The 44273-nt window shown below is 46.1% G+C and carries 28 protein-coding genes; 16 read left to right on the top strand and 12 right to left on the bottom strand.

Annotated elements, in window-relative coordinates; genetic code table 11:
• Nucleotides 1–88: 88 nt before the first annotated feature.
• From DW640_RS20280 to DW640_RS20265, 4 genes are read right to left on the bottom strand one after another with little or no spacing between them, the layout of a single operon-like run.
• Nucleotides 89–1645, bottom strand: a complete 1557-nt coding sequence (locus DW640_RS20280; RefSeq protein WP_117578883.1) for a sulfatase — start codon at nucleotides 1643–1645, stop codon at nucleotides 89–91.
• 17 nt (nucleotides 1646–1662) lie between these two features.
• Nucleotides 1663–3744, bottom strand: a complete 2082-nt coding sequence (locus DW640_RS20275) for a Sip1-related alpha-galactosidase (protein ID WP_011108980.1) — start codon at nucleotides 3742–3744, stop codon at nucleotides 1663–1665.
• 10 nt (nucleotides 3745–3754) lie between these two features.
• Nucleotides 3755–5137 (bottom strand): alpha-L-fucosidase, encoded by a 1383-nt coding sequence (locus DW640_RS20270; RefSeq protein WP_113747922.1) that lies wholly within the window; start codon nucleotides 5135–5137, stop codon nucleotides 3755–3757.
• Nucleotides 5138–5142: 5 nt separating this feature from the next.
• Nucleotides 5143–6612 (bottom strand): sulfatase, encoded by a 1470-nt coding sequence (locus DW640_RS20265; RefSeq protein WP_117578882.1) that lies wholly within the window; start codon nucleotides 6610–6612, stop codon nucleotides 5143–5145.
• A gap of 233 nt (nucleotides 6613–6845) precedes the next feature.
• On the opposite strand from DW640_RS20265, the gene DW640_RS20260 reads away from it, so the two are divergent.
• On the top strand, nucleotides 6846–10943 hold the full coding sequence (locus DW640_RS20260) for a two-component regulator propeller domain-containing protein (protein WP_199610437.1): 4098 nt from the start codon (nucleotides 6846–6848) through the stop codon (nucleotides 10941–10943).
• Between the two features lie 4 nt (nucleotides 10944–10947).
• Here the strand turns inward: DW640_RS20260 and DW640_RS20255 are convergent, their stop codons facing one another.
• Nucleotides 10948–12321, bottom strand: a complete 1374-nt coding sequence (locus DW640_RS20255) for a sigma-54 dependent transcriptional regulator (RefSeq protein ID WP_008762735.1) — start codon at nucleotides 12319–12321, stop codon at nucleotides 10948–10950.
• Between the two features lie 88 nt (nucleotides 12322–12409).
• On the opposite strand from DW640_RS20255, the gene DW640_RS20250 reads away from it, so the two are divergent.
• The 4 genes from DW640_RS20250 to DW640_RS20235 all read left to right on the top strand — a co-directional run bounded on the left by DW640_RS20250 (nucleotide 12410) and on the right by DW640_RS20235 (nucleotide 18334).
• The gene (locus DW640_RS20250) at nucleotides 12410–13249 is read left to right on the top strand and encodes a peptidylprolyl isomerase (protein WP_008762736.1); all 840 of its coding nucleotides are present in this window, start codon (nucleotides 12410–12412) and stop codon (nucleotides 13247–13249) included.
• A gap of 5 nt (nucleotides 13250–13254) precedes the next feature.
• Nucleotides 13255–14493, top strand: a complete 1239-nt coding sequence (locus tag DW640_RS20245; protein ID WP_008766931.1) for a pitrilysin family protein — start codon at nucleotides 13255–13257, stop codon at nucleotides 14491–14493.
• 84 nt (nucleotides 14494–14577) lie between these two features.
• The gene (locus tag DW640_RS20240; RefSeq protein ID WP_008762738.1) at nucleotides 14578–15936 is read left to right on the top strand and encodes an MATE family efflux transporter; all 1359 of its coding nucleotides are present in this window, start codon (nucleotides 14578–14580) and stop codon (nucleotides 15934–15936) included.
• Nucleotides 15937–15955: 19 nt separating this feature from the next.
• On the top strand, nucleotides 15956–18334 hold the full coding sequence (locus tag DW640_RS20235) for an ATP-binding protein (protein WP_117578881.1): 2379 nt from the start codon (nucleotides 15956–15958) through the stop codon (nucleotides 18332–18334).
• Here the strand turns inward: DW640_RS20235 and DW640_RS23590 are convergent.
• Complete coding sequence (locus DW640_RS23590; protein ID WP_155520077.1) at nucleotides 18326–18484, bottom strand: hypothetical protein; 159 nt, start codon at nucleotides 18482–18484, stop codon at nucleotides 18326–18328. The genes DW640_RS20235 and DW640_RS23590 overlap by 9 nt on opposite strands.
• Before the next feature lie 176 nt (nucleotides 18485–18660).
• Here DW640_RS23590 and DW640_RS20230 point away from each other — a divergent pair, with 176 nt between their 5' ends.
• The 11 genes from DW640_RS20230 (at nucleotide 18661) to rodA (ending at nucleotide 38194) form a co-directional block, all read left to right on the top strand.
• A complete protein-coding gene (locus tag DW640_RS20230) occupies nucleotides 18661–23169 on the top strand; it encodes a translocation/assembly module TamB domain-containing protein (protein WP_032814596.1) in 4509 nt (1502 codons plus the stop codon).
• 2 nt (nucleotides 23170–23171) lie between these two features.
• Entirely contained in the window at nucleotides 23172–25538 is a 2367-nt protein-coding gene (locus DW640_RS20225; RefSeq protein WP_008766928.1) for a BamA/TamA family outer membrane protein, read from the top strand.
• Nucleotides 25539–25666: 128 nt separating this feature from the next.
• Complete coding sequence (locus DW640_RS20220; protein WP_117578880.1) at nucleotides 25667–26578, top strand: nucleotidyltransferase; 912 nt, start codon at nucleotides 25667–25669, stop codon at nucleotides 26576–26578.
• Nucleotides 26579–26721: 143 nt separating this feature from the next.
• Entirely contained in the window at nucleotides 26722–28677 is a 1956-nt protein-coding gene (locus DW640_RS20215; protein WP_117578884.1) for an ABC-F family ATP-binding cassette domain-containing protein, read from the top strand.
• Between the two features lie 13 nt (nucleotides 28678–28690).
• Entirely contained in the window at nucleotides 28691–30727 is a 2037-nt protein-coding gene (locus DW640_RS20210; RefSeq protein ID WP_117578879.1) for a M13 family metallopeptidase, read from the top strand.
• Between the two features lie 151 nt (nucleotides 30728–30878).
• Complete coding sequence (purH, locus tag DW640_RS20205; protein WP_117578878.1) at nucleotides 30879–32402, top strand: bifunctional phosphoribosylaminoimidazolecarboxamide formyltransferase/IMP cyclohydrolase; 1524 nt, start codon at nucleotides 30879–30881, stop codon at nucleotides 32400–32402.
• A gap of 107 nt (nucleotides 32403–32509) precedes the next feature.
• Nucleotides 32510–33532, top strand: coding sequence for a rod shape-determining protein (locus tag DW640_RS20200; RefSeq protein WP_008762747.1), 1023 nt, complete (start codon nucleotides 32510–32512; stop codon nucleotides 33530–33532).
• 19 nt (nucleotides 33533–33551) lie between these two features.
• Nucleotides 33552–34394, top strand: coding sequence for a rod shape-determining protein MreC (mreC, locus tag DW640_RS20195; protein ID WP_055300351.1), 843 nt, complete (start codon nucleotides 33552–33554; stop codon nucleotides 34392–34394).
• Nucleotides 34394–34891, top strand: a complete 498-nt coding sequence (gene mreD / locus DW640_RS20190) for a rod shape-determining protein MreD (RefSeq protein WP_008762749.1) — start codon at nucleotides 34394–34396, stop codon at nucleotides 34889–34891. The genes mreC and mreD overlap by 1 nt, the downstream gene beginning before the upstream one ends.
• 2 nt (nucleotides 34892–34893) lie before the next feature.
• Nucleotides 34894–36756, top strand: a complete 1863-nt coding sequence (mrdA, locus tag DW640_RS20185) for a penicillin-binding protein 2 (protein WP_008762750.1) — start codon at nucleotides 34894–34896, stop codon at nucleotides 36754–36756.
• On the top strand, nucleotides 36737–38194 hold the full coding sequence (gene rodA, locus DW640_RS20180; RefSeq protein ID WP_048696106.1) for a rod shape-determining protein RodA: 1458 nt from the start codon (nucleotides 36737–36739) through the stop codon (nucleotides 38192–38194). The genes mrdA and rodA overlap by 20 nt, the downstream gene beginning before the upstream one ends.
• Nucleotide 38195: 1 nt before the next feature.
• Here rodA and gldH read toward each other — a convergent pair whose 3' ends face one another.
• From gldH to DW640_RS20150, 6 genes are all read right to left on the bottom strand, one after another.
• Nucleotides 38196–38675, bottom strand: a complete 480-nt coding sequence (gldH, locus tag DW640_RS20175; protein ID WP_008766923.1) for a gliding motility lipoprotein GldH — start codon at nucleotides 38673–38675, stop codon at nucleotides 38196–38198.
• Entirely contained in the window at nucleotides 38653–40188 is a 1536-nt protein-coding gene (ricT, locus tag DW640_RS20170; protein WP_117578877.1) for a regulatory iron-sulfur-containing complex subunit RicT, read from the bottom strand. Before ricT ends, gldH begins: the two co-directional genes overlap by 23 nt.
• A 14-nt stretch (nucleotides 40189–40202) precedes the next feature.
• Entirely contained in the window at nucleotides 40203–41327 is a 1125-nt protein-coding gene (locus tag DW640_RS20165) for a DNA polymerase III subunit (RefSeq protein ID WP_048696101.1), read from the bottom strand.
• A 1-nt stretch (nucleotide 41328) separates the two neighbouring features.
• Nucleotides 41329–42282, bottom strand: coding sequence for a methylenetetrahydrofolate reductase [NAD(P)H] (metF, locus tag DW640_RS20160; RefSeq protein ID WP_008766920.1), 954 nt, complete (start codon nucleotides 42280–42282; stop codon nucleotides 41329–41331).
• A 156-nt stretch (nucleotides 42283–42438) separates the two neighbouring features.
• Nucleotides 42439–42969 carry a hypothetical protein gene (locus DW640_RS20155; RefSeq protein WP_055229879.1) on the bottom strand — a complete coding sequence of 177 codons (531 nt, stop codon included), beginning with the start codon at nucleotides 42967–42969 and terminating at the stop codon, nucleotides 42439–42441.
• Nucleotides 42970–43222: 253 nt separating this feature from the next.
• Nucleotides 43223–43735, bottom strand: a complete 513-nt coding sequence (locus DW640_RS20150) for a ferritin-like domain-containing protein (protein ID WP_117578876.1) — start codon at nucleotides 43733–43735, stop codon at nucleotides 43223–43225.
• Between the last annotated feature and the right edge of the window lie 538 nt (nucleotides 43736–44273).

Here is a 44273-nt window from a genome sequence, read left to right as displayed (position 1 = left end):
TGGGTAAGATTTTATAGATATTGTTTGGAGAGGACTTAGAATTCACCTTCATACAATTAATGTAATTCCCGACTAAACAGGTGAATAATTACTTAATTTCGTCCGGCCAAGGACAAGGTTTATCCGTAGCTTTGACTGTAGGACGTTGGGCATCAACTTTTCTCAAATAGGTTCCTAATTCTTTAGAAAGCCGTTTCACAATATCCGGATGTTGTGCGCTGAGATCATTACTTTCGCCTATATCATCGGGGATATTGAATAGTTCTTTTTTACCTGTACCATAGTAATAGATTAATTTCCAGTCACCCTTGCGTACGGCACAGTTAAAGTTGATTCCCGGACCGTCGTTACCCCAGTTGTTGGGCATATTCCAGAAGAGGCTGCGTCCTTTGGAAGGATTCCTGGTCTGTTTCAGTAAAGGCATGAAGCTGATGCCGTCGATAGGCTGAACTGTCTTGTATTTTTTGATGCCCGCCATTTCGAGGATAGTAGGATAGAAGTCTTCTATCAGCAGGTAATCATTGCATTTGCTGCCAGGGGCTACGACACCGGGCCAGCTGACGATCATCGGTTCACGGATGCCGCCTTCATAGGTGGAGCCTTTACCACTGTTGAGAGGATGATTCTGGGTGTGCAGTTTGCCGTCACGCCAATACGATTCGGCGGCAAGTCCTCCGTTGTCGCTCATGAAGATAATAATAGTGTTGTCGGCTTCTCCGCTTTTTTCCAGCCAGTCCATCAGATCGCCCAGACTCTTGTCCATGCCTTCGATCAGTGTGGCGTATGCGGCTTCATGGTCGGTCATGCCTTTTTTCTTGTATTTGTCGTAGAAACGTTTGTCCTTGTCCAAGGGGACGTGGATGGCGTATTGGGACATATACAGGTAGAAAGGCTGGTTGTACTTCTTAGCTTTGTTCAGAGCTTTGATGGCTTCCAGAGTTAATGCTTCGGTGACGAAGGTCTCCGTACCCCAGTACTTTTCAAGTCCGGGAACGGCCATGAGTGATATTGGCTTTCCGTCTTTGTTGTGACCGTAATTCTCTTCTCCCAGATAGCTGGCGAGTCCTCCGGCAGCATGTCCGGCTATGTTTACTTCGAAGCCCCAGTGGTGCGGGTCTTCTCCCGGAGTGTCTATGGCACCGAAATGTGCTTTTCCGCAATGAATCGTATGATAGCCGCTGTCTTTCAGTAGTTGTACGAAGGAGGTTCCTACGAATGTGTTGTTGGTGCCGGGCACTTGGCTTACTCCGTTGTAGTTCCAGTCCGGCACATCCAGTACTTTATCCTTGCGGTCTGTCTTTGTGTTCTTTTGCAGCGTCCAGTTGGTTACCCGGTGGCGTGCCGCGTTCGTTCCGGTGATGAGGCTGCATCGGGTGGGGGAACTGATACTGCTGGCATACGCTTGTGTGAACATCATGCCTTGTTTGGCAAGTCGTTCCATGTTGGGTGTTTCGTACAGCTTATTGTAATCTGTCTTTTGTGTCCAGAAGGGGAGTGAAGTGTCTTGCCATCCCATGTCGTCTACCATGAAAAGGATGATGTTGGGGCGTTTGTCCACACGCTGTGTCTGGGCAGACTTCTGTGTTTGCAGGCCGGTGGCAGCCAGTGGCACGAGTGCGAGGGGGAAAAGTATTTTTTTGTTCATGGATTAATTATTTAGTGTTATTTCATTATTTCAATTCTGCCGGCCTTTTTGATCGGTATGCTCCGTAATTCCTGTTTCCCGTGGGAGTCTGCCCATATTCTTAATGTACCGGTGCAGTGGACATCCAATATCAGCTTCTCGGTAGTACGTTTGAGTATCTGCACGGTAGCAGGCGAAAGGTATTTTTCTTGTATGCCGATCACTGCCCAGCCTTTACGGATGGGGCAAAGATGGAACAGACTATCTATAAATCCGGATAACTTTATTTTTCTTTCAGATGCGTTCAATACTTCGGCGCTCTGTTTTTCCCAGTTGAATGCGAGAATGCTGTCGCAAGAAGAATCTGCGGATTTGCCGGTGCTTTCCCGTAACAGGTAATCTTCCCGTTTGACGAAACTTTCTACTTCCCGATAAGCGGGAGAAGTGTTCAGATTGTAGCAAATGACTGAGAGCGCTTCGTCTCCTGTAGGGGCAAATACACGGTAGGCTTTACCGCTTTGCAGGGGATTGGTCAGTATGGATTCCGGAGTCGGGATGGCGGGAGCCGCCGGACGGAATATCTTTCCGGTTTCATCAATCAGGGGGCGGATATTATCGGCAATAAATTCGCTTGGAGAGTCGGACAGGTAAACAGGTCCGCCGGAGATCGCTTTCGAACGTGCCATCAGACTGCCGCAAACGGTATCGCAGGAATGAAACATATCGTGGTCGGGCCAGACGGTCTGCCCCAGTATGAGTGTATTGGTATATGACTGGAACAGATGTGATTTAGCCATATTCTCGTCATATTTCTTATAGTCGATGCTGGCACGGGTTACGCTGCTGTACAAGGTATGGTCAATGTTCAGCACATTTTGTGCCATGCAGTTCATCAGTCCCATTTGCATTCGATGTGTCTGATGTTCCAGGGCAAGGTTGCAGTCTTTAGCCTGTCGGATAACCTGCGTTCCGCCCATATAGAGCGGGAGGGTGAAGGATTGATTGTCTATCTTCAAGAAGTCAAATCCATACTCCTTCATGGTACGGACATAATATTCGTACCATGTTTCTATCTTTTCTGTACTGGTGCCGGGCAGTAAACTGCCGTTGTAGGAGTGTAGAACTTGCCGGATTTCCGGCGGAAAGTCATTCTCGGCAGAGATTCCCATCCAATAGCCGGAAAGGCTGTACCATAGCCCTATCCATCGGATTTTATCTGCTTGTTTGCGCTTCATGATGCGGCTCCATCCGTTCGGAAAACGTTTTTTGTCGGGGACGAGACTGGTCAGTTGCCGGTTCTTGTTCGCTATGTGTCCGTCGTCAATTAAGACATAACGTACCGGTATGCCGGATGCTTCGATGGCATCGATATCGTTCAGTATTTTCGTTTCATCAATGTCATAATGATAATGTTCCCAAGTACACCATCCCAGATAGTCGAAAGCATTGAAATACTGTTTGTCCGCTCTTTTGCGGAGGGCAGATACGGCTTTGTCTGCGATTAACGAATCGTAGGCGTCACTGAATACATGGTAGACGGATGAAGATTTCCGGAAAATCAGGAGGGGGAGTCGGCCGGTCAGTGCATCTTCTCCTAGTGTGGAGACATACAATGTGAGCGTGCCGTCCTGATTAACCTGAAACCAGCTGAGGCTGTTGCTACCCGCAATGGCTTTGGCGAACAGATATTCTCCGTCTGCAAGTTCAAGGAGCAGTGCGTCGCCCGATGCGGACGGCAGGGCATTGGAAGGAATGCTTGCATAATCGCTCCGTGTGAGGTCTTCGAGATGGTTGAACATCCAAGGGAGCAACCGATTGGTGTTATTCGGCCATTGATAGTCGCCGGGGCGGGAATCACGGCTGAAGAATATGCCACGAACATACAAAGGAAGTGCAACCTTATACGAAAGAGTGCTTTGGTGTTCCGGCACTTGTTGTTCGTATAAAATGGGGGTGGATGGAGTATGGGTGTTCAGGTCGATGATTTCTTCCATCCGATAAGCTGCAACATCTTTGTATGTCTTCCCTTTATGGTAGATAAACGGGTTCTGTGCAGACAGCGATACTTCCGCAAAGATGCCCGTCAATAGCCATAAACAGATGTGGATTATTCTTTTCATACCTCTTGTGTTATTTTACGGAATAGGCGCTGAAGTTTATAATATCCGGCAGTGCGACAGATTCGGATACGGTCAGTCTTAATGCTGTGGCTTCTACCGGTTCAAACTTTTCGATTCGTTTGTGCCCCACGGATTCTCCTTTGCAGACTGTTTGCCATTTACCGTTCACTTTGGCTTCTATCTGATATTGCCGGATGCGTTCTCCGTTTTTGATGTTTTCCTGGATGATGCAGTAATTGACAGACTGCTCCTTTCCAAGTTTCAGTGTCAGGCTTTTCTTTTGTCCCGAAATGCGGGCTATCGGGGAGGAGAACCGCCGATTGATTTCATCTCCCATTTCTTTCAGGCGCTGTGCGTCTCCGGCAGGGATTAATCCGGTCGGGTCAGGAGTTAATCCGAGAATGAGGGTGGCGTTTCTTCCTACTGACTTTTCATATTTATCCATCAGCGTGTTTAGCGGATAGATGTTGTTCTCGTCATCCGGTTCCCAGAACCATTCGTGGCGGCCGTTTGCTCCCCGTAGCGGAGTGTCTGCCATCGCCGGTACCCAGTATCTACCGTTCTTATCGCCATGTTTTAACAGTTCGAGTTGGTCGATACTGCTTTCAATGCGTTTATGGTGTGAGCAAGGGACGGGAAAGGTAGACCAGCAGGGATATTCCACTGTACCTGTCTCCGAACCTCCCCAACGGAAGTCGGCACGGTCGATGTTATGATAGAAAAGGCAGTTTGGCTGATACTTGTTGACAATCGGTTCCACGTCGGGGCCATCGGCACGGGGATCATCGGCTCCGCCGTCAAACCATATCATATATAAATCTCCGTAGCGGGTGCAGAGTTCTGTCACCATTTTCTCGCACAGGCGCTTGTACCATGCCTGGCGGTTGCGGGCGAACGCTCCTTCTCCTTCGGCCTTGAAGTTATGGATGCCCAGCAGGGAGTTCCATCGGATACCGATATAGATGCCCGGTTGCAGACCATATTTGCGGCAGGAGTTGACGAAGTCACGGACAATGTCTCCTTTCCCGTCTCTCCATTTCACGGCTTTCAGGCAATAAGGGTTGACGTCGCTTTGCCAGAGTCCGAAACCTGTTTCGTGGGTAGCAGTCAGTACGGCAAATTTGCATCCGGCAGCTTTGGCAGCTTGTACCCATTGGTCAGTATTCAGTTCGGTCGGGTTGAAGATGTTGTAATCTTCGATGGGATTGATACGGTTGTTGCCTTGTCCGTAGCGGATGCCGTCAAACACGTGCAGGTCATAATGGAAGACAGCTCCCATTTCCGCCTCATGCCATTTGAGTTGATGGGGCTTGGGGACGGGGAGTTCCTGTTGTTGTGCGAAGCTGCAAACTGAGTATAGGATAAAAAGAGAGAGATAGCAAAGTTTCTTCATGGTGTTTATTTAGTTACGGTTTCAAGATAATGGGCAAATGAATCGTTGGTATGGAGTAGCCATGCCTTGAGTTGTTTGTTGAATTGCCGGACCAGACGGGGGGATTGTCCGGCAATATTATCCATTTGATAGGGGTCTTTGGTTCGGTCGAAAAGAACTGTTTCGTCTATTTTTTCATTGGTTGCGTGGACTGCGAATGTATGGGTTGACGTACGTAGCCCGCGGTATCCGGTGGCATGATTGTCAAACTGTACATAATAATAAGGTTGTACCACTTCTTTTTTACTCTTGCCCAGAATATGGCGGGATAAGTCGAAAGTCTGTACCGTTTCGGGTATTTCCTTCCGGAATCCCATCAGGGAAAGGAGAGAAGGATATAAGTCGGCGAAGGCGATCATCAAATGGTCGTCTTTGCGTGGCTTTATCTTTGCCGGCCACGAGATAATCATGGGGATGCGCATGGCTTCTTCGTAGAAGATATCTTTTCCGGCATTGTTGTGAGCTCCCATGCAGATGCCATGATCGGAAGTAAATACAATGATGGTATTCTCAAACAGTCCGTTGCTTTTGAGGGTTTCGATGATACGTCCTACCTGCTCGTCTACCCCTGTGATACAGGCGTAATAATTGCGTATGTTATTTCTGAAATAGTTTCCCATTTCGGTTCCTTTGGCGGGTATGTCGGGGCGGTGGGCACAGAGGGCTTCCACATCTATATCCTTATATAGGGCTTTGTATTTGTCGGGAACCAGTTCGTAACCGGTATGCGGAGGATTCATCGATACGACCAGTGCGAAAGGTTGTTTATTCTCTTTTTGTGTCTGAATGTATTCGATGGCTTTGTCCGCTTCGTATGCAGGGCCCCATTGGTTGACGTAGTAGAAACTGTCACGTGGAGCAGTCGTGTCCCAGTACATCGGTTTCAGATGATAATCGTATGTCCCGTAGGCTGTCCAGTATTCAAATCCGTGGCGGCGTTCGGGCGGACACCATTCGTTCCACGCTACTTTGCCACGATTGTTGTAAGTGTCTACATAAGGCTTGTAAGGAGAATCCAGATGCCATTTTCCTATGTATCCCGTACGGTAGTTCATGTCTTTTAGTACATCACTCCAACAGCGGGCCTCCTGTGGAAGCTCCACTCCGTAAGGTGCTGTTTGTGAATTGCAGTTGCCTGTTACTTTATTATGCAGGGGGTACATGCCCGTCATCAGCATGGCACGGGCGGGTGATGAAACAGGATAACTGCTGACTGCATTAGTGAATAAGACTCCTTCGGAAGCCAGATGATCCAGGCAAGGAGTCTTTACAGGTTCTTTGCCCAGACAACCTAGTGCGTCTCCCCGATACTGGTCTGCCATGATGAAGACAAGATTCGGAGACGTCTGGGCGGCAAGCGGAAGAACCGGAACGACGAGTGTAGCTCCGATGAACCATTTATGATAATATGTACTCTTTGGTATGTGCATTATCATAAAAATTTCTCCTTTGTGTCTGACAGGTTAAGATAAACTAAGGTCATTGTATATTATTTAAAAGGTGTACATCAGGTTGTTGTATGGCTGCAAATGTACGCAAACAATGTGGTTCCGAATATGCCTGTTTCTTTCATTCAACATACATGTTTAATTCATAAGTCCATTTCTTTATTCGTTTTTTTGTATGTTCTGACTTAATTTCGTTTATTTGCCCTAAATTGTCTAATAGAATGAAGCACTTAAATCTAATCCTGATTATCCTGATTCTGAGTTGTTGCCCGCTGCATCCTGCCTATGCTTTTTTTGATAAAGATATTCGGCTGCTGACAATGAGGGATGGATTGGCGGATAACACGATTCCTTGTATCTATAAGGATGAAGACGGATTTATGTGGTTTGGGACGGATGACGGATTAAGCCGTTATGACGGAAAAACGATTCAGAATTTCAAGCCTGTGGATACGTATGCTTCGGTTGCTGCCATTGTGCGACTGTCAGATGACTTTTTAGGAATTGTATCCGATGGATACCTTTATTATTTCAACCGCAAGCAGGAAACTTTTCTTCCGATACATACTGAATCAGATACTGCCATAGGTGTATTTAATGTCCTGCCCGTCGACGATTCTTCTTTTTGGGGAATATCGGGAAACAGACTGATACTCTGTCAATGGGAGATACAACAAGGAAAGGAAGAAGAAAAAACGGCTGTTCGGGTACGCATACAAAAGACCTTTCAGTTATTGGAAGAAAAAGGAGAAGTCTTTTCTTCTCTGTGCTATGATGAAAAAGCCGGGAACGGAATATGGCTGACAACTAACCGGGGTAATCTGATCCTGTTTCATCCGGATATTCCGGAGGCATATCAGAAGATACCGCTGACAGACGGAAAACCATTACAAGTCACTTCCATCTTGAACAGAGACGGAGTTGTCTGGATTTCTACCATCGCCAAAGGCATTGTCCGTTATCACACGAAGTCGGGGAATATGGACCGGATTTCGTACGGCGGGACAGGAAAAGAGAATCTCCTTTCTCATACAGATGTTTATCAGACTATATTTATCGGCAATAACCGCTATCTGGCAGTGACATGGGGTGGCTATACACTGTTGATGCCGGATGAAAAGAATCCGGAAGAGCTGACGTCAGAGGTGTATAACAATACGCATACGCAGATTTACCGGAACCTCGAAACACGTATGATTTCTGCCTGTTACGATCCTAACGGCCTTCTTTGGATTGGTACTAATGGTGGAGGAGTGATGTATTCTGATTTGAGGTCACAGTTTTATGACCGTTACTATCAGGACAGGCATAACGAAATATGCGGCATCCTCATGGATGATAGTCATCGGGTATGGTTGGCGACTTATCACAAAGGAATCATGCGAAGTGACATACCGTACGCACAAGGGAAAAAACTGAGTTTCTCTAAAGTCGATACAGGCAGCGGGAAATCGGAAGAAACGATGTTGTGTGCCTTGAAAGATGTAGAAGGCAATCTGTGGTTTGGAAATATAAACGGTACATTGACTGTTTATCATGTCCGGACCGGTCGTTTCGTGACTCATTCACTGTTGGTGGACGGTGTTGCCAACAGGGCTTCGGTGTGGGCTTTGTATATGGATGATAAGAACAGGCTCTATGTAGGTACGGGAGACGGGCTTTTATTGTATAACCGTCAGACAGGTATATGCGCCAAATTATCAGCAGCACACTATTTAAATGAGAAAAGACAACCTTTCATTCGTGCGATTGCTCAGACAAAAGATGGAACGATATGGCTGGGGACCAGCAATATGGGAGTTTGCAGAGTAGTTGAATCCGCTTCCGGAGGTATCTCCGTAGAAAATGGATATGAGCAGAAGATGAACATGGAATATCGTTCGGTACGTTCGCTGCTGGCATCCTCGGATGGGAATTTATATATAGGTTATACGGATGGCTTTGCCATCCTGTCTCCACAACAAAACAGAATCAGTGCCCGTTATACCACGAATGACGGACTGTGCAGTAACTTCATCGGCTGCATAGCGGAAGACAGCGAAGGGCGTATCTGGTTGGGAAGTAACTCCGGCATATCGCGGTATGGTCGTCGTCAGCATCTCTTTTACAATTACTACATAGCAGGTAGTAACCGTTCTGCCGTATTCAGTGACAAGACTTTGTTTTTCGGAAATAATCAGAGCCTGACTTATTTCAATCCGGAGGATATAAATGCCTATCCGACCAACGAACGGGTGTTGATAACCGGTTTGGAAGTGGATAACCATCCTGTCGGGACCGGAGAAAAGATTAATAATCAGATCATCCTCAATCAGGTCATCTCTTTTACGGATCACATTGTACTGGATAATGATAACAAAGATTTCTCCTTGACTTTCAATAACCTGTCCTACTCGGACGAACAACAAAAATATAATTACCGGCTTTTGCCTTATCAGGGGAATTGGTTGATTTCTGATGAGGGAGAGAAAGCCTCGTACACCAACCTCCCAGCCGGTGAGTATGTATTTGAAGTGAAGAATATACATCCGAACGGTCAGACAGGGGCGGTGACTTCTCTGAAGATCGTAATTCTTCCTCATTGGAGTCAGACTTTTGCTTTCCGGCTTTTCGTTTCCCTGTTATTGCTGGGAGGAGTGGCTTATGGAGTACGGTTGATCAGAATACGGCAGAAACGGATGGAACACGAAATGCAGATGAAACATGAACTTTTGACGGTCAGTATGGAGCGTGAGAAAGAACGTCAGATACGTGTGGAACGCGAGAACTTCTTTACGGGCGTTGCCCACGAACTGCGTACTCCGCTGACTTTAATCCTTGCCCCGTTACAGGAATTGATGAAACAGTGCAATCCATTGGATGACTTTTATAAGAAATTGCAGGTCATGTATAAGAATGCGGCCTCACTGCACACCTTGGTCGATCAGCTGCTTTATGTACAAAAGATAGGGGCCGGGATGGTCAGACTCCAGTTATCCGAGACTGATCTACTGCAGCTGGTCTGCAATGTGTCAGAACCGTTCCGGCAGATGGCCGAAATCAAAGGTTTGCAATTTGATGTTGATTTGCCCGAAGGGAAGTTCCTGTATTGGGTAGATGAGGGAAAGATCGCTTCGGCCGTGCAAAACCTTCTTTCAAATGCGTTTAAGTATACCCCTGCGGGAGGGCGTGTCCTGCTTTCTGTCTCTTATCTGATGAAAAGTGGGCAGGGTTATTGCCGGATCACCGTTTCGGATACAGGTGCAGGGATTCCGGAATGGTTGCAGAAACATGCTTTTGAATCGTTCGTAACGGGGGATAATGTACCTGAGATGTCAACGAAGGCAGGAATAGGATTGCATATTGTGAAGAACACGATGGACTTGCATCATGGATTGGTAACGCTGAAGAGTGTGCCGGACGAAGGAAGTACCTTTGCCCTTTATATTCCCGAAGGCAAAGCGCATTTTGCAAAAGATTCTTATGAACTTATTGACAGCCATCAGGAAAAGACAAAGCAAAATGAAGAGCTGAAACCGGAACTGTTTCTTCCGATACCGGAAAACAAAACACAGGAAACAGCGGCTAAAAAAAGTCTGCTGATCATCGAAGATAATGAAGATGTCCGCGAATATATCCGGAGCTTATTCATTTCCAGATATGCAGTCAGTGAAGCTTGCAATGGTGAGGAAGGGGTGCGGATAGCCAAAGAACAGTTGCCCGATCTTATCATCTCGGATGTGATGATGCCCGTAAAGGACGGCTTTACTTGTTGCAGGGAAATTCGTATGCAGCAGGAAACCGCGCATATTCCTATCTTGATACTGACTGCCAGAGCAGAAGATGCTGACATCCTGCAAGGCTGTAATAGCGGAGCGGATGATTATATGATGAAACCCTTTAATCCGGAGATATTAAAGACCAAAGTGGATAACCTGATTTTGCAGCGTGAGCGATTGAAGCGGATTTATACGAAAGCCCTGATGCTGAAACAGGAATCGGAAGAGGGGGAGAAAGAAGATGCCTTCTTGCAACAACTGATTCATATCATAGAAGCTAACCTTTCCAATGCGGACTTTAATGTAAAAATGTTGGCGGAGCAACTGAATATGAGTCAGCCTACCTTGTACCGGAAGGTGAAACAGCGCAGTGATTTGTCTGTAATAGATATGATTCGCAGTATACGTATAAGCAAGGCGGCGACATTGATTCTGGAGAATCGCTATTCTATTCAGGAAATTTCGGAAATGGTTGGTTATTCCGATACCCGTACTTTGCGCAAGCACTTCATGGAGCAGTTCGGCGTATCTCCTTCTAAATATATGGGTAGTACTGATTGATAACCTACAAGTCGATATTATATAGTTTCAGCTTATTATATAATGTCTTCCGGTCGATATTCAGTAATTGTGCCGCTTTGCTCTTGTTATTTCCGGTTTGGCGCAATGCCTCCAGAATGTGTTCTTTCTCTGTTTCTTCGTTGCGTAGCGCCATGCTTGCGGAACAAACGGTACTTGTTTCCAGTAATTCGGTCCCTAATTCAAGAAGAGTGATGAAACTTCCTTGTGCCAGTAAAGTCGCTCTTTTTACGATATTCTTCATTTGGCGTAAGTTGCCCGGCCAGTGATAATTGAGTAAGGCTTGTGAGGCTTTCGAGTCAAAACCGATCAGATGCTTGTCCAGTTCCTTGTTTGCCTGATCGAGGAAGAAGTTGGCAAACAACAGGATATCCTCTTTCCGTTCTTTCAGGTCGGGCATCCGCAGGGTAAATTCATTGATACGATGGAAAAGGTCTTCACGGAAAGTCCCTTTCTCGATAGCTTGTTCCAGATTCTCGTTGGTGGCGGATACCAGACGGATATCAACCGAAACTTCTTGCGTGGAACCGACCGGACGAATCTTTCTCTCTTGCAAGGCACGAAGAAGCTGTATCTGTACCTCGTAACTGAGATTACCTATTTCATCCAGGAAGATAGTGCCTCCATTGGCGGCAACGAACGCTCCGGTCTTGTCCGTCAGTGCTCCTGTAAAAGAGCCCTTCACATGGCCGAAAAACTCGGATGCAGCTAATTCTTTGGGAATCGAACCGCAGTCTACCGCGATAAACGGCTTGTCATTCCGTTTGCTCAGTTGATGGATGCGGTGCGCCACATACTCTTTCCCCGTTCCGCTGGAACCGTTGATCAGTACGGACATATTGGTGGGAGCTACCAGACCTACATAATTATAGAGTTGCTTGGCGGCATCACTTTCTCCTTCCAGATAAGCATGATGGGTTTCGGTGGCGTTTCCGGACGAAATGGAAGAACCTTTCTTTGCAGAAGTTTTGGCTGCGGTATGCGTAGTCGGCGCTTCTTTCGCTTGCAAAGCTTCTGACATCTTTTTGAGTAGTTCCTCCGGATTCACCGGTTTGGCAACATAATCGCGTGCTCCCAGTTTCATCGCTTGTACTGCCGATTGGATATCGGCATAACCGGTCATGATGATCAAAGGAATATCGATTCCTTTTTCGTTCATCCATTTCAGAAGATCGATTCCGTCGTGATCCGGTAAGCGTAAATCGGACAGGATTAAGTCTGCCCCTTGTCCTTCAATGTGCTTCTGGGCACGGGCAATGTTACTGACTGACGACACCTCAAACCCTTTTTTACTTAGCCAGGTTTTCAGCATCATTCCGAAAGTGATATCGTCTTCTATTATCAATATGGATTTCATCATACTCTCTTTTGCCTCTTTTAATGCTACAAAGGTAAGAGGATTTGGGCGAAAGTAGTATATTTGCAAACTTAAATTAAATAAAAGTGTTATGAAAAAGATTGCATACTTACTATTAACCATATCGTTTTGCGGACTTACGGCCTGCAAAACCGGAACAAAAAAAGGAGGAAATATGGACAACGAAACGTTGGTAAAGATTGAAACAACCTTGGGAGACATCAAGGTTAAGTTGTATAATGAGACGCCGAAACATCGTGATAATTTCATTAAGCTGGCAGAAGACGGCGTTTATGAAGGAACGCTATTCCACCGTGTTATCAAAGACTTTATGATTCAGGCAGGTGACCCGGATTCAAAGAATGCACCGAAAGGAAAGATGCTGGGTGCAGGAGATGTGGGTTACACCCTTCCGGCCGAATTTGTTTATCCGAAGTATTTTCACAAAAAAGGCGCTTTGTCTGCTGCCCGTCAGGGAGACAATGTAAATCCGAAGAAAGAATCATCCGGTTGCCAGTTCTACATTGTGACAGGCAAGGTGTACAACGACTCTACATTGCTGGGCATGGAAAGCCAGATGAATGAGAATAAGATCAATGTTATTTTCAATACGTTGGCTCAGAAGCACATGAAAGAAATCTATAAGATGCGGAAGGAAAACGATGAAAACGGTTTGTATGAATTGCAGGAGAAGCTTTTTGCAGAGGCGGAAGCGGAAGCTGCCAAGCAACCGGAATTTCACTTTACGCCGGAACAGATCGAAGCTTATACGACTGTAGGAGGTACTCCTCATCTGGACGGTGAGTATACGGTTTTCGGTGAAGTAATCGAAGGCATGGACATCGTGGATAAGATTCAGCAGGTGAAAACCGACCGTAGCGACCGCCCCGAAGAGGACGTGAAGATTGTAAAAGTAGAAGTACTGGATTAAGTAGAATGAAGATTAACAGGCATATTTTGGACAATGGGTTACGTCTGGTACATTCGCAGGACGAAAGTACGCAGATGGTAGCTCTTAATGTATTATATAATGTGGGAGCCCGCGACGAACATCCCGAGCATACAGGCTTTGCTCATTTGTTCGAACACCTGATGTTCGGAGGTTCGGTGAACATTCCCGATTATGATATGCCGCTGCAACTGGCAGGCGGCGAGAATAATGCCTGGACCAATAATGACATAACCAATTACTACCTCACTGTACCCCGGCAGAATGTAGAGACCGGCTTTTGGCTGGAATCCGACCGTATGCTGAGCCTTGATTTCAGTGAACGGAGTCTGGAAGTACAGCGTGGAGTAGTAATGGAAGAATTCAAGCAGCGTTGCCTGAACCAGCCTTACGGAGACGTCGGTCATCTTTTGCGTCCTCTGGCATATCGGGCGCATACTTATCAGTGGCCTACCATCGGAAAAGATTTGTCGCACATAGCCAATGCGACGCTGGAAGAGGTGAAAGCATTCTTCTTCCGTTTTTATGCGCCGAACAATGCAGTGCTCGCCGTAACGGGAAATATCTCTTTTGAAGAAGCAGTCGCATTGACGGAAAAATGGTTCGGTCCCATCCCTCGCAGGGAGGTTCCTCAACGTAATCTGCCGCAGGAACCGGAGCAGACAGAAGAACGACGGTTGACAGTAGAGCGTAACGTACCCCTTGATTCACTATTCATGGCGTATCATATGTGCAGTCATGATCATCCGGATTATTACGCTTTTGATATATTGTCGGATTTGTTGAGCAACGGACGTTCCAGTCGTCTGAATCAACGCCTGGTACAGCAAAAACAACTGTTTTCGAGTATCGACGCTTATATTTCCGGTAGTGTGGATGCCGGATTGTTCCATATCTCGGGCAAACCCGCGGCAGGTGTTTCGCTGGAACAGGCGGAAGCGGCCGTACGTGAAGAACTGGAACGTTTGCAGCAAGAACCTGTTGACGAACAGGAACTGGAAAAAGTGAAGAATAAATTCGAATCGACGCAGATATTCGGCAATATCAATTATTTGAATGTCGCTACCAATCTTGCTTGGTTTGAACTGTTGGGCAGGGCGGAAGATATGGAAAAGGAGGTAGAGCGTTATCGCGCTGTTACTGCCGGACAATTGCAAAAGGTAGCTCAGTCTGCTTTCAGGAAGGAGAATGGAGTGATACTTTATTATAAGAAACAAATATCCTGACTTCTCCTTACCGGCGGGATATTTATTGGAGGCAACGGCAGGATGCGGAGTTGCCGGAATATGCGATTAACTACGGAAAAATAAATGAGAAATATCTATAGTATATATAAGGAGCATTACAAAGCACTGATTTCTCTCGGATTGCCCATTGTAATCGGGCAAATAGGAGTTATTGTGCTGGGGTTTGCCGATACGTTGATGATCGGTCATCATAGTACGATAGAACTGGGTGCTGCTTCCTTCGTCAATAATGTATTCAATCTGGTGATTATTTTCAGTACAGGCTTCTCGTACGGGCTGACTCCTATCGTGGGAGGTTTGTATGGAACTCATCAGTATGCTTCGGCGGGGCAGGCGTTGCGTAACAGCCTGCTGGCAAATTTGTTGGTGGCATTCTTGCTTACCATCGGTATGACTGTCCTTTATTTTAATGTGGGAAATCTGGGACAGCCGGAAGAACTTATTCCCCTGATAAAACCTTATTATCTGGTTCTGCTGGCTTCGCTCGTCTTTGTGATGCTGTTCAATGGCTTCAAGCAGTTTACGGATGGAATTACGGATACTAAGACCGCTATGTGGATATTGCTCGGCGGAAATGTGCTGAATATTATCGGCAATTATATCCTGATATACGGAAAGCTGGGCTTGCCGGAAATGGGCTTGCTGGGGGCAGGTATCAGTACGCTGTTCTCGCGTATCATGATGGTAGTCGTATTTATCATAGTCTTTATGCGGAGTCCGCGTTTTCTTCGTTTTAAGCTCGGCTTCTATCGTCTGGGATGGTCGAAGGCTATATTCGGACGATTGAATTCGCTGGGTTGGCCGATTGCTTTTCAGATGGGAATGGAGACAGCTTCGTTCAGTCTGAGTGCGGTGATGATTGGCTGGCTGGGTACCATTGCGCTGGCTTCTCATCAGGTCATGCTGGCTATTTCTCAGTTTACGTTTATGATGTATTACGGGATGGGAGCAGCTGTGGCTGTCCGTGTGAGTAACTTTAACGGGCAGGGCGATATACTCAATGTACGTCGTTCGGCTTATGCCGGTTTTCATTTGATGATGGCGTTGGGTGTTGTGCTTTCTTCCATCGTATTCCTCTGCCGCAATTATCTGGGAGGTTGGTTTACCGATAGTACCGAAGTGGCGGCTATGGTAACTTCGCTTATCCTTCCGTTCCTTGTATATCAGTTTGGAGATGGATTGCAGATAACCTTTGCCAATGCCTTGCGTGGAATCTCAGATGTAAAACTGATGATGCTGATTGCCTTCATTGCTTATTTCCTTATTTCGCTTCCGGTCGGCTATTTTTGCGGATTCGTGTTGGAGTGGGGGATCATAGGTGTCTGGATGGCATTTCCTTTTGGGTTGACCAGTGCCGGTCTGATGTTATGGTGGCGTTTCCATCACAAGACGAAACTACCGCCTTCCATTCAAAATTCATAATTTAAAATCTTAATTGCCTATGGCTTCCTTTCGCTCCACCAAACTGAAAATAACCATCGGCTATATATTGCTGCTGGCGATTCTTCTTTTTTCTCTGGTGTTTGTGCATCAGGAGATGGAGACGCTGTCGGCTGCGGACGATCAGCAGAATCTGCGGACAGACAGTCTGCTGAGTCTTCTCCATGAGAAAGATCAGAATACCCTTCAGATGCTGCGGGTGCTGAGCGAGGCGAATGATAGCTTGCTTTCCGCCTCGGAGATTGAAGAAATCATATCAGAACAGCAGGACTCGGTGATTACTCAGCAACGGGTACAACACCGGGTTATTACCAAACGCGATTCTCTGATCACTCCCCCGAAGAAGAAAGGCTTCTTCAAACGATTGGGGGAAGTGTTCGCGCCTTCTAAGAAAGATACTGCCGTGCTGGTCAATACTTCTCTGGAAATTGCCACCGATACGATATTGGAACCTGTCAAGTCGGCGGACTCCCTTCAGCATAAGATTCGCATGGCTACCGAAGAGAAACGGTTGCAGCGGAGGCGAACGATCCGGCGTACCAGTACGAGGTATCAGCGGATGAATACACAGCTGACCGCAAGAATGGATAGTCTGATAAAAGGATACGAGGAGGAAATGTCTGCGCGTGCCCGTCAGGATGCGGAACTTCAGCAAGAGGTGCGGATGCGTTCGGCTAATATCATTGCCGGAATTGCCATTGGTGCCGTATTCTTATCCGCCTTTTTCCTGATCTTAATTATGCGGGATATTACTCGTAGCAACCGTTATCGGCGTCAGCTCGAAGAAGCGAATAAGCGGGCGGAAGACTTGCTTGTTGCCCGTGAGAAACTGATGCTTGCCATTACCCATGACTTTAAGGCGCCATTAGGCTCGATAATGGGATATACGGAACTCTTGTCCCGCCTGACCGAAGATGAACGGCAGCGATTCTATCTGGACAACATGAAAAGTTCTTCAGAGCATTTACTGAAGTTAGTAAGCGATTTGCTTGATTTCCACCGTCTTGACCTCAATAAAGCGGAAGTGAACCGGATTGTTTTTAATCCTGCTCAGCTGTTTGAAGAAATCCGTGTTTGCTTTGAACCTCTGACGGCGGCTAAAGGCTTGGTCTTGCAATGTCATATCGCTCCGGAATTGTCGGAGAAATATATCAGTGATCCTTTACGTATTCAGCAGATAGTGAATAATCTCTTGTCCAATGCGGTGAAATTCACTCAGCAGGGCAAGATCACATTAACTGTTGGTTATAACGCTTCGAAGCTGACAATAGCGGTTGAGGATACCGGCAAAGGGATGGCATCGGAAGACCGGGAACGCATCTTCCAGGAATTTACCCGCCTACCCGGTGCGCAGGGAGAAGAAGGATTCGGACTGGGATTGTCCATTGTGCATAAGTTGGTTCTTCTGCTTGAAGGTACGATCGATGTACAAAGCACGTTAGGAAAAGGAAGTTGCTTTACTGTCGTGTTGCCACTCTTTCCGGTGGGTAAGTCAATAGTGGAAAATAAACCTTTTGGAAGCAGAATCAAGAAAGCGTCGAAAGATACGGATGCTTCTCCGGAAGAAACAGATGTTTCTCCGGAAGAGACAGATGCTGTACCGGTCATGAAGGTGATCCGTGTGCTTCTGATTGATGATGATAAGATTCAGCTGAACCTGACTGCTGCCATGCTGAAACAGCACAACATCGATGCTGTTTGCTGCGAGCAGTTGGAAGAACTGATAGAGCAACTGCGCTCCTCGACGTTTGATGTGCTGCTGACCGATATACAGATGCCTGCTATCAACGGTTTTGATCTGGTCAAATTATTGCGTGCCTCTAACATTCCGCAAGCCCGCAATATTCCTGTCATTGCTGTCACGGCACGCAGCGAAATGGATGAGAAGGCTTTGCATGAACACGGCTTTGCCGGATGCCTGCACAAACCTTTTACGGTGAAAGAATTGCTGGTAACTCTGAATGAAGGACAAATGTCAGCTGATGAGGCGCATATAACACATGATATGCAATTGATTGCAGATGCGCTGCCTGAAGATACTTTATTCAACTTTTCTGCACTGACTGCCTTCTCGGAAGATGATCCGGAAGCGGCGTGTTCTATTATCCGGACTTTTATCGAAGAGACCGGTAAGAATGCCGACCGGATGCAACAGGCATTAACTGACAGGGAGGTGGATGGAATAGCCGCTATGGCTCATAAACTCCTTCCGCTTTTCACCTTGATCGGAGCTTCTGAGTCTGTTGCTTCATTAAGATGGCTGGAGTCTTGCCGGGGGGAAGAATTCTCCGAAGAAATAGAAAAGACTACGTTGGAGACTTTGGAGGCGGTGCGTAAAGTTGTTCGTGCTGCTGAGGAGTATAGTTTCGGTTTACATTAAATCTCTCCCGGCAGCTCCTTTGGAACAGCCTATATAGTGCCATGCTTGTGCCACCTTGTTGGCACAGTTGTGCCAAAGGCATGTCACAGTCGTGCCACTGCGGTGGCACAAGCGTGCCAACGTAGTGGCACGGGCATAAGCTCGTAGCATAGTGAGAAGGTGCTGCCTTGACAAATATCTCACCTTCCGAATGAACGGAATGAACGGGATGAAATTGCGCTAAATGCAACCATAACCTCCGGCTTTTTCACATTTTAGCTTTTGGACAAACCTTTTTTCAAAGTAATTTGTTTACTTTGTATCACTTTTACACTGACACATCCTGCATGAAACGAAAATGGATAAGACGGGTGGGCTGGATATTGCTTACTCCTATAATACTTTTTGTAATACTGATGGTATTACTTTATATACCTCCTGTTCAGAATCTTTTGCGACGGGAGGTTACTGCGTATGCTTCTAAAGCAACCGGAATGCAGATTCAGGTGGAACGGATAGACCTTCGTTTTCCGCTTAATCTGCTGGTACGAGGGGTGGAAGTCATACAGCAGCCGGATACCTTATTGTCTTTGGAAAGCCTGAATGTCCGCGTACAGGCATGGCCGTTGCTCAAAGGAAAAGTAGAAGTTGACGAGGTTACCTTAAGTCAGGTGGCGGTCAATTCTGCCAATCTGATAGAAGGGATGCAGATAAAAGGCGTTTTGGGGCGCTTCTTTCTGCAAAGTCATGGAGTCGATTTATCGAACGAAACGGCAGTTGTCAATCGGACAGAGTTATCCGATACTCATATACAACTTCTGATGACTGATACCACGACCACTCCCAAAGATACGACGGCATCTGCTCCTGTGAACTGGAAGGTGAACCTTCATCAACTGAAGTTGAAGAATGTATCATTCGGTATGAAACTGCCTGCCGACTCCATGAAGATGGCGGCATACATAGGCGAAGCGACCATTGATGACGCCAAAGCGGATTTAAAGAACCAGTTTTATGGATTGAAGCAATTCCTTTTGTCGGGTGCCTCCGCCAGTTATGACACCGGAGAGGCCCAACCGTCGGAAGGTTTTGACGCCTCTCATATGGCAGTCCGGAATATCCGCATCGGATTGGACTCTCTGCTCTACGAAGGCAGAAATATGAACGCTGTGATTCGTGAAATAACGATGGAAGAGCGTTCGGGACTGAGTATTACTTCACTGACAGGGCGGCTCTTTTCGAATGATTCTATCATCCGCATTCCTGAACTGAAACTGCAAACCCCACATTCAGAAATAGACCTGTCCGCCCAGACTTATTGGGAACTCGTAAATATCCCGACGACAGGACGTTTATCCGCCAGCTTTAACGCACATATAGGCAAAGAGGACGTGATGCTTTTTGCCGGCGGACTGCCTCAAACGTTTAAAGAAGCATATCCGTTCCGTCCGTTAGTGATTCGTGCCGGTACGGATGGAAATCTGAAAGAGATGCAGATTTCGCGCTTCACGGTAGACTTGCCGGGAGCTTTCTCGCTAAAAGGGGGAGGAATCCTTGAAAACCTGACGGACAGTCTGACTCGTTCGGGAACTATTGGGCTGGATATGGTTACCCGGAATCTGAACTTCCTGACAGGATTGACTGGAGTCACACCCGATGGCTCTTTAGTAATTCCCGACAGTATGAGTCTCAAGATGAAGATGGAGATGAACGGCCCGCAGTATAAAGCAAAACTCGATCTGAAAGAAGGCAAGGGCAGCATGAATGTAAATGCCGCATTAAACAGTTCGACAGAAGTTTATACGGCCGATCTGAAAATAAACGATCTGCAACTGCATCATTTTCTCCCGAAAGACTCGATTTATGAACTATCTCTTTCGGCAGATGCCAAGGGCAGGGGACTGGATGTCATGTCCTTCCATTCTTTAGCCAATCTGAATCTTTCTTTGGACCAGCTTCATTACGCCCGCTATCATCTTTCGAATGTTCATCTGACGGGAAATCTTAAAGGTGCTTTGGCAACGGCTCAGCTTACGAGTGACAATGAACTTTTGAAAATGACGGCGGATGCAGAATATAATTTAGCTCATAGCTATCCGGACGGTAAAGTGACAGTTGACGTTACTCAGCTTGATTTGTACGAACTGGGACTTATGCCCAAGCCGATGAAACATCCGTTGGCATTCAATTTAAGCGGAGAGGCACGGCAGAACCGTGTTTTCACTCATTTCACCGCCGGTGATATGAAACTGAATCTGAGTGCCCGTGCCGGTGTATATCCTCTGATTCGTCAGTCTACCCATTTTGTAGATGTGTTGATGAAGCAGGTGGATGAAAAACTCTTGGATCATGCTGCTTTGCGTGAAGCATTACCGTCGGCTATTTTCTCTTTTTCGGCAGGAAAGGAGAATCCGTTGGCATACTATATGGCAATGAAGAATATATCGTTCCATGATGCTTCCATGAAATTCGGCACTGCTCCCGATTGGGGAATCAACGGCAAAGCAGCCATCCATGCTTTGAAAGTGGATACCTTGCAACTGGATACGGTCTTTTTCACCGTCAAACAGGATACTACCCGTATGAATCTCCGTGCCGGAGTAATCAACGGACCGAAGAATCCCCAGTTTTCCTTCTCCACTATTCTGACAGGCGAGATTCGCGACCGCGATGCCGAGCTGCTGGCAGAATATAAGAACGAAAAGGGGAAAACCGGTGTGTTGCTTGGAGTCAATGCCCGTCCGCTGGTTGGAGGACGTGGAAAAGGGGATGGACTGGCTTTTACACTGATTCCGGAAGAACCGATTATTGCGTTCCGTAAATTCCACTTCAACGAAGATCATAACTGGATTTATCTGCATAAGAATATGCGCGTGTATGCCAATGTGGATATGTGGGATGATGAAGGTATGGGCTTCCGTGTGCATTCGGTACAGGGAGATACGGTTTCTTTGCAGAATATCGATGTCGAAATCCGGAGAATCCGCTTGGATGAAATAACGAGCGTACTGCCTTACTTCCCCGAAATCACCGGATTGTTCTCGGCAGAAGCACACTATATACAGACCGAAAAAGACCTTCAGCTCTCTGCGGAAGCATCCATTGATGAACTGACTTATGAACGCCAGCGCATTGGTGATATTACTTTGGGGGCTACATGGCTGCCGGGCGAACAGGGAAAACAATACCTCAACGCTTATCTGAATCATGATAAGGTAGAAGTGCTGATAGCAGATGGCAAGCTGCTCCCTACCTCGACGGGAAAGGATAGCCTGGAAGTAAATACGACGTTGGAACACTTCCCGCTTCGTATTGCCAACGCCTTTATTCCCGACGAGCTGGTTACGCTTGCCGGTGATATGGACGGTGACCTGAATATAACAGGCAGTACCGAGCAGCCATTGATAAACGGTGAACTGATACTGGACAGCGTATCTGTCCTGTCACGCCAGTATGGTGCTAACTTCCTGTTTGATAACCGCCCTGTGCAGTTGAAGAACAATCGTCTGATATTTGATAAGTTCGCCATTTACACCACGGGAAAGAATCCGTTTACGATCGACGGTTATGTCGATTTCCGTGATATGTCCCGACCGATGGCGAGTCTGAATCTGCTGGCGGAAAACTATACCTTGTTGAATGCGAAGCGTACTCGCGAAAGCCTTGTCTACGGAAAAGTCTTTGCGGACTTGCGGGCAACCATAAAAGGCCCGTTGGACGGGTTGAATATGCGTGGAAACCTGAATCTGCTGGGCAATACGGATGTCTCGTATGTACTGACCGATTCACCGCTGACCGTGCAGGATCGTTTGGGAAGTCTGGTGACATTTACTTCATTCAGTGATACCACCACAGTTGTCCGTCAGGAAGTGCCTACCGTATCTTTAGGTGGATTGGATATGCTGATGATGGTTCATATCGACCCTTCAGTCAGGGTGAAAGTGGACTTGGACGCCAGTGACAATCGTATCGAACTGGAAGGAGGTGGCGATCTTTCGATGAAATACACTCCGCAGGGAGACCTGACATTGACCGGACGTTACACACTGAGCGGTGGACTGATGAAGTATTCTCTGCCTATCATTGCAGTCAAGGAATTTGCCATCGATAACGGCAGCTATGTAGATTGGACCGGAAACCCGATGGACCCCATGCTGAACTTCAAGGCAACTGACCGTATCCGTGCTTCCGTATCCGAAGGAGAGAACGGAGGAACGAGAATGGTTAACTTTGACGTTTCCATTGTCGTAAAGAACCGGTTGGACAACCTGTCTTTTGCTTTCGACGTAGCGGCCCCGGAAGATGCGACCATACAGAATGAACTGACAGCAATGGGAGCGGAAGAACGTGGAAAACAGGCACTTTATATCATGTTGATGAAAACCTATCTCGGCACCGGACCGATCGGCGGTGGAGGCGGCGGACTTGGCAAGCTGAATATGGGTTCTGCCCTGAACTCCGTACTGAGCAGTCAGATAAATTCACTGATGGGTAACCTGAAGAATGCCAGCGTCTCTGTGGGTGTCGAAGATCATGACGCCTCGGATACCGGCGGCAAGCGTACGGATTACAGTTTCCGTTATTCGCAGCGCCTCTTCAATAACCGCTTCCAGATTGTAATCGGCGGTAAGGTATCGACGGGCGAAAATGCGACGAATGATGCCGAATCCTTCATTGACAACATCTCTTTGGAATATCGTCTGGACCGTACGGGAACCCGTTATGTCCGTTTGTTCTACGATAAGAACTATGAGAGTGTACTCGAAGGGGAGATTACGGAAACCGGAGTCGGTCTGGTACTTCGCAAGAAACTGGATAAGCTCAGTGAACTGTTCATCTTTAAGAAAAAGAAGTAAGAATGAAAGATATACGTATTAACATATTAGCAGGCTGTCTTATAGGTATAGTGTTGTTTTCGGCGTGTTCGGTGACGAAACATCTGCCCGAAGATGAAATACTCTATACCGGAGGAAAAACGGTGATTGTCAATAAATCATCGACACGGGTTGGTGAAACTGCTTTGACGGAAATCAATGCAGCGCTTGCCAAAACTCCCAGTACTACTCTGTTGGGAGGTTTTCTGCCTATTCCTTTTAAAATGTGGATGTATAACGACTTCGTGAAATACAAGAAAGGATTCGGTAAGTGGATGTTTAACCGCTTTGCCGCCAATCCGCCCGTATTTATTTCTACTGTCAATCCCGAAGTACGTGTCAAGGTAGCCACTAACCTGCTCCGTGATTACGGATATTTCAATGGAAAGGTGACTTACGAGACTTTGGTCGATAAGAAAGATAGTCTGAAAGCAAGTCTGCTCTATACGGTAGATATGAAGAACCCTTATTTCATTGATACAGTGTATTATCAGCGTTTCACTCCCCAGACTCTGAAGATCATGGAACGCGGACGTCGTATGTCTTACATCACCCCCGGCGAACAGTTTAATGTGGTGGATTTGGATGAAGAACGTTCCCGTATCAGTACCCTTTTGCGTAATCGGGGATATTTCTACTTCCGTCCGGACTATATGACCTATCAGGCAGATACAACCTTGGTTCCCGGCGGACATATCAGTCTTCGTCTGATTCCTCTTCCGGGATTACCGGCTGCCGCTCAACGTTCTTACTATGTAGGAGATGCTTCGGTCTATCTCTTCGGAAAGAATGGCGAGGCACCTAATGACAGTATCTTGTACAAGAATCTGAATATTCACTATTATGATAAACTGCAGGTCCGTCCGAATATGCTCTATCGATGGATGAACTATCAGCAGTTTGTACGGAGCAAACAGATGAGGGCTTCCAACCGTACCCGTCTTTATAGCCAGTACCGGCAGGAGCAGGTGCAGGAGAAATTGAGTCAGCTCGGTATATTCAGCTATATGGATATGCAATATGCTCCCCGAGATACGACAGCGGCTTGTGATACACTGGATGTCACTATGCAGGCTACATTTGCCAAACCGTTGGATGCAGAACTGGAACTGAATGTAGTAACGAAGAGTAATGACCAGACCGGTCCCGGTGCATCTTTCGGTGTCACTCGTAACAATGTATTCGGAGGTGGTGAAAGCTGGAACGTAAAACTGAAAGGCTCTTATGAGTGGCAGACCGGAGGCGGTGAGAAGAGCTCACTGATGAACAGTTGGGAAATGGGGCTTTCTACCTCTCTGACTTTTCCGAGAGTCGTGTTCCCGCATCTGGGTAAACGGGAGTTTGACTTCCCGGCCACGACGACCTTTCGTCTGTATATCAACCAACTGAACCGGGCAAAGTATTATAAACTGCTGTCCTTTGGCGGCAATGCTACATACGATTTCCAGCCCTCCCGTACCAGCCGGCATAGTATTACTCCTTTTAAACTGACATTTAATGTCTTGCAGCATCAGTCTGAGGATTTTAAAGAGATAGCTGAAGCTAATCCTGCATTGTATGTCAGTCTTAGGAACCAGTTTATTCCGGCGATGGAATATACGTATACGTATGACAATGCTTCGGGTCGTCGGATAAAGAACCCTATCTGGTGGCAGTCTACCGTCACTTCGGCGGGTAATATCACTTCCCTTATTTACCGTGCTTTTGGCAAGCCGTTCAATGAAGAGGATAAGAGTTTGCTGGGGGCTCCGTTTGCACAGTTTGTGAAGTTGAATACGGAGTTGCGTCATTTGTGGAACATAGATAAGAATAATGCGATAGCCAGCCGCATGGCAGTAGGTGCACTGTTTACTTATGGCAATGCTACGATAGCTCCCTATAGTGAACAATTTTATGTAGGTGGTGCCAATAGTATCCGTGCTTTTACAGTGCGCAGTGTCGGTCCGGGCGGTTATCATCCGGAAGAGGGAAAATATTCCTACCTGGATCAGACAGGAACCTTCCGCTTTGAGGCGAATGTGGAATATCGTTTCCGTATTTTCAAGAGCTTTTGGGGAGCTACCTTTCTGGATGCAGGAAATGTGTGGTTGTTGCGCAAAGACAGAAAGCTTTTGGCTGATGGAAAAGAAGCACGTCCCAATTCACAACTGCGTCTGAAGACTTTCCCTAAACAAATAGCTTTGGGAACGGGTGTCGGTATCCGTTATGACATGGATATTCTCGTATTCCGTCTCGACTTCGGTATTCCTCTGCATCTGCCTTATGATACGGAACGTAGCGGCTATTATAATGTAACCGGAGCTTTCTTCAAGAATCTGGGAATACATTTTGCTATCGGTTACCCGTTCTAATGAATGATTTTTGTACGATTTTAGTGAATAATGATTGATATTTGTCCTGTTGGATTCAACTATTTTTGTAAATTTGCAACGAAATCTGATGCCATTGACATCACTAACCTTTTAATATTACACAATTTATGAAACCAACTTTATTCTTATTGGCTGCTGGTATGGGTAGCCGTTATGGAGGCTTGAAGCAATTGGACGGACTGGGTCCTAACGGCGAAACTATTATGGATTACTCTATCTATGATGCTATCAACTCAGGATTTGGTAAGCTTGTATTTGTAATCCGCAAAGATTTTGAACAGGATTTCCGCGAAAAGATTATTTCTAAATACGAAGGCCACATTCCTTGCGAACTGGTATTCCAGTCTATTGATGATCTTCCGGAAGGGTTCACTTGTCCGGCAGACCGTACAAAACCATGGGGTACAAATCATGCGGTAATGATGGGAGCTGATGTGATTAGTGAACCGTTTGCGGTAATCAACTGCGATGACTTCTATGGTCGTGACTCGTTCCAGGTAATGGGCAAATTCCTGTCTGCTCTTCCCGAAAATTCCAAGAATGTTTATTCAATGGTAGGTTTCCGTGTGGGAAATACGTTGAGCGAGAGCGGTACGGTATCTCGTGGTATCTGCAGTACAGATGCTAACAACTTGCTGACTTCCGTAGTGGAACGTACGAAGATTCAACGTCTGGACGGCGAAGTAAAATACATCGATGATAACGGTGAATGGACAGCTACTCCTGATACGACTCCGGTAAGTATGAACTTCTGGGGCTTTACTCCCGACTACTTTGCTTACAGTGAAGAGTTCTTCAAGACTTTCCTGAGCGATCCGAAGAACATGGAGAACCTGAAGAGCGAATTCTTTATCCCGCTGATGGTGGATAAATTGATTAACGACGGAACTGCAACTGTAGAAGTTCTGGATACTACCAGCAAATGGTTTGGTGTAACTTATCCGGAAGACCGTCAGAGCGTAGTGGATAAGATTCAGGCATTGGTAGATGCCGGTGAATACCCTGCTAAATTGTTCTAAAGAAAAGCTTTTGATAAAGACTAGGAAGCAGTCATTCATGAGAATGACTGCTTTTTTTGTCTTTCATAACGGATAATACTGCCCTTTATCCAATAATTATTCATTATCTTTGCAATCCAAAATCTTATAAATCAGAGACAGACGTGATTTCAGTAGAAGGATTATCAGTAGAATTTAATGCGACACCGCTCTTTGCGGATGTCAGCTATGTTATCAATAAAAAAGACCGCATCGCTTTGGTCGGCAAGAATGGTGCGGGCAAATCGACTATGTTGAAAATATTGGCAGGTCTGCAAAACCCGACCCGTGGAGTGGTAGCCGTCCCTAAAGATGTAACAATCGGCTATCTGCCGCAAGTCATGATCCTTTCGGATGTCCGCACGGTGATGGAGGAAGCAGAACTCGCTTTCGAGCATATTTTCGAACTTCAGGCAAACCTTGAACGGATGAATCAGCAGCTTGCCGACCGCACCGACTATGAATCCGAAGAATACCACCAGTTAATAGACCGCTTCACACACGAAAACGACCGCTTCCTGATGATGGGAGGAACCAATTTTCAGGCGGAAATAGAACGTACCCTGTTGGGATTGGGCTTTAGCAGGGAAGACTTTAACCGTTCGACTTCCGAATTCTCCGGCGGCTGGCGTATGCGTATCGAACTAGCGAAGCTCTTGCTCCGTCGTCCGGATGTGCTGCTCCTTGATGAGCCGACTAACCATCTGGATATCGAGAGTATACAATGGCTGGAGAACTTTCTGTCTACCCGTGCCAATGCTGTTGTGCTGGTCAGCCACGACCGTGCTTTCCTTAATAATGTAACTACCCGTACGATCGAGATTACCTGCGGTCAGATTTATGACTATAAAGTGAAGTACGATGAGTTTGTCGTATTACGTAAAGAACGTCGTGAGCAGCAGCTCCGTGCCTATGAGAATCAGCAGAAGCAGATACAGGATACGGAAGACTTTATCGAACGTTTCCGCTATAAGGCAACCAAAGCCGTACAGGTGCAGAGTCGTATCAAACAACTGGAAAAGATAGACCGTATCGAGGTCGATGAGGAAGACAACTCTTCCCTCCGTCTGAAATTTCCTCCTGCCAGCCGCAGCGGGAATTATCCGGTTATCTGTGAAGACGTACGCAGGGCATACGGACAGCACGTTGTTTTCCATGATGTGAATCTGACGATCAACAGAGGAGAAAAAGTCGCATTTGTCGGAAAGAACGGAGAAGGTAAATCTACGTTAGTGAAATGTATCATGGGCGAGATTGATTTTGATGGTAAACTGACGATCGGGCATAACGTGCAGATCGGTTACTTTGCACAGAATCAGGCGCAGATGCTGGATGAAAACATGACGGTATTTGATACGATCGACCGTGTGGCGACAGGAGATATCCGGTTGAAGATACGTGACATTTTGGGTGCATTCATGTTTGGCGGAGAGGCTTCGGATAAAAAAGTGAAAGTACTTTCCGGTGGAGAGCGTACTCGTCTGGCTATGATTAAGTTGCTGCTGGAACCGGTGAACTTCCTGATTTTGGACGAACCTACCAATCATCTGGATATGCGTTCCAAAGATGTACTGAAAGAAGCTATCCGCGAATTTGACGGAACAGTGATACTTGTCAGCCACGACCGTGATTTTTTGGACGGACTTGCGACTAAAGTATATGAGTTCGGTGGTGGAACAGTGAAAGAACATCTTGGCGGTATTTACGATTTCCTGCAAAAGAAGAAGATCGACAGCCTGAATGAACTTCAGAAAGGAGTTTCTCTCTCTACTTCTCCTACCACATCTGCCAAAGGAAACGAAGCGGATACAGAGCAACCTTCGGAGAACAGACTCTCGTATGAAGCGCAGAAGGAACTCAATAAGAAGATAAAGAAGTTGGAACGCCAGGTGGCGGACTGTGAGGCTTCGATTGAAGAAACGGAATCGGCAATCGCCATTCTGGAAGCAAAGATGGCAACCCCGGAAGGAGCATCGGATATGCAACTGTATGAACGGCATCAGAAGCTGAAACAGCAATTGGATACCACCGTTGAAGAGTGGGAACGGGTTTCGATGGAACTGGAAGAAGTGAAAAACTAATTTATTATATAATATGAAAGTAACCAAGTATTTACCAATTCTTGCCGTATGCCTTATGACAACAGGATGTAATAGCAAGAAAGAGGCCGTACTAACGTCCGGTATCGACCTTGCTAATCTGGATACCACGGCAATGCCGGGTACAAGTTTTTATCAGTATGCCTGCGGTGGATGGATTGAAAGTCATCCGCTGACAGACGAGTATTCACGCTTCGGCTCTTTCGATATGCTTCACGAGAAAAGCCGCGAACAGTTGAAAGAACTGATTGCCGAACTGGCTGCAAAGAAAGACAACGCTCCGGGCAGTGCTGCCCAGAAAGTGGGTGATCTTTATAACATCGCTATGGATAGCGTGAAGCTGAACAAAGAAGGAGCAGCTCCGATCAAAGAAGAAATGGCGGCTATCGATGCGCTCAAAGATAAAGAAGAGATTTACACCTACATTGCCGAAAGTCAGAAGAAAGGAATACGTCCTTACTTTACTATGTTTGTTAGTGCGGATGATATGAACAGCTCTATGAACATGGTTCAGACCTATCAGGGCGGTCTCGGAATGGGACAGCGTGACTACTATCTGGAGAATGACGAGCAGACAAAGAGTATCCGCGATAAATATAAGGAACACCTCGTTAAAATGTTCCAGTTGGCTGGCTATGACGAAGCTACCGCACAGAAAGCAATGGTGGCTGTGATGAACATCGAAACACGTCTTGCCAAAGCTGCCCGTTCACAAGTAGAATTGCGTGATCCGCATGCCAACTATAATAAGATGGATATGGAAACGCTGAAAAAGAACTTCCCTACTTTTAACTGGGATGCTTACTTCACTACTTCGGGACTGAATGACTTGAAAGAAGTGAATGTCGGTCAGCCTGCAGCCATGAAGGAAGTTGCCGATGTTATTAATACAGTGCCTCTTGAAGATCAGAAGTTCTATCTTCAATGGAATCTGATCGATGCCGCAGCCTCTTTCCTCAGTGATGATTTCGTGGCACAAAACTTCGACTTCTATAGCAGAACAATGTCCGGCAAGAAAGAAATGCAGCCTCGTTGGAAACGTGCAGTAAGCACTGTAGACGGCTCTTTGGGTGAAGTAGTAGGACAGATGTATGTCGAAAAATACTTCCCTGCCGCTGCCAAAGAACGTATGGTTGGATTGGTGAAGAACCTGCAGACTTCTCTGGGCGAACGTATCAAAGCGCTGGAATGGATGAGCGAACCGACAAAGGTGAAAGCATTAGAGAAACTGGCTACTTTCCATGTAAAGATCGGTTACCCGGATAAATGGAAAGATTACTCTGCTCTGGAGATCAAAGACGACTCTTATTGGGCAAATATCGAGCGTGCCAGCCAATGGGATTTCAATGACATGATCGCGAAAGCCGGTAAGCCGGTCGACAAGGACGAATGGTTGATGACACCTCAGACGGTGAACGCTTACTATAACCCGACAACCAACGAAATCTGTTTCCCAGCCGCTATCCTGCAGGCTCCGTTCTTCGATATGAACGCTGACGATGCGATGAACTATGGTGCTATCGGTGTGGTAATCGGCCATGAAATGACTCACGGATTCGACGATCAGGGCCGTCAATACGACAAGGATGGTAACTTGAAAGACTGGTGGACAGAAGAAGATGCTAAAAAGTTCGAAGAACGTGCTCAGGTAATGGTTAACTTCTTTGACAGCATAGAGGTGGCTCCCGGTGTACATGGTAACGGTGAGCTGACTTTGGGAGAGAACATTGCCGACCACGGTGGCTTGCAGGTTTCTTTCGCAGCTTTCAAGAAAGCAATGGAAACAGCACCGCTGGAAGTTGTTGACGGATTCACTCCCGAACAACGTTTCTTCCTCGCTTATGCTAATGTATGGGCAGGACACATCCGTCCGGAAGAGATTCTCCGACTGACCAAACTCGATCCTCACTCTTTAGGAAAATGGCGTGTGGACGGAGCATTGCCTCATATCCAGAACTGGTACGAAGCATTCAATATCACAGAACATGATCCTATGTTCGTAGCGAAGGACAAACGAGTGTCTATCTGGTAATAGATTTTGATTAGAAACTATATATGCGAAGGAGCGTTGACTTTCCAACAGGAACAGTCAACGCTTTTTTTTATTAATTCACACCTTATTTATTACGTACGATAAACAATATTTCGTAACTTTGCGCATCAAATACTTAATAAGCAATTCAATGTCAGAGTCTAAAAGAATAAAAACTGCATTGGTATCTGTATACCATAAGGAAGGTTTGGACGAAATTATTACCAAACTTTACGAAGAAGGAGTCGAGTTTCTCTCAACAGGTGGAACTCGTCAGTTTATTGAATCACTAGGATATCCTTGTAAGGCAGTGGAAGATTTGACCACTTATCCTTCAATCCTTGGTGGTAGAGTGAAGACATTACATCCGAAGATTTTTGGAGGTATCCTTTGCCGTCGTGACCTGGAACAGGATATTCAACAGATTGAAAAGTATGAAATCCCCGAAATAGATTTGGTTATTGTCGACCTGTATCCGTTTGAAGCTACCGTGGCTTCCGGCGCATCCGAAGCAGACATCATTGAAAAAATCGATATAGGTGGAATCTCTTTGATTCGTGCTGCTGCCAAGAACTATAACGATGTCATCATCGTGGCTTCTCAGGCACAATATAAGCCATTGCTGGATATGCTGATGGAACATGGCGCTACTTCTTCACTCGAAGAACGTCGCTGGATGGCAAAAGAAGCGTTTGCCGTTTCTTCTCACTACGACTCAGCTATCTTCAATTATTTCGATGCCGGCGAAGGTTCTGCTTTCCGTTGTTCGGTAAACAACCAGAAGCAACTCCGTTACGGTGAAAATCCTCATCAGAAAGGTTATTTCTACGGAAATCTGGACGCTATGTTCGATCAGATTCACGGTAAGGAAATCTCTTATAACAACCTGCTGGACATCAATGCTGCCGTTGATCTGATCGACGAATACGAAGATTTGACTTTCGCTATCCTGAAACATAATAATGCTTGTGGCCTGGCTTCTCGTTCAACTGTATTGGAAGCATGGACAGACGCGTTGGCCGGTGATCCCGTTTCCGCTTTCGGAGGCGTATTGATTACTAACGGAGTGATTGACAAGGCAGCAGCCGAAGAGATCAACAAGATATTCTTCGAAGTGATTATCGCGCCGGACTATGACGTAGACGCGCTCGAAATTCTGGGACAGAAAAAGAACCGCATCATCCTGGTTCGCAAAGAAGCCAAACTGCCGAAGAAACAGTTCCGTGCTTTGCTGAACGGTGTATTGGTGCAGGACAAAGATATGAATATTGAAACGGTTGCCGATCTGAGAACTGTGACAGACAAAGCTCCTACTCCGGAAGAAGTGGAAGATATGTTGTTTGCCAACAAGATTGTTAAGAACAGCAAGTCGAACGCTATCGTGCTGGCAAAAGGCAAACAGCTTCTTGCAAGCGGTGTGGGACAGACTTCACGGGTAGACGCCTTGAAGCAAGCGATTGAAAAAGCCAAATCATTCGGATTCGATCTGAACGGTGCGGTAATGGCTTCAGATGCTTTCTTCCCCTTCCCGGATTGCGTAGAAATAGCAGACAAAGAAGGTATTACGGCAGTCATCCAGCCGGGCGGCTCGGTGAAAGACGATCTTACTTTTGCTTACTGCAACGAGCACGGTATGGCGATGGTGACCACCGGTATCCGTCATTTTAAACATTAAAAACAGGTATTGAGTATTAGGTATTAAGTATTAACCTTGCGGATAAGGCAGTCTACTTTATACCTAATATTTAATACCTAATACTTAATACTTAATACTTTATATTAATGGGATTATTCTCTTTTACACAAGAAATAGCGATGGACTTGGGGACAGCCAATACCATCATCATCACAAACGGGAAAATTGTGGTGGATGAGCCTTCGGTTGTGGCCTTGGATCGCCGTACAGATAAGATGATCGCCGTTGGGGAAAAGGCGAAGTTGATGCACGAAAAGACCCACGAAAATATACGTACTATTCGTCCGTTGAGGGATGGAGTGATCGCCGACTTCTATGCTTGCGAGCAAATGATGCGCGGTTTGATTAAGCAGGTAAATACTCGTAATCACTTGTTTTCGCCGTCACTTCGTATGGTGATCGGTGTACCGTCGGGAAGTACGGAAGTAGAACTCCGTGCCGTTCGTGACTCAGCCGAGCATGCCGGTGGGCGTGACGTCTATCTGATATTCGAACCGATGGCTGCGGCAATCGGTATCGGTATTGATGTAGAAGCGCCCGAAGGAAACATGATCGTGGATATAGGTGGTGGGTCTACGGAAATTGCCGTTATCTCTTTGGGAGGTATCGTTTCCAACAACTCTATCCGTATCGCCGGTGATGATCTGACTGCGGATATCCAGGAATACATGAGCCGTCAGCATAATGTGAAAGTCAGCGAACGTATGGCAGAACGTATTAAGATCAACGTAGGTGCCGCACTGACCGAGCTTGGCGATGACGCTCCGGAAGATTACATCGTTCATGGACCGAACCGTATCACAGCTCTTCCGATGGAAGTGCCCGTATGTTATCAGGAAGTGGCTCACTGTCTGGAGAAATCCATCTCCAAGGTTGAAACAGCCATCTTGAGTGCATTGGAAAATACGCCGCCCGAACTGTATGCGGATATTGTACACAACGGTATTTATCTTGCCGGTGGTGGTGCATTGCTTCGCGGACTGGACAAGCGTTTGACAGATAAAATTAACATACCTTTCCACATTGCTGAAGATCCTTTGCACGCAGTAGCCAAAGGTACGGGTGTGGCATTAAAGAATGTAGACCGTTTCTCTTTCTTGATGAGATAAATAATACGGATCATTATTCATGCGGAATTTAATAAACTTCCTTTTGAAATACAATTACTGGTTCCTCTTCATCGTATTAGAGGTAGCCAGTTTTGTTTTGTTATTTCGGTTCAACAACTATCAGCAGAGTACTTTTTTTACATCTGCCAATGTCGTTGTGGGGGCAGTTTATGAAGTTTCGGGAGGAATAAGCTCTTATTTCCATCTCAAATCGGTCAACGCAGACTTGCTGGATCGTAATATGGCGCTCGAACAGCAGATCACTAATCTGGAAAAGGCGTTGCGGGAGCATCAGGTTGATTCGGCCACTGTAAACAGCATCAGGGAGATACCTCTGACAGATTATCGGTTGTTCAAGGCACACGTCATTAAGAACAGTCTGAATCAGGCGGATAATTATATAACGCTCGATCAGGGTTCTTCTTCCGGCATCCGTCCCGAAATGGGAGTGGTGGACGGAAACGGAATAGTGGGCATTGTCTATGAAACCTCCTCTTCGTATTCACTCGTGATTTCGGTATTGAACAGCAAGTCAAATATTAGTTGCAAGATTGTCGGAAGTGACTACTTTGGTTATCTGAAGTGGGAGCATGGAGATTCCCGTTATGCGTATCTGAAAGATTTGCCTCGTCATGCAGAGTTTAATCTGGGTGATACGGTGGTGACAAGCGGCTTCTCTACCGTATTCCCTGAAGGAATTATGGTAGGAACAGTCGATGATATGTCCGATTCGCACGACGGATTGTCTTATTTGTTGAAAATCAAGTTGGCTACCGATTTCGGCAAGGTGAGTGATGTGCGGGTGATAGCCCGGAACGGTCAGCAGGAACAGAAAGAACTGGAAAATAAGGCTGTGAAATAATGATAATTACCTATATACATAGAATCGGATGGTTTATCGGGCTGGTACTTCTTCAGGTGCTGATCCTGAATAACGTACATATTGCCGGATATGCTACTCCCTTTCTCTACATTTACTTTATACTGAAATTCGCTTCCGGAACTTCCCGGAATGAGTTGATGTTGTGGGCTTTCTTCTTCGGACTAACCATTGATATCTTTGCCGATACTCCGGGGATGAATGCTGCGGCAACCGTGCTGCTGGCTTTCCTTCGTCCGTCCTTGCTGCGCCTGTTTACTCCGCGTGACAATCTGGACAGTATCATCCCTTCTTTCAAGAGCATGGGCATCACTCCTTTCCTGAAATATACCACGGCAAGTGTTTTTGTCCATAGCCTGGCATTACTCAGCATTGAGTTCTTCTCATTTACCAGCATCTGGCTGTTGTTATTGCGGGTGATTTCGTGCACCCTTCTGACTTTAACCTGCATTCTTGCTGTAGAAGGAATAAGGAGATAGGAATGGCAAAAGACTATAGATTAGAAAAGCGGAAATTTGTTATCGGGGGGATTGCTTTAACTATTGTGTTGATTTATCTGATACGCCTCTTTGTATTGCAGATAACGACAGACGACTACAAGAAGAATGCCGACAGCAATGCTTTCCTGAATAAAATTCAATATCCCTCACGGGGTGCTATTTACGACCGTAACGGCAAACTGCTGGTATTCAACCAGCCGGCCTATGACATCACTCTTGTCCCGAAAGAGGTCGAAAATCTGGATACACTCGATTTATGTGAGTCGTTGGGCATTACTCGTGCTCAGTTCCTTAAGATCATGAGTGATATGAGAGACCGCCGCCGCAATCCGGGATATTCCCGATATACCAACCAGCTGTTCATGTCACAACTCTCTGCGGAGGAGTGCGGTGTCTTCCAGGAGAAACTGTTCAAGTTTCCCGGTTTTTATATTCAGCGGCGTACGATCCGGCAATATTCATACAATGCTGCCGCCCATGCTTTGGGGGATATCGGTGAGGTATCCGTTAAAGATATGGAGGCGGATGAAGAGGGATACTACATCCGCGGAGATTATGTAGGAAAACTGGGAGTTGAAAGATCGTACGAGAAATACCTGCGTGGAGAAAAGGGAGTAGAGATTCTGTTGCGCGATGCGCATGGACGTATCCAGGGACGTTATATGGACGGAGAGTATGACCGTCCTTCCATTCCGGGCAAGAATCTGACTCTGAGTCTCGACATCGATTTGCAGATATTAGGCGAACGGTTATTGAAAAATAAGATTGGAAGTATCGTAGCTATCGAACCGGAAACCGGAGAAATCCTTTGTCTGGTTTCTTCTCCGAATTATGATCCGCATCTGATGATTGGTCGTCAGCGTGGCAAGAACCATCTGATGCTGCAACGCGATAAACAGAAACCGTTGCTCAATCGTGCGTTGATGGGAGTCTATCCTCCGGGGTCAACTTTCAAGACGGCACAGGGACTGACCTTCCTGCAAGAAGGAATCATTACCGAGCAAAGTCCTTCTTTCCCCTGTTCTCGTGGTTTCCATTATGGGCGTCTGACAGTGGGATGTCATGCTCACGGCTCACCTTTGCCATTGATTCCGGCTATTGCGACTTCTTGCAATTCCTATTTCTGTTGGGGGCTGTTCCGTATGTTCGGCGATCGCAAGTACGGTTCACCGCAGAATGCCATCACAGTTTGGAAAGATCACATGGTTTCTCAGGGATTCGGCTATAAGTTAGGAGTTGATTTGCCCGGAGAGAAACGGGGCTTGATACCGAACGCGCAATTTTATGACAAGGCTTATCGTGGACACTGGAACGGACTGACGGTCATCAGTATCTCCATCGGACAAGGTGAAATTCTGTCTACCCCTCTTCAGATAGCTAACTTAGGGGCAACGATTGCCAATCGCGGACATTTTACAACACCACATATTGTGAAGGAAATTCAGGATGCGCAGTTGGATAGCATTTATCGACATCCACGCAACACAACCATAGAGCGAAGACATTATGAATCTGTGGTAGAAGGAATGCGTGCTGCTGCCACCGGAGGTACTTGCCGTATGCTGTCCGTGATGGTGCCGGAACTTGAAGCCTGCGGAAAGACAGGAACAGCGCAGAATCGCGGACATGACCATTCGGTGTTTATGGGCTTTGCTCCGATGAACCAGCCTAAGATCGCCATTGCCGTATATGTAGAGAATGGAGGTTGGGGAGCGACTTATGGAGTGCCGATCGGTGCATTGATGATGGAACAATATATGAAAGGGAAGTTGTCGCCCGAGAATGAGTTAAGAGCAGAAGAAATCAGTAACAGAATCATCTTATATGGTAACGAGGAACGATAGTTTGTGGAAAACACTGGATTGGGTAACGATTGGTATCTATCTGCTTTTGATTGTCGGCGGATGGTTCAGCGTTTGCGGTGCCAGCTATGACTATGGCGATCGTGACTTCTTTGATTTCTCTACCCGTGCCGGAAAGCAGTTTGTATGGATTATCTGCTCCTTTGGTTTGGGATTTGTTTTGCTGATGCTGGAAGACCGGATGTATGATATGTTCGCGTACATTATATATGTAGGGATGATTGTGCTGCTTATTGTTACCATCTTTATCGCACCGGATACGAAAGGATCGCGTTCTTGGCTGGTGATGGGACCGGTCAGCCTGCAACCCGCCGAGTTTGCCAAGTTTGCTACGGCACTGGCGCTGGCGAAATATATGAACTCATACTCATTCAGCATAAAGAAAGAAAAGTGTGCCTTCGTCTTGGGCTTTATCATTCTTCTTCCGATGCTCCTGATTATCGGACAGCGGGAGACGGGGTCAGCATTAGTCTATCTTGCCTTCTTTTTGGTGCTTTATCGGGAAGGAATGCCCGGTGTAGTGCTTTTTGCCGGTTTGTGTGCAGTGATTTACTTTGTTGTCGGCATCCGTTTTGACGAGGTCTTTATTGCCGATACTCCCACACCGTTGGGCGAATTTATCGTGTTGTTATTGATTCTGTTGTTTGCCGGAGGAATGGTATGGGTGTACCCCAAAAAGTGGGAACCCACACGGAACATTATCGGAGGAAGCCTGATCATTCTGCTTATCGCATATTTAATATCGGAATACGGAATACACTTCAGTCTGGTATGGGTGCAATGGGGGCTTTGTGTTCTTGTGGTAGGTTATCTGCTCTATCTGGCATTGAGAGAGCGTCAACGTTCCTATTTCCTGATTGCCCTGTTTGCCATCGGCTCTATCGGCTTTCTGTATTCCAGTAACTACGTATTTGATAACATCTTGGAATCCCATCAGCAAATCCGTATCAAGGTTGTACTCGGTATGGAAGAAGACCTGACGGGAGCAGGATATAATGTCAATCAGTCAAAGATAGCCATCGGTTCCGGTGGATTGACCGGAAAAGGCTTTCTGAATGGCACACAGACGAAACTGAAATATGTGCCCGAACAAGATACTGACTTTATCTTCTGCACAGTGGGAGAGGAGCAGGGATTTGTCGGTTCGGCTGCTGTTCTGTTGGCTTTCCTTATATTGATTCTGAGACTGATTGCTTTATCCGAGCGGCAGACTTCCACTTTTGCACGTGTCTATGGATATTCCGTTGTCAGTATTTTCCTTTTCCATCTTTTTATTAATGTCGGGATGGTGCTTGGGCTGACTCCGGTAATTGGTATTCCTTTGCCGTTCTTCAGTTACGGAGGTTCTTCCTTGTGGGGATTCACCATTTTATTGTTTATCTTCCTGAGGCTGGATGCCGGAAGAGGCAGAAGGCTTTAATCTATTCTCCTTGTTTTTCAATCCGGATACCGACGTCATTGAGTCCGGTTAATTTCTCATCCTGCATTCCGTGCACAATCTTAACTGTGTAGTTTCCGGGATGCAGCGGGCGGACAGATTTGACAAAAACTGCTGTTTGATAGATACTTCCCCACCCATTGCCTGTCCATCTTCCTGTGGAATCAGCCAGGTTGACCGCTATCGTGTCAGTGCGCCATACTGTGGAGTCGAGCAGATTCTCATGAATGAATAAGTAAAGGTTGCGGTAAGGGTATTCACTTCTGTTGCGAACTTCCGCAAATAATCTGAGTGTACCAGGAATGCTGTCCGTAACAGGACACTGAAAAGAGAGTGTATCACTCTTTCCCCATCCCTCATTGGGCAGGGACTGGTAGGAGTGATACACGGTATTTTCATTACAGGCTGCCATGAGGCAGGCACCGAATAAACAAAATAAGCTATTCCTGAGCAGGCTTTTCATTATTTTGCGGTTTCTCTTGATTCGAATTTCTTTCAGGTCTGGGAATACGTTCCTGGTTGGGTTGTCTTCCTTGTTCCTGCGGGCGTTCCTGATTTTGAGGACGTTCCTGTTTGGGTTGCCGTTCTCTATTCTGCGGACGCTCTTGATTCTGCGGACGGTTCGGATTCTGTGGACGTTCCTGATTCTGTCCTCTTTCCGGACGTCTGTTCTCATTATTCCGTCCTTGATTCTGTCCTCTGTTCCGGTTATTATTGTTATTGTTTCTCGGACGATTTTCTCTGTCTCCTCTTTCTCCTCTGTTGCCGTTCTCTGACGGTTGGGGACGATTCTCGTTCTCCCCCCTCTGAGGTTGCTGCGGACGATTTCCACCTTCGGCCTGTGCCTGCGGGCGGTTGTCATTATTTCCTTTTCTCTTCTTCTTGTTCCGGTTACCGTTGTTTCCGTCCTTATTATTTCGGTTACGGTCGAAGCGGGTGAGGCTTTCCTGTTCCAGCAAGTCAATCGGCTTTTTGGATTCTTGCTTCACTTCAGCTTCGAGCAGACTATCCGGTTTCATTCCTTTCTTGTTCATGGCAATCACCTCAAAGGCACGTTTTCCACTGATTGTTACCAGGTTGGCGGGGAAGTTCTTGTCCGTAGAGTAAGAAACATGATTACTCAGAATATCAGCTTTGAAGAAGTAGAAAGTGCCGTCCTTTGTTTCCAGTTCGATTTCTCTGGAAGGAAGGCGTTTCTGAGCTTCCACATAGCAGTCCACCTCATAGTTGAGACAACACTTTAACTTGGCGCACTGTCCGGCAAGCTTTTGAGGATTCAGTGAAATGTCCTGAAAGCGGGCGGCACTTGTAGATACCGACACAAAGCTCGTCATCCATGTAGCGCAGCAAAGCTCCCGTCCGCAAGGACCGATACCTCCGATACGTCCCGCTTCCTGTCGTGCACCGATCTGTTTCATTTCAATGCGGACACGGAAAGCTTCGGCAAGTACCTTAATCAGTTGGCGGAAGTCCACACGTTCGTCAGCAATGTAGTAGAAAATAGCCTTATTGCCGTCGCCCTGATATTCCACATCACCGATTTTCATATCCAGGTTCAGGTTCAGTGCGATCTGGCGGGCACGGATCATGGTCGCATGTTCCTTCGCTTTCGCTTCGTTGAATTTCTCCATATCCACCGGCTTCGCTTTCCGGTAGATTCTTTTTATTTCAACATCAGTCTTGAAGTTGGCCTTCTTCATTTGCAGTGGGACGAGTCTTCCCGTCAGGGTCACGACACCGATGTCATGCCCCGGAGCAGCTTCTACGGCAACGATGTCTCCCTTTTCCAGTTTGATTTTGTTGCTGTTGCGGTAATAGCCCTTTCGGGTGTTTTTAAATTGTACTTCCACCATATCACACTCTTCCGCGTTGCCTGGTATGTCTGCCAGCCAATCATAAGTGTTCAGTTTCTTATCTTGTCGGGAGCATCCTTTGCAGCAAAGACCGCCGCTCCCATTATGAAGCTTATATTCCATAGTTTATATATTTATTATTGCTTCAACAGTACGATCATCTTCAGTGAGAAGTCGAAGAATACCATCTTGGCATTTACATTTTGTTCTATATGTAGTTGCGCTTCGCTTAGTTCATCCATGATGCCCATTACGTTCCTTTCGTTGACGAAAGGAGCAAAGCGAGAGGCGAAATTCTGTTCGTTGATTGTCATGTATGTCAGATCACGCTGATGGAGATTGAATATAAAGTTTTCGCGGATCATGCGCTGACAGTATTCCAGAAAGTTCTTCTGGCGTTCACGTCCCATGCCGGCAACCTGTTCGCTCCAAAGCTTCATTTCCCTGATTTTCCGTTGATAGGACAATCGCATCAGGCTGACAAATAAGTCGAAGAAGAGCTGATTCTCTTCATTCAGATGAATAGTTTCCAGTGCTTTGATAAAGTTCCCGTTTGCCAGATGGGCAATGGAAAGGCTGTCGGCAGGTTGGATACCGTATTTGGACTGCAATACGCGGTCGATGGCCGGCTCGTCTATTTTTCGCACGTTCATGCGTTGAGTACGGCTCAGAATGGTAGGCAGAATCATTTCCGGAGCTTCCGATACGAGCAGGAAGATGGTTTTCTCAGGTGGCTCTTCGAGCAATTTCAATAATTTGTTGGCACATACCGGATGCATCTTTTCGGGCAACCAGAGAATCGTGATCTTGAATCCTCCTTCGCTCGATTTGAGGCTGAGTTTCTTCAGAATTTCATCGCTTTCTTTCGCGTAGATGATGGCCTGTGCATTCTCGGCATCCATTTCTCTCAGCCAGTGATTCAGGTTGAAGTACGGATTCTTCAGAACGAATGGTCTCCAGTCGGCGATATAGTCATCGCACACTTCCCGTTTCCCTTTAGAACTTTTCACGATGGGGAATACGAAATGTACGTCCGGATGTACCAGTTTATTGAATTTCACACACGACGGACATACTCCGCAGGCATCCGTCTCACCCCGGTTGGTGCAACTGATGTAGCGGGCATAAGCGATAGCCAGCGGCATCTTACCGACTCCTTCGGGGCCACAGATCAGTTGGGCATGCGGTATGCGCCCTTCACTCACTTCCTGAATGAGTCGTTGCTTGATTTCTTCTTGTCCGATTACGTCTCTGAAAAACATATCAATAAATGATTTTAGCCACTTCTTTGATACTGTCCACTGCTCCGATGGAGTAGAAGTGGATGCTTGGCACTCCATGTGCCATTAACTCTTTGCATTGGGCGACACACCATTCGATACCAACCTGTTCGGCTTCCTTGTCGTTCTTGCATTTCAAAGCCTCCTTGACCAAATCTTCCGGCAAGTCTACTTTGAATGTCTTGGGCACCATGCTGAGTTGAGATAACTTCTTGAATGGCTTGATGCCCGGAATGATAGGTACATTGATACCTGCTGCCTTCGCTTGCTCTACAAATTCGAAGTATTTCTTATTGTCGTAGAATAACTGTGTCACAGCATATTCCGCACCTGCTTCTACTTTCTTTTTCAGCCAGAAGAGATCGGATTCGATGTTGGGAGCCTCCTCGTGCTTCTCCGGATAGCAAGCCACACCGTAGGAGAACGGGCTGTTGGTTACTTTCATCTCCGAACCGTCTACAAAGATTCCCTTATTGAAGTTATTGATTTGCTCCTGCAACTCGATAGCATGATGGTATCCGTCGCCCTCGGGAGTGAATACTGATTCATGTTTGGCCTTATCTCCCCGAAGTACCAGCAGATCGGTGATATTGAGGAATTGCAGGTCGAGCAGTACATATTCGGTTTCTTCACGGGTGAAGCCGCTGCACAGTATGTGCGGAACCACCGTTATATTATACTTGTTCTGGATAGCGGCAGCTACGGCAACAGTCCCCGGGCGTCTTCTCAGCCGGTTTCGCTGGAAAAGTCCGTTGCCCAGATCCTTATATACGTATTCGCTGCGATGCGTGGTGATATTGATATATTTCGGATCAAACTCCCGAAGGGTATCGACAGTCTGATACAGCTTTTCGATGCCTGTACCTTTCAGTGGAGGAAGGATTTCGAAAGAGAAAGCTGTTTTTTCGCTGTTATGTATTAAATCAATTACTCTCATTCTTTTTCGTTGATGTTCGTTGTCTACTTGAATTAAACGTGCATATTGGGACAAAAATACGAAAAAAGAAAGATTTCTTCTTGATTTGTTTGAAAATAGTTTGGTTTTTATCGCACTATTACATAAAAGTGGGGATGGATAAAATAAAACGGACCCTTATTTAGAGTGTTCCAGGAAATTCTCCAGAGCGGCGATCTTGTCATTCCGCAGATATTGCATATCCATGACCGGAATGTAGCTGTAAGGGATAAACTGTAACAATCTCACTGCTGCGAATTTCTTGTCAGCCGACATGAGGACATCCAGCCGAAGATTTCCGCCTGTTCCTTTCTCAATATTGATATTGTTAGAAAAATTGCCTGATTCGATCATTTCTTTCAATGGTTCAAGGTATTTCAGATTGAAAGAATAGTTCTTCTCTTTGATCACGCTTTTAGTCGGCAGATATCTCATTTCCCTGGAACGGAATTTAAGTTGGTATATACCAAGCAGACAGAGTAATATATTGCCGATAAGATACAATATGCTATCTAAAGAAATGCCGTCCATAATGAGGAGGATCGCTTCAGGTAAGTGAAATAATCCTATTAATAAAACAATAACTCCGATGATTGTTTTTTTTACGTTGAATCGTTGTCTGATATCCTGATTGGATGAACTATCAGTTCTTGATAATTGATTTGCCATAGTCTTTTCTTTTTATACTCTTTATACCTGTTTTCTATGCACTTTATGATTAAGTGTGGTTGCAAAGGTAGGAGGAATCAACTGAAATGCGGTGTTCCAATCAGGACGAAAATTGTTCAAAAGGAGTTTAAAGGAGTATAAACTTTGGGGGCGTTTTCGCATATATTTGTGAAAAAAGGCAATCTTGAAGAGAGAATGTTTTGATATTCTCTTTTTAAGACTGCCTTTCGCTCATTCTCTGACGAGTCGGAAATTACTTGTCGAGAAATGATTTTTTCATTCTGGCAATGTCAGTCAGGTAATCCTGAAGATCTTGTTCATGCTCTTCTTCTTCAGCAAGGATATGCTTGGCAATGTCGCAGGTAGTGAAATCTTTTCCATTGGTAAAGTCAGCAATTTCCTGATAACGCAGTATTGCGCAACGCTCAGAAGCTACATTATCTTTTAGCAGACTTACAGAATCAAATCCTTGGGGAGCATCATATTTGCATCTTGTCAGTTCGAACCATTTCTTCGGGTCCAATACGGGTACTCCTTCTAGTTCGATAATGCGGTCGGCAAGCAGTTGCGCATGTCTGCGTTCTTCTTCTGCATGTTCTTCGAACTCGCCTTGTACGTCTGCACGCATAGCGCCTTCTACTACCAATGCACCTACCCAATACTGGTAGTATGCTAGCCATTCTTCAGACAATGCTGCATTCAACTGTGAAATCAAGCTTTCTACATCAAGCTTTCCTTGTAAGATTTTTACGCTTTCTCTAGCCATAATTTAAAAGTTTAGGTTACTATATTCAAGTCGGGTATGTAACAGACAGATGACCTTTTTGTTTGAGATTGCGGAGTGATTTAACAGTGATTTTATATATAGACGAAACATGTAAGCATTGAAAAGAAGTTTTTCCTGTAATACATATGTGTGCAAGATGGAAAAAATACTAATGTCATTTTCGATCAGATTAGAATTATCTATATTTGTCACGTACGGAAGGAATGCCGGATTCTTAATTATTTCCACTGTGTATTGGGCGAAGATGGTTGCTTTTTATATAGAAAACAATAAAAGTCTGATGAATGTATCTGTAGCGCGAGTCAAAGATTTCTGCTTTGTATTCGGTAGCCGAATATGTTGCTTCATTCCGAATCAAGCATAACCGGATTGCTAAAACAAATGACAGAAGAATCAATTGCAAACTCAAACAGCTTACGCTGCTTTCTCCACAGTAATTCAACGCGACTTTTGCTCTCATGCTCTAACAATTTGTCTGCATCCCTTTATTCATCTTAGTTTCAGGTATGGCAGCAAG

The sequence above is a fragment of the Bacteroides sp. AM23-12 genome (assembly GCF_003434395.1).
Classification (GTDB): Bacteria; Bacteroidota; Bacteroidia; order Bacteroidales; family Bacteroidaceae; genus Bacteroides; species Bacteroides thetaiotaomicron.
The sequence above is the reverse complement of the archived record's forward strand: the minus strand, read 5'-3'. Positions and strand labels throughout refer to the sequence as shown.

Coding starts and splice junctions, on each gene's coding strand:
- DW640_RS20280 (WP_117578883.1), bottom strand. CDS start 1,645: ATGAACAAAAAAATACTTTTCCCCCTCGCACTCGTGCCACTGGCTGCC.
- DW640_RS20270 (WP_113747922.1), bottom strand. CDS start 5,137: ATGAAGAAACTTTGCTATCTCTCTCTTTTTATCCTATACTCAGTTTGC.
- DW640_RS20210 (WP_117578879.1), top strand. CDS start 28,691: ATGAAAGTAACCAAGTATTTACCAATTCTTGCCGTATGCCTTATGACA.
- ricT (WP_117578877.1), bottom strand. CDS start 40,188: ATGGAATATAAGCTTCATAATGGGAGCGGCGGTCTTTGCTGCAAAGGA.
- purH (WP_117578878.1), top strand. CDS start 30,879: ATGTCAGAGTCTAAAAGAATAAAAACTGCATTGGTATCTGTATACCAT.
- DW640_RS20235 (WP_117578881.1), top strand. CDS start 15,956: ATGGCTTCCTTTCGCTCCACCAAACTGAAAATAACCATCGGCTATATA.
- metF (WP_008766920.1), bottom strand. CDS start 42,282: ATGAGAGTAATTGATTTAATACATAACAGCGAAAAAACAGCTTTCTCT.
- DW640_RS20260 (WP_199610437.1), top strand. CDS start 6,846: ATGAAGCACTTAAATCTAATCCTGATTATCCTGATTCTGAGTTGTTGC.
- DW640_RS20220 (WP_117578880.1), top strand. CDS start 25,667: ATGAAACCAACTTTATTCTTATTGGCTGCTGGTATGGGTAGCCGTTAT.
- DW640_RS20230 (WP_032814596.1), top strand. CDS start 18,661: ATGAAACGAAAATGGATAAGACGGGTGGGCTGGATATTGCTTACTCCT.
- DW640_RS20265 (WP_117578882.1), bottom strand. CDS start 6,612: ATGATAATGCACATACCAAAGAGTACATATTATCATAAATGGTTCATC.
- mreC (WP_055300351.1), top strand. CDS start 33,552: ATGCGGAATTTAATAAACTTCCTTTTGAAATACAATTACTGGTTCCTC.
- DW640_RS20150 (WP_117578876.1), bottom strand. CDS start 43,735: ATGGCTAGAGAAAGCGTAAAAATCTTACAAGGAAAGCTTGATGTAGAA.
- DW640_RS20255 (WP_008762735.1), bottom strand. CDS start 12,321: ATGATGAAATCCATATTGATAATAGAAGACGATATCACTTTCGGAATG.
- DW640_RS20200 (WP_008762747.1), top strand. CDS start 32,510: ATGGGATTATTCTCTTTTACACAAGAAATAGCGATGGACTTGGGGACA.
- mreD (WP_008762749.1), top strand. CDS start 34,394: ATGATAATTACCTATATACATAGAATCGGATGGTTTATCGGGCTGGTA.
- DW640_RS20245 (WP_008766931.1), top strand. CDS start 13,255: ATGAAGATTAACAGGCATATTTTGGACAATGGGTTACGTCTGGTACAT.
- rodA (WP_048696106.1), top strand. CDS start 36,737: ATGGTAACGAGGAACGATAGTTTGTGGAAAACACTGGATTGGGTAACG.
- DW640_RS20240 (WP_008762738.1), top strand. CDS start 14,578: ATGAGAAATATCTATAGTATATATAAGGAGCATTACAAAGCACTGATT.
- DW640_RS23590 (WP_155520077.1), bottom strand. CDS start 18,484: ATGCTACGAGCTTATGCCCGTGCCACTACGTTGGCACGCTTGTGCCAC.
- DW640_RS20155 (WP_055229879.1), bottom strand. CDS start 42,969: ATGGCAAATCAATTATCAAGAACTGATAGTTCATCCAATCAGGATATC.
- DW640_RS20250 (WP_008762736.1), top strand. CDS start 12,410: ATGAAAAAGATTGCATACTTACTATTAACCATATCGTTTTGCGGACTT.
- mrdA (WP_008762750.1), top strand. CDS start 34,894: ATGGCAAAAGACTATAGATTAGAAAAGCGGAAATTTGTTATCGGGGGG.
- DW640_RS20225 (WP_008766928.1), top strand. CDS start 23,172: ATGAAAGATATACGTATTAACATATTAGCAGGCTGTCTTATAGGTATA.
- DW640_RS20275 (WP_011108980.1), bottom strand. CDS start 3,744: ATGAAAAGAATAATCCACATCTGTTTATGGCTATTGACGGGCATCTTT.
- DW640_RS20165 (WP_048696101.1), bottom strand. CDS start 41,327: ATGTTTTTCAGAGACGTAATCGGACAAGAAGAAATCAAGCAACGACTC.
- gldH (WP_008766923.1), bottom strand. CDS start 38,675: ATGAAAAGCCTGCTCAGGAATAGCTTATTTTGTTTATTCGGTGCCTGC.